Source organism: Legionella quinlivanii (assembly GCF_003265995.1).
Lineage (GTDB): Bacteria > Pseudomonadota > Gammaproteobacteria > Legionellales > Legionellaceae > Legionella_C > Legionella_C quinlivanii_A.
This window is the reverse complement of the sequence record NZ_MVJN01000013.1, coordinates 1-57,671: the sequence shown is the minus strand read 5'-3', so window position 1 is coordinate 57,671 and position 57,671 is coordinate 1. Positions and strand designations below refer to the sequence as shown.

Sequence of the window (57,671 nt, the reverse complement as noted above, 5' to 3'; positions counted from 1 at the left end):
TTTCCCCACTTGGGCAACTCAGACCAAAAGCCAGAACCAAGAATCTAAAATATTTGCAAAACACATGCTTCGTTTTCAACGCCATGATGTCATGCAAAATAATCAGGGACTTTACCCAGAACTGGTTCTCATTAATTCTCATGACGGTTTGTCATCCTATCGCTTAATCGCTGGTCTTTTCAGGGTTGTCTGTGGTAATGGACTGATTGCAGGACAATCGTATGACGAAATCAGAATTAAACATCAGGGCGACGTGATTGGAAATGTTATTGAAGGCACCTATAAGGTGATAGAAACGGCGAATAACATGCTTGATGCATCGGATGATATGGCTTCAATTCTTCTGAACGATGAGGAAAAAATGATTTTTGCCGAAGCAGCCCATTCACTAAAATTCTCGGATACAGAGGGAGACATGAGCGTTAATCCTCAGAGTTTATTGCAACCAAGGCGTTATAGGGATCAAACAGATAATGATCTATTTACCGTGTTCAATATCCTTCAAGAAAATTTAATTAAAGGCGGGATCCGTGGTCATCGTTTCAATAAATACGGTTATACCACTCGTACAAAAACCAGAGAAGTAAAAGCCATTGATCAAAATGTCAGATTAAATCGTGCTTTGTGGACTCTTACTGAAAAAATGATGGAAATAAAAAGATAGTTTCTCATGGGTGAACAAAGGTCCTCCTTTGTTCACCTCATAAGAGCGAAAACAAGCATCAAATTAAGGACATTTATGAAAATAAGATTATATCATGGTCGCAATAATCCTGAACAAGAAATGGATGATTGGGGGTTTGAGGGTGTAACACTTGATGGTGTTGAGGGGATCATATGGACTTATGGAGTGCCAAGAGTTTATTTTGTTAATGAAAATGCTTTACAGACAGCCAAGGATTTGACGGGTTGGAATGCATTGGGAGATGGTTTAGAAATGCATGTTGTTGAAGATTTAATTAAAACGAATGGGGGGTTCTTTGGGGATTGGGAGTTAATTTAAATTGTACTGACATTTTTTGAATTCCATAACAAACGGTAGTTTATATTTATTACTTTGATTATTGATAGCCACTACGAAGCCTAAATTTGATAAGATCAATAATAAAAATTGAGGTCTTATCAAATTTTACGCCATTTATTCGCTGCATTAATGAATTATATCAATCCTGAATCTATGCATAGCCAATTGTAATTTTCTTCAGTAGCGATTGCCAAATGAATCATAGCTGCTGCTATCAAGCGTTGAATGACGATGATAATCATGATTCCAATAATTATCCCTGTCGGATGCACTAGAACCCATTGAATTGCTCATGCTGTCCAATGCCCCTATCATGGGCAAACCTGTTGCAGGATTATATTCCGTTTGTTCGATTTGATTCGTTCCCATTTCCCGATGCAAACGACCTGCTTTGTGATCCTTATAATTTAAATAAGTGATCGCTACAAAACAAAAGACGAAAAAGATTGGCAGCAAGATCATATTAAATTCCATTTAATCATCATCAATTCATAGTAAAGAAAATTATATAGCGAGTCAATCACAAGCGCGCAATTGATGTGCGCTTAAAAGAGCAAATAACCTTTAACAAAAAACGGCCCTCTAAACAACAAGAAAAGATAACAACTTTAAAAACAAGCACACCTTTCGCATTGAAATGCTAATTTGTAAACAATTGATTTTTATTAATTATTTCGAAAATACCCATCGGCTTGCAGAAATAGCCTATAGCTGGTCTGTGAATGGTCAACATGTATTACACAGCGGCTGGAAAATGACGCCATTTTAATCAAAGAGGTGCATCACAAATGCATCACCATAAATCTCTGGTGCAGCATTTCATTTTAGAATACAATGTTGGTACAGGTTATTGATGCAGCACCCATGCATCAGCCAGTTCATCGCATGTGCATCACGGAATAATATTGTAAAAGGAGATTTCCATGCCTCGAGTCACCATCACTTTACCCAATGCGCTCTATGCAAAACTCATTAAATATGCAGGCGATAACGACGATTCGCTTTCGTATACTATCACCAAAATGACCGAAATTGGATTAATGGTGACGGAAAAAAGCCAGGAATACCAAAGCGCAGAAGACCAATTTTCTGAAATTGAAAAGCACTGCTTTAAGCTCATGATTCAAATGAATGCGCTGTTAAAAAATATAGCGTCTAAACAAATGGACTATGGCCAGGAGGAGTTTAAAAAATTGATGGATTTATCCATTAATAAATACCAGGAACTCATGGGAATTGCACCAGAAGAGCTTTAGTCATGGCAATTTAAATCTCCATATCCATGCTTTTCTGCTTACTATCATAGTGCTTTTTTTGCTTGGTTTCCGATACTTTTTGAGGCGCGTTATTCGCTTTATCAATCGTCGAGTAAATGGATTTCAAATGGTCTCTACTATACGCTCCTGGCAAGACCATTTTAGGGAGTAGATTTGAGCCATCGGCGAAATGCTTCACGTACTGTTCTATTTGATTTAATTGTTCATTATGGTGCCGTATCACTGTTTTATGAAGGACCTGCTTTTCTTCGATTAAGCCGAGCTGCTGTTTCACCTGGTTTAATCCTTGGAGTTGATGAACATCATTCCAGTCGGTTTTATCTCTTCCCGCAATAGTGTTCGGGATAATAAGCGTCGATATTATTCCCTTCGTAGCTAAAAACGCTCTTGCATCCTCTGTTATTTTTAACGTGTCATTCTTGGCTGCGGAATCATTATCCCCTGCAATAATCACTTCACTGGGATAGAGTTTTTTAATAAGCTCGTTTAAGTTTTTCAAGTTGGATAAGCCAAAGGAAACCAGCACACTGGCCTTAGGATTTGCCATGGCCAGTGTGGCTCCCGTCTCAGGTCCCTCTGCTAAATACAACGTTCCGAATTTTTCACCTTTTTGCAATAATCCGGCACTTCCTTCTATTTTTCCTTTGGATAACTTAGCAGTCTCCATAAAGGTATTTTTTCTACCCGTTTTCTCATCCAAATAAATCCGTTGTACACCCGTGATTTCTCCTTTGGCATTCTTAGCCGCAATTAACAAGGCGGGTATTTTATTTGTCTTCTCATAAAGATTTCCGTTATCATCGGTTGCTTTCCACAGAGCGCCCTTAGGCCAAAATAGAACATTGAGTTGTTCAGGATTTTCAATACCGCGATGCACTTTTAAATACGTTTCTGCCAAAGTACCTGAAATAGGAATACCCCCTTTCAGAATGCTTTTTGCGGAGATAATTTTATTTTTTTCTTCCTTTACGTCGATTAAATCCAGTGGCTTTTCTTTCCGCATTGGTGGCCAACTGGCTACTCCTGAAATCCCGGCAATTGCAGCGCCTTCTCTTAAAGCCTCCTGAAAGGACAGTCCTCGCTCTTTCATAATAGCCGAAAGCGGGTTTCCCCCATGTCCTTCTGAAAAATCATACCAAAACCCTGCCTTCTTTCCTTTCAAGGAGACAATCAGCCCCCCTGAGAAGCGCATTTCTTTGGAGGTGATCTTCTTTGGCTCCCCAAAGATGGCGCGATAAGTCTCAATAGGATTTTCGGCTAATGCGTCAATAATCGTTGCGGCATCGAAGAAGTCCCTGATTTTTCCTGGTAGAGTCTTGCTCGTTGTTTTCTCAGCGATAATATCCTTATTGGAGTTATTATTCAGTTCATACCGACTCATTAAAAGCTTTTGCGAGTCGGTAAAATCCAGAGGCTTCTTCAGCTCACCAATGGCAGCGTGGTAAAGAGCTTCCTTTTTAGCGAGTCGATGTAGATTCGTTTTTAATTCTGCCCAGGCTTTATGCCAGTGCGCAGACTCGAGCTTACTCATGCCCTCTGCACGACTTTCTAATTGTTTGAAGAGTTTGTCTTTGGTTTCGTTTAATTGAATAAGGGTCTGTTGACGCGCGCCATGCTGTTTTGCATGTTGTTCAATTTTAAGAGGATCTAACTTTTCCCGATCACAAAAACCGTGTATTGATACATTCTGATGTATGCGAAAGGCCAGACTGTCGCGTTTAGCGGTTAATTGCTGGGCTTGAATCATACGGAGTTCATTAACGCCCTGCCCTTGTGCCTGTAGTGAAAAAATGCGTTTCCAAGCGCTACTGGCTTTTTGACTAATCAGTTTGTACTGCATGACGTTGCGAAAATCACGCTTTTGCGCCTCATTGAGTTCATTGATAAAGACACTTCGCGCTTCGATTCGCATGAAGGCATTTAATGAGTTTGTATTGACACCCAACTCCTTTATAAATGGATAATGGCCTTTGATATCCGATGCGATGACCAAAGCAGTCTCTTTTTTCTGCTTAAAGTTCGAAGCGGATTGTTGAAATTGGAGAACCGTTTCCCTTTTATCATGGTTAGCCGCCTGTTTCAGTAGTTTGTTCTCATCTACCTTTAGGACGCTCAATACTTTATTAGCGGAGGGATTGCCGAGAAGGTTAGACGCAATCTGATTTCTTAGAGTGGCAGCCTTTTGCTGGGCTTCCACAACGGTCTCTGAGAGTTCCTTTCCGGTCTGTAAGGCATAAAGAGAGCTGGCATAATGAACAGCCAGTTCTTTATTCAGTGACTGGTAGGTTTTAACGGTATCAAAAAGCGCTTGCTCCTCAAGATTAAGCCCCTCTCTAAAGAGATCTTCTTCCCGCTTTCTGGCCTGTTGGTTTATTTCACGCCACAAGCCATCGAGCGATTTGTTGGTCTTTTCAGCGAAACGAATTAAATGCGGATGAATCGCCTTGGACTGATTTTTAAGCACTAATGCGAGTGACTCTTTTGTCTTTGGGTCTTCTTCCTTAAAAAATGAAGCGACGGTGAGCCCCTTTTGGTGTTTTTCAGCGTGAACACTTAAATTGTGAAGCCTCGCATAGGCTCTCTCTTCTGCTTTTTCAATACGGTATTGCGAAATCCCTAAGCGGTTAAGTTTGCCAATTGAAAAATGGTGCAAAGAAGTGATGTACTCTTCAATTCGTTCGGTGATGCGATGAGCCAGTGCGTTTCTGGTTTCAGACCACGCCGTCGCTTTTGATTTTTGCAGGGGGCTGCGATTTCCATCATGCACTGATTTCCAGCCTTTCTGGGTATTTAAACAAGCATTAAGGTATGCTTTAACCGTTAACGCTTTTTCTCGCTCCTCAGGGCTTAATCCGTTTAACCACTTCATTGTAGCGAATTTCAATGCGTCTTGTCGTATGATACTTTCAGAGATGCCCAATTGATGCCTTGCCATTCGCCTAAGCGTCTCGTCGGTGGCGATTTGCCAGGCTATTTTGCAAGCCGGTGCGGTTTTTTGCTTTTCCTTAGCCTCACTATAGTGATTAATCAGCGTCTGCTTTTGTTTCACCACCTCATCATTTTGCGCTTTCTTATGGGTAATGGCGTTCACATCCATGGCCTTTGGATGATTAGCAAACTGTTCTTTGTGACGTGTCAGTAAGTCACTATTTACATAGTCCAGAGCCGATTTTTTTGTGTCGTCATTATATTCCAGGGCTTTGAGTAGCTGGTTCTTATCATCCGTAATGAGCGTCATACGGGAAATGGCTCGAGAAATTTGCACATAATAGTTTCTCAATGTCGCTGAAAATTGGTTATAAGATTCGATTAATCCCAAGGCATAGTGCTTATCCTTCCCCTGCACTTTCATGTTGGTTAACACATACCCATGATCCAAATGCTGTAATTCGTTGGCATCAAGGGGAAATGTTTTCTCCTCATTGTTTTTTTCAAAACAAAGCGTCACTGTTTTTTCATCCATTGCCTTGACAGAGGCTAGCGAGGAGTTTACAAGCCCTGCCTGATTGTTATTTCGAGTAATTAAGACCTTATCTTGAACACAAAGCGAGAGGGTAGTTGCTTCATAAAACTCAATGGGACGATTCAATCCCGCACGGGTAGGCTTATACTGAGGTAACTCCCTTAAATAAAGGGTAACCGAGCGCCCCTCTCTATTGATGAGTGGTATCGTCTTATTCTCTTGATGCGTTGCAGTCATTTTTCCAACCGTTAAATAGTCCCCTGATTGAATGCCGGACTTGGGCAGCTTTAAATTAAAACGCAGCACATCGCCTTGCTGATAATATTGCGTATGATGATATTGGACCTCTTCAATTGCCTTTGGTTTTAAGGTATTGATAACATACTCTGGACCGATTAAGGTCCCTTCTTCCTTTAGGTTTTGGCGTATGATGTGTGTAATATCATGGCGGTTAGCGTGGGTTGGCGCAAAAACAAGCGTTCTTTCACGAACCGAATGCGATAGATTTAACCAGTGATGAGCAATCGCCTCAATTCGTTCATCATGCGTTTTAAATTCCCGTACTTCATCGAGTTTTTGAATCGACTCATAGCACTCCCTGTTTATGGCATCTCTTACAGCCCCCCGGGTTTTGTCATTGGTTTGTCGAATAATATCGGTCATCTTCACTGTGGCCATCCCATAGGATTGCGCCTGACCAAAAATGCGGCCACACTTCACGCTGGACAATTGGTCATCATCGCCAGTTAATAAGAGCCTTGCCCCTTTTTGCTCGATTAATTTGATCAGTTCATGGCCTTGAATGGTAGACAGCATGGACGCTTCATCCAGAACATAGAGGGTATTCTTCAAGGAGTTCCTGGAGGCATTTAGAAGCTCTTGGTGAACGATTGGAAAGACATCAGAGCGAATTCCCGCTTTATCACGAAGCTCGTTTACTGCACTGCTGGTAACAGCTAGCCCTCTTAAATTCCATCCTTTGTCAGAAGCCAGCGCTTTGGTTAATTGCAGCATGGTCGTTTTTCCCGTACCGGCATAACCTTGAACGGCATTGAAGCGGTCGGTTGAAGTAAACACATGCATCAAGGCGCTTTTCTGGGATGCGGTAAGAGGAAAAGGGGAATTGGCTTCATGGTGTTTTTGGGCCTGCAAGACGGCATGCGTAGTGGCAATCGGGTTTAATAGCCCTTGATTCAACTCAATACGGGCTAGGGTTTCTGTTTCTAATGTGAGCGCCCATGGCGTAGTCAGCATAGAGCGCTTGGTAATGGGATCTACGGCCTGATAAAGCAACCCGTTCTTAATATGCGTCGCAATCATTGCATCAATCACGTCAATGGGAACCACTGTGGCACCTGTTAGGCTATGTTTAAGGGCCGCTTCCTTTAATTGCCTTACTTCAAACACACTGGTTTGTTGGGAAAGAGCCTCTATGGCAACAAAGACCGCTTCTTTTGCTTTCAATTCGATTAAATCCTGTTTTCCATAAAAACGCTCAAGGAGTTTTTCTTTGATCACTGTGAAAAAACCGGCGGTCTTGGAGGATTCGGCTAAATCCTTGTGTGAGATAATAAACGCTGACGCATCGAAGCCCAACTGTTCAGCTCGCTGTTGCCAATCCGCTTGTAAAATGGCTATATCATGTTCTTCCTTGGCATTCCGGGTTAAGAGCGTTGCTTTGCTAGCCAGGCGTGCTCCTTCCCAGCCCTTTTCTTGCATTTTTTCTTCAATGGCTTGACGGCGTGTGGAAAACGCCTTTAATACCTCCTCGGGGATCCCATCAATTTCAAACATCCCTTTTCCCACATCGCGAAGCCGATAGCCTTGCTCTTTTAATAAATTGGCGAGTTCAGTGCGGTATAAAAGGCCGGCATAGGTCACATGCTGTTGCAATTGCTCAACGACCCCGAAATGACCGTTGATATCGGAGGCCAGGGAACGTGCCTTTCCATCTGCGGGGGTAAAGGTGATATTCAGTGTGACGCAATGCGTATGCAAAGCCGGATCATTGGCACGTGAAGAAGGCTGTCTGAACGCTGCAACCACAAGATTTCCCGTATCGACATAGTGCACTTTGCCCTGAATGACCACGCGGGCTTGCGAAAATTCTTTCTCAATGAGACGAAGTGCCTTTTCAACCGCCTTATCATGGAGAAGGGATAGATTGGGATCGGCGCCTAATCCTGACAAAATGGACACACTTTTAGGGGCTGAAAAGGTCATGTCAAAACCAGGACGGTGTTCCCCTTTTTTATTTTTTAATGTTTGACCATTGGGTAATTTCCCTTCCAGAAGCGCTAGCATTTGTTCTTTTTGCACAGTACCGGACAGCCCCAATTGCACACTACCCTGGCCAAGCCAACGTAAGGCCTGGGCATCACCGGCATAATAATTAAATGCAGCCGCATAATAGTCTGCAGCCCCCTGTGCTGACTTGAGTGGTTGTATGCTTAACATAGTCTCTCCTTTGCCTAGACTTCAAACTCGACATCCATGGGTTGTTTGTAGCGTTGCTTTTTGACACCAGACACGCTTTCTGCCTCGGCGTTCTTGCTCTCTTCAATAACCTGTTGAATGGTCTGCTCCATAGTGAATTCGCGCTCGACAAAGCCCTTGAAATGCTTGGGCCTCTCCTGATGTTTTAACGTGAGTTGAGTGATGGGATAACTTCCTGGCAAGCGCACAAAGCAATTTAAATCGTTAAGCTCCAAGATTTGCGGATAGGAAACAATCGGACGTGTGACCCGTTGGCTACCAAGGGAAATACCATCCCGAATACTATTGGCGCCATAGGAATAGTTTTCGCGCGATTCTTCAATTTCTTCCTCGCCGAGTTCGCTGGCAACGAGACGTGCCATATCAGCGCTTGGGCTTCTAAAGAAAAACCGCGTGTTTAATAAATCGAATAACTCCTTGGCTCCGCCCGATTGGCCATAGACTTTGGTAAGCTGCGAGAAGCTTTGCATGCCTAATAAGAAGCAACCGCCGAATTTTCGGACTTCCGCAATGGTTTCACCAAGCAAAGGCAGCTTGTGCAAAGAAGGCAGCTCATCGCAGATAAACCAAATACGTCTCTCGGGGTTTGGAGTGAGACTTAACAGTGTCAAGGAAGCCATTGCCAGCCACATCGACATTAAAGGCTTTAACGACTTGTGTTGCTCGCCATTGGAAGAGATGAAAAGCCATCCTTTGTTATCATCCTCCAAAATATAATCACGAATGGAAAACGACGGATTTGAGGAGGTATTAAGGCCGGATAAGGTGGTAAGTGATTTTAAATAGGTGGTAATCACCGAGCGAATGGAAATGGCCGTTTTTTCGATTTTTCCGCTGACTAACGTTGCTGCTGCGGTTCCTTTGAGATAGTCCTCTAATTGCGTAAATTCTCCTGTGAGTAATAACTTAAGTAGCTTCTCAATCGAGCGGTCGTTATCTTTGCGCATCTTGGCGGCTACTGAAGAAAATACAGTGCGTGCTGCATTCACCCAAAAGGGATCGGATTCCCCGTGCATTGGAATGAGGCTTTCTGCCATGTTTTCAAAATCGGAATCACGAGGCGCCTCAAGCCACATATCCCAATTAGGGCATCTGGCATCAAAGGGATTTAAAATAACATCGTGATTCGCGTCAAAATAATGGGGAATTAAGGCACAGCCCTTGTCATAGACAATCACTCGATCCCCCCTTTTGCGCAAGGCATCCAGAATTTTCATAATCAGTTGGCTTTTTCCAGTACCCACGGTTCCATGCACTAAGAGGTGCTGGACTTCGCTATGTGCCTTGAGCGGGAACCCATCGATGGTGATATCCGAGTTCTCTTTTTTCTCGATGATTTGCTGGCTTAGATGGTCGGCCGTATCGATACGACTACCTCTAATGAATTGGTTGGCACGCTGCGCCTTGCCGCGTCGAACAAAATAAAAAGCCAGTAATAACCCTAAAACCAATGAGAGGAAAAAAGCGACCAAGGACGACTGCCCCAGTAAATCCACCATGTGTTGGGCATTTGCTTTGAAATAGGGATAGTGCAACATTGAATCCACCGTCTGCCGATAGAGTTTTCCATGAAAAGACAGCGTGAATGTGTATTTTTTTCCTACCAGATTAAGAAAGCACGCATAATAATAGGCAAGTGCCTGGGCCAGATTCTCAGGTGTTGTCACCAGCCAGGTGATTATCCCCGTTAAAACTACCCATAAGAAAAGGCAGACCCAGACTAATGTCTTGGTGATTTGATCCCACATCCGCAGATTGTGAAAACTAATTTGACCACCACGGGTATAATGTTTGAAATTGGGCTCATCACGCATGACTTCTTCTCCTCGCGTTTAGACAAAGCAGCGGCTACCCTTGCCACTGAAAAGGTTAAAATTGAAACGTTATGGTTTTAGTAATTACATTAAAGGGACGATGGATTGTCCTTGCCCAACCACCATTGAATGCTAGTCAATAAAATGCTTAGCCCTACACGATTAAATTCCAGGCTCATCATCATGTAGGTGACCATCGCACTGCCAAAAAAGGCAATGCCCAGCATAAAATAGAGTGCTGCCAATTCCGCATAGCTGGCAAATACACTGGCATAGAAAATAAAAACACCCCAAAACAGCCAGGCACAACATTGAAGTTTTTTAACCAATAAAACACCTGTTTTAAGCTGGTTTTGCAGGTGATATTGAATGAGGAAATAGTGAATTAAGGAAGGAATCAATACAATTAACGCAGCTATCGTCATCATCAAAGAAGCCAACAGTGCGTCTCGAGTTTGTTCCCAATACAATCCTGGTGCTAAGGCGTTTGAATGTAGCTCAGTCAATGACACATATAAAATGGCGAAAAAGAAAACCGTTCCTATTTTCCAAAATGCACGCCAGCTCAGTTTCAATAAACCAGTGTAGTAAATCCTTGCTGGAATAATATCTAACTCAAGCTGTTTTAGTCGTTTGATATCCTCGGCAATAGCCTGTTGAAGTTCATTATGTTTCATGATTATTTATCTCCATGTAATCCATTTTTTTGAAGTAATTTCTCCGGCGCTATCAGGTTCTTCTGTGCCTCGGTTTTACCGCTTGCTAATCGCCTATTCATATCTTGGGCCAGAGCCTCTTGCTGATAATGAAGCACAGATTTGCCCTCTTCACTTTGTGAATTATTGTTATGAAGTTGATTAGAGACTTTTTGTTGTAACTGATTGGCTTGATGGCTAGCAAAGCCTACATCTAATTGCTTTGCATCACTGACTAATTGATTGCTGTTTTGATGGAAATCCTTTGCCAGGTGCTGTTCTTTACCAAGCAGATGATGGCTCTCTTTGCTATAAGATGAGTTAATACCTGCCTCCTGCCCTTGATTGCCAAAGGCAGAGATGAGCTCTTCGCGTTTATGGTTGAGAAATTGCTTTCCCAGCACTTGGAGTTGGTCAAGCGAGTGCAAATCGCCTGGATGGCTGTACAGTGTATCGCGGGCTGACTCACCGATTTGACTGGCCACATAAGCGGGAAATACCTGATCCATGTTCTTGTTGATTTGGGCAGCGTGCGATTCAACATAGCTTTTAGCACTACTGATTCGTTGTGCACGGTTTAAGCTCGCATCCACATTTTGGCTTGACGTTTCGGCATCACGTAAATCAACACCCAATTGATTGCTAAGACTGGCCGCTTTGGAATGACTTTCATCAAAATGATGATTCGTGGCAAAATGATTCACGTAGTTGAGCGCCTCATTAAAATCATGGGCTTCGCGTGCAGAAAGTGAGTGATCAACACCGGTGTGATACCGGTCGCTACTGGTTGATGAGCGCTCAAATTTAGCATGCACATCAGCGCCACCATGAAGCCCTGTTCCCCACTGGGCTAATTTTCCAAAAATACTTCGTTCACTTTTCACCCCAATTTGAGCGCCGAATCCACCACTGGTTAAATGAGCTAATGCATCTTCTTTGCTCATTCCTGTTTTACTAGCCACATCCTCAGCGATATGGCTAATTGTCGATAATGCCTTACTGTATTGCCCCGTCTCACTTTCCGATACCCCGTCACCCAGACGCATGTCATGCCCGGCTAATTGCGATAGTTGCAGGGCACGATGGGCAAAATTGGACAATGACTTCTGATAGTGGGCCGATTCATTTCGAGCCGTTTGGGTGGACTGCTCATAAGCCTGATTCAGTGAAGCGCTTAATCCTTCTTGCGCATTGATGGATAGAGCACTTTTAGTCATGCCAGGACTGACATCAAAAATTCGATCGCCACTGCCCGTAATAGTCTTTAAAACACCACTTCCCAATTGTTCGGTATGCATCCCATGCATATGCGTCCAATTGGAATCATGTTTGTTGGCTGAGAAATTATTAGCCGTTGTATTATAAAAGCTGGTCTGTCCAAGACCAAAAGAGCCGCTTGCTGCTTCCCCTGCGACCGACATGCTGGAGCCTTGCATATGGCTCATCATGCTAGTTGCCAAATTACTAAAGGCTCCACCTAAATTAGACATCAGTCCATGTGACAAGAAAGGAATAAGCATCATCATATAACCACAGGCCCCGGAAATATCGGCATGCAGTTCATCAATTTTATCCAGATTAACCATCGTAAACTGGCCGTATTCAGCGGATGAGGAGGCCCCATAAATGGTCATACCAGCATTTAAGATTGCAAAGAGCACGGGCCATAATTGCAATGACATAAAAAATTGCATGTACCCATACAAAATTTTTGCCCCACCAGGTAAGGTGGTTAGAGCAACAATCAAAGGAAATACACCAAACAATAAAAGGGTTAGGCAGGTATGGGTAATCGGTAAAATCCATAGGGCTTTTTGGCCGAGCACTTCCCAACTCCATCGGTGTTGGACCTGCGACTTGGTAAATTGTTGATTCACAATTCCAGCAGTTGCATCGGTAAACGCCTGATAATGCAATACCCCATCCCCCATGGCGTTAATCATCATGCTTTGTAAAAAGATGTTACTGGAAGAATCGGTTAATCCCTGGTAATAATCAAAAGCGGACTTAAGATGAGTGCTAAATAACGCTTCATAGGTGGTATTCTTTGGTTTTCCAAATAAATTGACCCCAAAAAAGTGGTAAGCATTTTTAATCTCCGCATCGAGTTTTTTGCGTAAACTGTATTGGCCATCTGGTTTGGAAGCCTCTTCACAAGTCACTAATTTCCCATTGACCGAAATCATGCGAAGCGGTGAGGCTTTGGCGGAAATCAGCGCCCAGATGTCCGTGGAATGCGCTAAATCACCGACACTGTACTTTCGATTTAACCGAATATCCCCTACCACACAAACACGAAAATACTCATTCATTTCTTCCTTAAGGACGGGATCTTTAATACGAAAAGAGGTTGACGCTGTAACCAGGCGCGAACCGAAAAGAGCACCTGTTCGGGTGTATTGCAAATCATCTGGCATGGACAACAACGCATCATAGGACTGCGCCAAACCATAGCCTATCACTGTGAATAAATTGGCACTGAGCGCAAAGACCACAGGCACATTATCAACTTGCTTTGGGATCTGCGAGGAAAGATCATCGATTTGTACGGTAGTTTTAGGCAGCAAGACACAATTTACAAATAGGACACAGCCTACAAACCACCGGGCAAAGGCTAGTGGATCCCGTGTTTTAAGATAACCGATGGTCGCCATCACGATGCCAATCAGTGCTGTAATTCGCAAAAGTCCTAAAAAACTGTCCTGTTTCATAAAGGTGCTAATGGCATTCAACACGTGTTGGAATAATTCACCCCAAGCCAAAACATGAATGGTTATCATCGAGGACTCTCCTTATCCTGCAGTGCTGTTCATTTGCGAGGCGACTTGCTTTTCAATCTGCGCCATGCGCTCAATCAAGGTAAGCTTTTCTTGCAGCTTGCGCCCCACCTTCGGATCAATGGAGGCCACGCGCGTCGTGGCTTCATTAATGCGCTTTTGAATTTCTTTGACCAGATCGGAATTTAATTCTGAACCCGCAGTAGCCACACTGACCTCACGCAATAATTCGGTGAGGTAATTGGTTAACAAATCCTGGGCTATTAGCATTGAATATTCTTCAATGTCTATTGCACTACTGCCATAATGCATACTGTTTAATACCGATAGAAACTTCATTACAGGCAGTGAGGTCATACTTAAAAAATTAAGTTCACGATTGCCTGGCTTTTCGTCATTAATTAATTTGGTATTAATGGTGCGAATAATCTCCCGCACCTTATAAGTGAGTGTGGATTCTTCCGCAATAGTAATATCCTGCAAACTCACCTGCAGGCATTGGCTGTTACTGCCCGCATCCTTACAACGCCATATTTTGGCCGTTCTCACGCCACTTCCAGTACCAATGAGTGCGTTCACTAAATCAGCGTTTCCCGACAGTGAAGGGACGTTGGACACTTTCCCTTCTTTATCAATAATCAGTGTACCGGTTAAACTCATCACCATTTCAGCCAACTCCCTGTCACTATTTAAGAAGGATTTGGCTTGCAACAGCGACCAGACCAAATTTTTGTTTAACACCACCTGCTTTTGACGATCGGGATCTTTAGAGGCTTTATCCATGACGCTATCAAAACCATTCCCAGAGCAGGCCATTCGTGCTTTGACGTAGTCACTGAATAACCCCTCTTTCCCCATCGCGGCTTGATCTTTACAGATTTTTTGCTGGCTTTCGGCAGTTTTCGGCCAAATGCCGCCAACCATGTTTTGCGAAAGCTGGCAGGAATTAATGCTGGCCTGATTCGCCATTTGCTCAAGATTCATATTAAAATCTCGAACTTGTTTAAGTTCAGGCACCGTAGAAGCCAGCATCACATCCACGGCATAAGCACCGGCATTAGTCATCACCGATTTTCCCAAATCCACTAATTTTTGTTCACTTAAAAAACTCATACTTCCCGTAAATAGATCAATGCCGCCGCATCCGGCACGGTAACTCGGCAAATCCAACTGCACCAGCTGGTACTGGCGTACCTGATTGCGCGCATAAAGCGAGCCGCCACCAAAAAAGCCTGCGGCCTGGGATTCAAAAGCAGCCGGCGAGGTCACATTGGACGCATAGCCTAAGCCGTTAAAAAAACTATCCAAATCTTGGCTAACATTGGCTTGAGCAATGGAAAAACAGCCTAATAAACCAAGGGCAATCACTAATTGTTTCATTACACGCTCCCTTTGTGCTCATAGGCTTTGATTTTAAAAATGAGCGCTTCCATGCGCTCGTTTAACTCATTTTCTGTCATTGAGCCAAACCCCACCGGATACAAGGCGTTTGTTTTTGGGTTAACCACAAAAAGCGCTGGATAATTAATGGCATTACCCCCGAAGGCCGCATTGATCCATTCTGTGGTTGCCGGTAAAAATTGTGGAAATTCAGGAAGGGGTTGATTGTCCAAGGCCAAAGGCAAGACGCCTGCTTTGTGGCGAGCGGCCCAACTTTTTAATACCGGTGCAAACCCCTTGCAATGTGGGCATTCGCTTCCATAAAACAAAACGAATCCATGCGTATCAAAAAACTCTCGCCCTTGTGGATTAAGTGGCTTTTCAAATTGATGTGCACCGCCTCCTTCTTGTTGGGCAATCAATTGAGTCAGCCATTGAGACCGTTGAGCTGAAGCGTTTAAACAAATACAGGCTAAGACCACACTCAAAACTAGGCGTGCGCTCATCATTCATCTCCTTTAAATTGGTTAGCCACCTGTTTGATGCGCTCCATCATCACATCCTGAGTGGTGAGACCATAAGCAATAGGGGAAACCTGTTGGTTTGCAGGGTTCACCAAAAGCAACGCCGGGAAATAACGAACCCCCAGGCGGTTGGCTTGACCCTTATCCACTCTGGAGTTCAACAGTTCCGGAGAGGTCACGCCATCGACACTCACCGGCATCATCGGAAGACCAAAACGCTTGCAAAAATCAACCACAATAGGGATTTGTTTTAAGTCATAAAGGCTTTTTCCCCGATAGAAAAACAACAACCCATGGGATTTGGACAAGCGATTGATTAACTCTACTGTTTGGGTTTCGCGCACTTCATCGGTGATTTTGGCACCCAGATTAGACGTAGGATGGGTCACCGCGTAGTCATACTCGGGATAGGCCAACATCGTTTGTTGAAATAATGATTTAAACCGTGACGATTCTTTAAGCCAATAGTTCTGGAGGCTTAAGAATACACGCATATCCTCCACTTTTTTGGTGTACCGTGCTTTATGCAACGCTTCCATGGTATAAAAGCGCAACACCGCATCGCGCTCAGTGAAACTCAGTTGATTAAAGGGTATGCCGCGAGGTTTTGGGCGCGGCACTTCAGTCCTGTTCTCTTTCAGGTTATACCATAAGAAACCTGGGGGCTTGGCAGCAAAGCCATCCCAGGCTAAAACGAATAGACAAACTAGGACACAACGCCTAATAAGTGTAGCCATGCGCCTGCCCCTCCTGGTTTAATCGCTCAATGCGAGACTCGGTTTGCACGCGAAGCGCTTCCTCATTGGGTAATTGACGTCGGGATTGAAAATCCGCTTCAATGGCTGATAAGTCCAGCAGTGAAAAATCAATCCGCTCTAATTCCTCAGGCGTCATTCCTCGGCAATCCGGCGCATTGGTTTTATCATGGGCTTCGCCAAAACCGATATGCAGCTGGCCAAACCGGCCCTGGATTTGGAGTATTCCCGACAACTTTGACGGGAATACACACCAGGATTCTTTTTCCTCCAGGCATTCCACGGCTTTGTGCGCACAGTACGTGCCCACCTGAACCGCACGCCCCTCCTCAATGGCTTTCGATAAACGCTTTTCTTCCTCGCGACAATTTAACAATCGTGCTTTACCGCCACAGCAATTGCCCACACCGGCCACTGCTATGCGGCAGCGGGCATTCTTGCCTGAAAAAATCTGAGGCATTCCACTGTCCACCTGCAACTGGGCCACCTCACTGGCCACACCGGCTAAGGCACCTAATCTTGCAATCCCTTCTCCCGCATCCTCACTCACTTCATCTTGTGACGCATCGCATTCCCCCTCCGCACATCCCAAATGCGGAAGGCAGATGGTTTGCGAAGGGAAGCAGTGCTCACTTTGACACGTAAACGTTTGTTCATAACGGACACAAAATCCCGCCACGGCTTCTTGACAGCGCGAACCGGTTTGGGAACAGGCCGTGTTAAGTAAATCCTGGCAGTGGCTTTCAATGCCTTGCTCACAAGCATAATCACTGGCTATTCGCCAACAGGTACGGGTCACTGGAACACCGTCAATAACCCGAGTCTCATTGGGATTGGTGCAAAACGGCACGTTCGCAACGAAACAGTTGCCTGCCTTGCTTGCACTCTCCAAGGCGCTACAGTCCTCTTTAACCCAGTGCTCAAGCAACTGCTTCTCGGTAATGGTCAATTGGATAGACATTAGTGAGTCATTACTAAGCGCGCGGGTATCTATCCGAACCACCAGGTTTTGACAGGTGGGCTGCGAGACCACGGGCAACATTATTCCATTGCTGCTCGCCGTTACCACCACCTGCTGGCAGGAGGCCGTGGGAAAATATAAACTGGCCGTATTACAATCCCATTCTAAGGGAAGACAAGTCATTAAAGGGACCGTAAGCGGCTCATCCCAATGCACTAAAGAACGTTGTTTCGACTGGGTAATGGCATTCACATCCATTTGTAAAGCTTCCCCACAGGCCTGATGCGAAAACTGACGGATATCCTCACAAGTCCTTACCGTCTTTTCCACATGGCATTCGCCTTCCTTGACATAGCATTGGCCGTCTAGCGCCTTATCGGCATGGTCAAGCAGTGTTTCAGCATATTGGCCCTCCTGTGATTTGGGATTTGCATGCACGCGAGGTCTCAGCCTTGCCTCCTTCATCACCATAGAGGCCGTAGCATCCTTAGACCATTGCAATGCCCCCTGTCCCTTTAATCCATCACTCCCCTCAGCGGGGGCCAGAGTTGTTTCTTTCGGATTATCCGTATACTGCGGCAGGAGCAATCCCGGATTGAAATACTTTAATTGAGCTAAGGCTTCGTCTCTGGCATGCAGTGCATCAATCTGAGCTTGTGCGTGCGCATTAGAAGAGAGCAGGAAGAGAATTAAAAGGGATCGCAATTGAATCATGGCGCAGTCCTTTTGATATCCTTTAAGGTAAAATGAACTTCCCCACGACCGGCCATCCGCGCTAATCCTTCCTCAATGCTCAGGTGTCCGTAAATCACATCAAAGGCATTACCCTCCTCTACCACTAAAGCGGGTACTTGTTGAATGCCAAACCGCTCAAACAGCGTTGGATCAATATTTAAATTTAAATTAGGAATACGCTTGCTTAATGCCATCACCTTCAATGCCGTTTCTCGCATCGAATCCTGATAAAGGCCATTGAGATAGGCGGGGATGTGCAATTGAGCGCTCTCCGTCAAGGTCTCTTGCAAAAGCATTTCCGGCATGGAAAAACTCACCAGTACAGAGACTTGTACGGCAAATGCTGTGGCGGTCATGAACAAGCAAGCAAAACCCAAAATTCCTTTTCTTAGCATGAAACTCTCCAGTTAAAGAAACGTGCAGTGACGTTTTCGCCACACTAAAAACCCGTATTGGTCAGGGGTATGCGGTTTAATTTTTCCGGCCTCCCAAGTCAAGGTGCTGTGGCCCGATGGGTAACAATGCCTGCCATCAGCCACCTGGTTCACCAGTTCATAGCGATAGCGTGATTTAGGGGAAATGGGGTAATAATGCTCTGTGCAAATGGCACCGGCTTTTTCGCTTGAGTCAGAGACTAAAAACTCACGGTGCATTTTGTAATTCATCCGCTCAGTCAGTAACAGCGCGGTTTGCACAGGTGAGAACGAGGCGTTCACATGGCCGGTCAGTGGATAATGCGTGCCTTGACTGCCTGCACACCAAAAAAGGCTATCCAATGGTTTATTGGCAATGGTGGAGGAAAGTGCATCTGCGGCACAGGCACTGGCGGCCACTGGATTGCCGAATAACACCGATTCGGGGCTTAGCACAAAGCTCATCTCGGAGTCCTTCCAGGTGGGATCGAGTTCGGTTAGATAAGCAATGTCAAAATCACCCTTTTGTAGACAGCCTACCGAAGTAATTAAGTTTAACCAGTTAATCAATGGGTACTTGTACCAGTGCACATGAAAAAAAGCGCGTTGCTGCCCATTGCCCACCACATGACGGCCTCCCCTGCCCTGCTTTAAGCCCAACTTTAATTTAGTGCCGCCAAGGTTGACCAGGCAATAGGGTGTATCGGTTATATCGGTGAGCGCCATCGGCTCCCAAAATCCAATATTCAAGCCAATCCGTACCCCGATACCTGTGGGGCAAACGCCTATGGGGCTAGAAGCATTTTCGGTGTCTGGGAGTGAAGAACTTACCACCTTTGCATTGCCGATAGACAAAGGAAACAAACACCGCCAACAGACATCCTTAATCGGGTTTACAAAATGCCCTGTACACTGTTTGGCGTTAAGCGGTGCAACACTTAGAAAAAGGATTGCTAGAAACAGAAGCCTAAAGCACATCGCCATTCTCCTTGATTGCTTGTTCATCAATCACCAGATGATTTTGGTGGCGTGTCACTTTTGCAGGAACGTGGGCAATACGGAGTTTTCTGGTGATTTTTCCGGCTTGGTCGAAATAAATCACTGCATTCAAATGCTTCTCGGCTGTATTAACCGCACCGCCTGTCAGAATCAATTTAGGGTTTGCGCAGCGCGTTTTTTGATGAAGAGCCCAATTCAACTGGGCTTCATCATCGGCATTAAAGAATAACCAGCACGGTGCATAGGAAGGGAGCTGTTGCAAGGCATTGACATGAGTTCCTTTCGTATAAAGAACGCGGCCATTTTCATCCGTGATGTCCTGGCTTAAGGTTATTTCTGGACTGTAATCATGACGCACTGAACGGTTCGTGCGGGAAAGCTCCAATGCAGTTGGCCTGTTTGCGTGCTCGGCTACCGTTTCAACCCAGCGCTGATTGATTGCCACAAGCTCACCATTGGCTTGCATAGCCGCTAAGCGCTCTTCAATAAGCGTTAAAAAACTCTTTTCCCTAACAGGAAACACGTCGCCTACGACACCAAACGATTTCGCATGAACTTGCGTTGAAATCATGAAAATAAGCAAGTAAGAGGCCTTTTTCATGACGGGTTCCTCATGGCCTGGCTTAACTTTATTCGCACCTCATCGGTAATATCCATACCACCGGCAAGCACGCCGTTTTTCCTTAAGATGATGATCTTCTTTTGCAGTGCAAGTTCAGCCAGCAATTGATTAAGGACTGCATTAAATCGTTTCGTGGACTGCTCCACCTGTGACTCACTCGCTTTGACTTCGGCCAACTGGCGAATGAATTGCCCTTGGACCGCCTCGACATCAAAAAAAGCAATCTCAGTTTTTAGCATCATCCCATAGGAAATCCCTGCAATACCGAGCACTGCCGCTATTGAGGTTAAGAAAAGAGGACTTACTCGCATAACAGGGCTCCATAATACTTAAGCGCAACCTGTTTGACGGCTTCACTTAGAGACACACCAGACTGCACCAAGGCTTCAATATCCCCAAATTCATCCCCACTCGTTGAAAATAAAACCCTTGAATAGGGATCGGAAAAATAACGATGAAAGGTATACACACTGCCGCACTGGAGCATGAAATCAGAAAAGCCCTGTAATTTGGCCTCGCCAAAGGACTCAATGACCCGTTGTTGCAATGGGGTAAACAGAGTAGGATGTTCTGCAATATACTCTTTGAATGCTCCTTGCTTCATAATGAATTTTGTATCGGAGCACGCTGCAATAGCGCGCCCTTGCGCTGTGTTTTGGGTATCGGATAATTGTTGCGTCACCCCTGAAAATCCGGCGAGGTATTTCCTCGCGGTCCGCCACCCTTGTTCAATAAAGTTCGCCATCAGCGGGTTAGAGCTATTCATCAAGGCGCGCCAGATTTCATCAAAATTACATTGTTTTTTTAATCGCCTATCCGAGTGATAGAACTGGCCTTGAATAATGACAATCATGATAAACATCACAATAATCAATAATTGCGGATTGGATTCAAAGCCTCCTAACTCAAACACCGTGAACATGGAATGGTTGAATGATGGGGTTTTGCCATTGCAGAGTGTTCCGTACAAGCCGTCTTTCCCGTATTTGCCTAACAACACCAATAAGTCTTTGAGTCGTCTATCCCCTTCACCTTCCGGCGTATGTAAAATGTCCTTTAACGAATCCAGCACATCATCGATGCAACACTGATTTTTTTGTTTTTTCCATGCGGTGAGCAAGGCATTGAGCAACCAATCTTTTTGAACCTCATCCAATCCTTGTTCCGGGCTTGCCATGATCGCCAACAAATCCCTCATTTGAATGTAGTTGTTGACCTGTGTGCCTTCTATCTCCGTCGTTCCTTCAAAATCAAACAGAGTAAAAGGGTTTAAGCTAATGGTTGTGGCATCTACATACGTGCCTCCAACCATTTGGCATAAATGTTTGTAAGATTCTCCTAAATCAATCACAAAGATTTGATGGCCGCGTGAAAGTCCATCTAAGAGTAGCGCTTGCTGTAAGTAAGATTTACCCGCACCAGGGGCTGCCACCGTCAACCGGTTATAATTGGAGATGGATAAATTGCGATCATCGAAAGGATCGTAAAAGAATAATTGATGCCTGTAAGTGGGCATTAACAACCCCTCTTTACAGCCTTTGAAATCAGCCACCAGGGGCAGGAGATTCGCAATGTTATAATTACTAAGCTGCTTCGTCAGCCCCATAAGCTCCAAGCGTGAAAATAATCCTTCCGTTAATATAAACGGGAGTGAGCCCATAAAACGAAGCCATTGGGTTCCATGACTTTGGGTTAGCGTAAAGCCGTATTGACGATAACTACTGACTACCTTGGCGATATGTTCCCGCTCGTGTTCACTGTCTGTAAACAGCATCAGGTTATAAAATGTCGGCAATAAATCCATGTTATCCCGCGACACTTCCTGATGAACGAGACTCCACTGCGCCGCTTGCTCCGCAGTTCCGGGTGCCAAAAAGTTTTGCACCGCATTATTATTTTTGTTCGCATCTCCTGCGCGGCGCTTAGCGGTTTTTTTTGTTCTTTCACGATTAACGCCGCGAATCGTAAAACTGATTAAAAAGGGGCATTGAATGCCATGTTCGGGGCGTAACAGATTGGCGAATAAATCCGGTGTTTGCCATAAGCCGAATTGGGATTGACTATCTTTGGGATCAGGCCACTTACTGACTTGGCAATTAACAATCCTTACCTTTTGTTCTTCATGGTCTGCATTACGACTTGAGATATCAATGCATTTATCGTGAATTTCATACACGCTCGTAAGATTGGGAATATCATCCCGAATCAATCCTCTTCCATTCTCAACAACTGGCCAGCCCATTTCATCTAAAGAGGGCGATACCAGCGTTCGCATCAAGGATTTGAACTCAAGGTGTTCCATTTGATAAAAGCCAAAGCCTGCGGCTTTTAACTCAGACTCCCAGTCCTCACGTAAACGAATTAAACTCTGACGACTTGCCGCATGGCGCCTTGCTGAGATAAAAAGGTAGGCGGAGTAGTCGACTAGCTGAGCAGGCACATTGCGACCGTTTTTATACCCTTTTTTTATCGCCTTAAGATGAAAATCCACACTCATTCTGGCCAGCTCGGCATAAATGCCTCCCCGCTCTAAAATAGGAGAAAAACTCTCTGAAAGCCTATGCGATACATAATGGTGTTTGTAGAGCATCACCGTACAATCAACCCCTGCGGGCAGCTTGTTTTTAAACAGTGAAGCCAGCGATAGCATCAGCGATTCGTCAGCTCCAGAACTCGGGAGCACAGCAAGACCAAAGCCAATGGAGTTCTGATTGATAAATAACCGATCGTCATCAATCGTTTCATAGGGCAGTAAACTGCGAAACGAAGGTAAGTCGACCTGTAAGGATCCCTTGCCTTTTTGGTGATCAGCCAGTGATTGCGGCTCACTGCTTAAAGTTTCCCCCAACTGGTGGCTCCACCGGTGTAACACTTTCCTGGCTTTATCACGCCAAACGCTCGCATTTAAGCCCATGATTGCCCCGCACTGGGTTTTGCAATCCATACGGACTGCCCTTTGTGTTGTTTGATGATTGCTCCTTCAATGGCTTGAACCTCGTTGTCTGCTTTCATCATTCCCCGTTTGGGTGGGTCTGTTTTGACATCATCCGCAAAGCGGGTCATGGCATCGACCTGCTCAATCGTCAGACAACTATCCCCTGCTGTGGCATTGCAACTGAAATTGGAATTCATGGTCCCGCAACCGGTTAAAAGAGCTGAAAGGATAGGCATTAAAACAACCATCGAGTGCTTCATCGCAACCCTCCTGCATTGTTGACGCTCGCCTGGTCAATTCGTCCCAAGACCTCTGGGGGAACAGTAAAATTCATCTCATTATTCTGATTATCCTCAGGAGCAGCGATGAGCTCCTCTGAGGCTTGCTGTGCTTTGACCTGGTTACTCGCATGCTGACGTTTGTCGTCATCAGGCGCTAAATAAAAGCCGTCTTTAAAGACAATGGTCACCACATTGCCAGAGCCTACTTGAATGACTGGGTGGTATTGTTCAGCACGTTTGACATAATATTGAGACAGGGTATCCGCTGCTTTAGACGCCCCGCCATAAGCGGCAAAGGGTGCAATTTGACTACTGGGCACCACTGAGCTTGCGCCATAAGGGCCAATGGCTTGCACACTTTGGGCGTATTGCGCAGCCGACGCCACACCGGATAACACACCGCTCACTCCTGCCCAGGTCATGACCTTGCCATCCCGCATCAGCGGCTTTCCTTTGATACCGACTTTGCCATTAAAAAACACCCAGCCAGTGACTTCCTTATCAATAATCGGCTCACCTGGATGGGCACAGGACAGTCGGTAAAGCGTTCCATAGGCGCGTTCACTGGAAATATCCCCATAGGAATTGGCACTGACCCGGCATCCTTTTAAGCGTGAGCGCTGACCATTAGGCAATGTTCCATCTTCCAGGAACTTAAACAGCATGACGCCATTGTTTTTGGATTGGCCATTAACGGATGCATCCGCATCGGCCCCACCTAAAATAACGGCCCGTACCGAGGTGTTGGAAGGAACGTAATGGGCAGGATTAAGATAGAAGTTAGGATGCGTTTTGGTCATGCGCCGTTTAGGTCGAAAGGACACGGTGTTTATTTGAAGGTTTGCATCCGATAAAACCGGACTGCCACTTAAGTGATTCATGGCATAGGTGTTGGGGTTATGCCATAGCTGTGGGTTTTGTACGTCTTTTAATTCGTCAGGGGTGTTTTGCGGCTCTGAATTTCGTTTGTCCTGATTGACTAAAGCCAACGCTTGTACAGCGGTCAATTCTTCTTTTTGCGCCTTTAACTCTTTTTGATGCTCCTCATCCATGGCTTTAATGTTGTGGGTCAATTCATTAATTTGCTTTTTTAAGGATTCAAGCTCTGTTTGTTGGACTGTAAGCGCATTCTCTGCTACGGCATCGGTAAACGATTCCTCGACAATGCCTGTTAAATCCAGGGATTTTTTAACTACCGAATGCTTTTTGGGTCGCCCATCGGCCAATAGCACAATAACCATGACGATTATGAAAAATAGACCAGCACCAGCCACCATCAAGGTGCGCAGCTGACGCCCCTTCACCCGCTTGTTCCATTGCCAGTTAGCCATGCTTCACTCCCAAAACGCGGTAGAGCATCGCCTTTTCTCCCGGGGCAATGGCGGGTTTAGACAATTTAATGGCGAGTGTTTCTTCTTTGGCAAACCACCCTTCTGCCAACTCCAAAGACTCCTTGCCCCCGTTGTATAATTCGATGGCCTCACCCTTTAATAGCTTGCCCTCCCAGGACTCTTTGGGTAAGAGCGTTAATCCTTTTGACCAACGTTCTACTTTTGCAAAGGGGCGTTTGACAGTCACGTCAGCAAATGGCTTTTGTTGCTCCATGTGTGTGAGCAGGGCAAGAATGGCTTCGGGAACCGCCTCTTGTGGGATGGCTTTTGAGTTTGTTTTTGACCCCACCGTTTTCGATGAAGGAAGTACAGGCGTCACGGGAACTAATTCAATGGTTTTGCCCAAAGACTCCTCCCCATTTAAGGTAATTGAAAAATGGCGGCCCGCTTCGGTGGTTAAAAACAATGTAAATGGATTGTTCGTTGCCAACATTACATAGACAGACCCATCTTGGGGATCCCTTTTAATGGCCATTGCATTGCGAGGAAATACTGCTTCCATGACTTTATCGTTTTTGACTACCAGGCGGTTGTAATTTCCCTGACTGAGGGTTAATGCAATATCGCCATTGTCTTTCACCGGAATGCTGTTAGCCCCCAGTGCGACTGTGGAGGACAAAGCCAGCGCGATGCCGAATGGTTTATGCATCTTGTTTCTCCTTTAAAAGCGAAAATTGAACGATGGACAGACGACTGTCTTTATATTGGAACCGCAAAATGTAGGTCTTACGCTCATCATTTAATGCTCGAAGCCCTACAAACCGCCTCAATTTGCCTGAAACTACGACTGTCAGTTCTTGTGCGTTCGGTTTGTTTTTATCGAAATAAAAAATGGACGACATTTTTTTGGCTTTGATAACCTTGGCCTCATTGGTTAAAAGCCTTAGCATTGGGGTGTAATACTGATGATTGACATATGAAAGCAGGCGTTGATGATTGGCATCCACGGTTTCCGGTGTTACATTTAACCGTTCATTCACAAAATTCTCTGCCATAAGACTTAAGTAATGGCCGTCCACACTGGCGGCTGATTTCAAATAGGAAGGCTCGCCACTAAAAGGCGTTACTTCGATGGTATGGTGATTCCAGGCTTTAAACAAAAAGCAAGATAACAAAACGTTGGACACCAATAGACCAAACACTAGCATCACCATGAGATTTAAGCGTGCGGACAATTGGCTTAAGCGGTTTTGATAACTGTTGAAATCCATGTTTTTCCTTAAGCCACGTACACACGGTGGTGTGATAAAGGGAGTTTGGGCAAGAAAAATTGCGTGATGACACTGGGTAGATGCCAATACGCCAGCACTAACAGTGCTTTTGGCCCCTCCCCTTTCTTCAAATACCGCAATCCACTTAACAAACTAAAACCTAACAGGGCGACCAACGTCTTTTGATTGGAAATGATAAGCAGCATAAAACCCATTCCAGCCACCACTAGCTCATCCATGGTTAAGGTTAAAATCCTTTTAGGCGCATCAATGTGACTTAGGAATTGATAGTTCATGGGGCTCATCATCAACCCTCCTCAAAATACAAACGTTTTCAGTAAAAAGGCTGGAATAAAAGCAACCGCCGTCACACCAATAAACACCATAGGGTTTTTGCTTTTCACAGCCATTGCGGTGGCGAGAATAATGTCCACCAGGATAAAGACTTTCCAAAACATGGAGCCGCTTCCTAATGAATCTTTCACATCCCCTTCTAAAGCGTTCGCTAATAAGTCGCTAGCAAACACGCTTCTTGATAGGAGCGCAAACACCAGCGCTGACCCTGCCTTTTGCACCAAACGGATTATTGCTTTACTTATTTTCATTACCTTTTCCTCTTGTCATTTTTTTGGGCTAACCGACTGCACTGAATCAATTGGGCATGGTTTTGAGCTCGGTGATTAAACTATCAACCTCATTTAAAGAAGGAACCACTTTCGCAGAGAAATACGCGCAGTCCTGGGTTTTGGAATGAACCTCTTTAAGATTGCCTTCCACAATTCTTAGGTTTTTCAATGCCAGTGGATATCGTTCGGTCCGAACTAAATTGGCGGCGACCTGCATCACCCAGCCCGCATACTGAACGCTCAATGCACAGGGCTTGCTTAGGTTCCCCTCAGAGAGCTTGTCCAGCGTGCTGTAGACCATTTCACATCGCATCGAAATAGCCTCTTTATCAATGGGAGCAGAGAAACCAATTCCCGTTAGAAGCAATGAAGCGACCAGGGTAGCAGCCTTCATTGCTGTAATTTTTTTATTCAGTTTCATTCACTTTCTCCGTTTTTAGGTTGCAACAATCCCTTAAGCACTTCACTGCTTAATTTTTAATCATTTCTACTGGTTGTTTTTAAGGAATTGAATCGTCTGCTTAAATCAAGGCCTTATTAGAATATCCCTGCGATGACTTTGACTAATCCCTGTTCGAGCGCTGGACGCGCCTCTTGGAACTTTAAATTCACTTTATCGGCATTGGACACCACTCGCGTTCTATATCGTTGGTATTGGCTTTCACGCGATGAGGTCTGGGATGTCACAGTAGCACTTCCATTTTTCAAACGGGATTGGAACAGTTCATTGACTTTAATACCCTTGCCAACACGCTCCGAGATTTGAATATCGGTAATCATGGTGTAATTGACATCTTTTACTAAGGCATCCGCGGCTAAACCAATGACACCTCCAGCAAGCCCTCCTGCAATCATGCCATTGCTTGAATTGGTAAAACTGCCTGCAGCAGTTCCTACTGCCGCACCTGCAATAGCTGAACCATAGCCCCCGCCTAATGCAGATTGACTTGCAGCAATGCTCATCTTGCCAACCTTAAGCACGTTCGCTTGTAAGAGATAATGAGCAGCCCCTGGATTATTCATCACCTTATAACCATGAGATATTAAGGCTGTTTTTAATCGGGGAGTAATATCCACGTCTTCATCGGCAGTAGATTTCACGGAAACATACACTGTTTTCTTAGCATTCGAGACGGGCTCTAGAAAAACAGTCTCGCTCTGTTTTGTGCTAACTTGTAATGATCCATGTTCAAGTGCGGTTTGGGTTGCAGCACAACCTGCCAGTGCCAAAACAGAACTCACTAAAAGAGCATTGGGTATTATTGTAGTTTTTGCATTCATGCTTAAATCCTTGTATTCCACACTTTAATTTTTTTAATTATCTAACGGATGAAAAGGGAACCATCAAGTAGGCCGAATGGTTATTTACGGCTCATATTGTCTAATTTCGCTAATCGCTGGGGATCACAGTATGCCTCCTGAATTTCAACAGCCATATGATTGGGTATATCAATGCCAATTCGTATCTGTTTTGCTGTCATTCCTAATACAGTGATTAAAATATCTTGTGCGATAACAATACTCTCGCCGATACGTCTCGTTAAAATCAGCATGTAATAGTCCCTATATCCATTGGTTAGTCTCTTATTGTCAGGTATTATTCCTGATAAAATTCATCCTGTATGTCCCCTCACGAGAGGACTTTTTTTTTAGGGAAAAATATGTTAACGGAGCATCCATTCCCTCACGAGTTTAGCTGGACAAGTGAGGTTCGAGCACATGAACTTGATGCACAGGGCATCGTAAACAACGCTCACTATTTTTGTTATTTTGACCATGTGAGAACACTGCAAATGAGGGCATTGGGCTTTGATTGGGTTCAATTAAGTCAGAAAGGATTCAACTTGGTTCTTGCAAGTGCCGCCATTGACTTCCTTAAGTCGCTGACCGCGTTTGATTCGTTCACAATCGTATCGCGTCTCGAGCCAGAAGGCCGTATAAAGCTAATCTTTAATCAGACAATTTTTAATAACCAGCAAGAATTGGTGTGTCGAGGAATGAACACCGTGGTGTGTGTGGATAAGGCAAGGGGTAAGCCCATCTCTATTGACAGGCTACTCTGTGAACTAAGACACTTTAAGTGCCCTACCCTTCTCGAGGTTGAGTAAGGAAACAGGTCTTATTATCCGTTGTTCAAAACTATTCATCCGGCCGATGAGTCCTCGATGGATGCATTCAAGCAGGATGTCCGATAATTTCAAGCCATCAAATTGTTCGCGTATTCGCTGTATATAGACTTTGACCGTAGCAGGACTAATTCCCAACAACTTTCCAATTTCTTTAAACGAGCGTCCTTGAGTGGCATACCATAAACACTCTTGCTCGCGATCGGACAAACAAATTTCCTTTTCATACCCTTGGCTGATTACCGCATGACGGAGTAATCGGTTTGTGAATATGAAAGAAAATTTGTATTTGGGATTAGCTTCCACAATTAAATCCAAGAAGTGATCGACAAATACCTTGCAAAACGATTCAAATGGCTTTTCTGTCCGCTTAAAAAATAAGCCCGGGTCTTCTGACTGTCTTTTGGTAATGGCACTGAAAACAAATGTGCATTCAGAATGGGCTCGGACTAGATTGTACACTGGATAAAGAGAATACTTATGCGCAAATAAATCCAATAATCGAGTCGATAACGAGCCTTCATCGCCACAAAAATAATGGCCTGATTCATTAGGTACTAAGAACTTCGGAGTAAATGTAAAGTCTTCAGTATACAAGCACTCCTGATAATAAGTTTTTAAAATGGGAAAGACGTTGGACAAAATAAATACACCGCCATCATTGAAAATCAAATACATTACAAAACCATCAATTTGCAATGATTCCAATTGCTTACAAACTGCCTCGATTTGTGGCTTATAGGCAAGGCTAGTAATATAGGGAATATCTTTCATGGAACTTCCTTTTCTCAATCAATGCAACTAAAACGCCGCCCGGTTATTTAATTTGGCTTGAAGTAATAATTGTCCTAATTTCAGGATTTTTTCTTCTGCTCCTCGTATCAACTGAGTCAGGCTAGCGCGTTGAGTGGGGGCAGCGGAAGACAGCAGTTTTTTAAAATGATTCGCTTCGGCATGCGCCTCACATAAATTTTGCTCAAGCGCTTGCGTTGTGGAGTGTAATGTTTGCTTTTTCTCTGAAATCAGTTCGACTGGTGTTTGCCAATGTCCTTTAGCAATCACTGTTTGGATTGCATTCAGTTTTCTAGAAAAGTCGAGGCCGCAGGCAGAAAAGTGTTTTTTGCTTAAAAGGCAGTAGCTTATTTCTTCGAAAAGCCCTCCTTTGTCTTCCATGTGGATTTTGGATATCAACTGCTCTACGCGAATAATCTGATTTGGGGTGAGCTCCACTCCAATCATGGCATCGTTTGAGTTTAGCCTTGTGGTCTCTTTGGAGGTATTAATCGCTTTCAAATCGAGAGATTTAACAGCAGCAGCCTGGGACCTTTTAGTTGTTCCATAAGAGCCAGTCGATAAGTTGCTCTCTGCTGCTGTTTTTTTAATTAATCCTTGGTTATATGGATCCTTAGTATACTTATTATTTATTAGCGTCGTCTTTTCCAGCCCCGGATTCTCCAGAGACGGATTTTCAGGCGCCGGATAGCTAGGGCCTGGATTCATTGAGAGCCCTTCCTTAACGGGGGGCAATAATTCATTATTTGTGATAACTGGAATTTCTAGCACCAAATACTCTATGCCACCAAACCGGCCATTTTCCTCATCTCGGCAGAGTGACTTCTGAATATAACCAGTTTCTTCTAGCTCTTTGATCAATTTTCGCACAGCGTCCCTGCCATTCGTAGCCCTCTCTTTTAGGTCGGTAACTCGAACCCTCCAATCATCGGGCAAAGACATTAGGTAAGTGTGCAGGCCTTTTGCCCCCCATGATAAGGACATATCATTGAGGCAGGTTTTATCGAGAATGAGAAAATTTTGTTGTTTTTTATGAATGCGTAGTACAGCCATGTTAATTATCCGTAACTTGGTAGTTGAGAATTGCCATTAAATTCTAATAACAAAGTATTATTGTTAAGTTTTAAACTTGGAGTGAAATATAGCGCAGAGCTCTCATTCTTTAATTTCCTTATTTTTGAATGAATTAGCTTGCTTTAAATGGTATTATCGAGGCTAAGACATTCTTTTGTGTAATGTCGGTTACACCAAGAGTACTGTTTGGCGACTGCGCTCTTGGTGTTCTAAATTCGGAATGATATTAACTTTAGCGAAAATAAATTTCAACTTTTTACTCGATTTTTTTTCGACTAAAATGTATGATTGTCAAAAACTTCAAAAGAATTACATGGCCAACTGTGTACAATACAATTGCTCTTGGGATGATATAAAACAACAGGTACTCCAAGTTAACCCTACGCTCTATAACATTATTGAGAGTGATAGGAGTTTGGTACCGGATACCGTCACAAAGCTCAAATATCGTTACGGTCAACAAGTTGGGGACGAGTCATTCTTTTACTTCCCAAACTGTCAAAAATCTCAAACTATGCCGTTTTGCATGGTTTTTGAGAACAATTTCGAGATGTATATGGAGTTTAATAATAATATATCACCTTGGAAGATATATAAGCCTGGTCAGGTTTTTCCTTACACTAAATTTTTAAAAAATAACTATCTTTATGAACCTTCCGACATATTAAAGATGACAGCTGGTATAAAAAACTCTTTTATTTTGTTAAATAAATTTAGTGACAAGAAAAAACACGCTAATTTGAAAAAAAGGTATAACCTTTCCTCCGAGCCTCCAAAATGCTTTACTGAACAATTTCATATTTTTAAAGAAATTTGTGATTATGCAAAACCAGACTGGACAGCCACTCTTCTAGCCTTTCCTACATCGTGGGAGGAAAAAGCTTACCGATCACCCGAGTTTGCCAACTATCTTAATCGTATTGCAAATGAAGACCATCTATTTAAAAGAAACTCTTTGCTTTATGACTATATTTTAACAACTGTCATTTTAAAGAATCGAATTACATCAAATAGTTTCATAAAAGAAATTATTAAGTATCTTCTATACGTGGCATGCGGGGATCAATCTGCATATATGCCATCTTTATGTGAAGCGAATGCTCCAATCAGTTTTTTAAGAAATACCTACATAGAGGTATATAAATCTGAATCAACACCAATATTTATGGTCCCACACAAGCTTGTTCCCTTTGAGTCAACCGAAACAGTTTACTACTCTTTAAATAAAGATGATTTTCTATTCAAACCAAATCAAATTTCTAACTTAAATAAATTATCCCAAGAAATCAAAATTGCATTTACAAACACGCTTCATGAGCTTAAGTCTTGTGAGATTGCAACCAACACCTTACTTTACAAAAGCACTTCTGTAACTGAATTAGATATTAATCATCGCTGGAATAGTAGTCCTAGTGATAACAACCAAAGTTCTCTATCATTTTTTGAAGACCCAAACATACAATTGCAAAAGGTTAGTGCATTACAATTACCAATAAATTCCCAGTTTCTGTCTGGATGCTTTTCAATGAAATATCTCAATCAATTTAATGTACATAAAAAATAGTCAAATAGTTTTGTTAAATTTTCAAAAATCTTTTTTACCTGCGACATCGGTATTTCAATTTTGTTAAAATAATCATGAATAGCTTGTATAGAATCTAAATTTAGTTCTACCTTAAATTTCATGATGAATGGCTTTATTTTATCTTTGTTTGGGATTACTCCTGAGTATTTGTCTAAAACTGAAGCTATCCTCCCAATATAATCTGGTGAGATTGCTAAGAATTTACAGATATTTAAATAATCACCTTTGCAAGAAAGGTTGGTTAGACATTCGGCTGCATTAATTTGTTCCAATCGATCACGAATAAACTTTAACACCGACTTATAAGAGTACATCTGTTGTGCTGAATTAAAATATATATTTGGAATAAACTTAATATTTGGTGAAAATTTAGGCTCAATTTCATTTCTAAAATAATTCAATACATCCTCTTTTTTAATATCCACATAGAGTTTGCGAAATTTGTCTAGGATATCACTTCTCAAATATGTGGATAACGTCTCCCAAGTTCTCTGTTTGAAGTGGATGTTTTTTATAATAGATAAATAGCTTTGAAGTTCATTATGCTCCAGGGCTGTTTTCCTAAAATTTATGATAGCCAGAGTTTTCGAATTAGAAGGATCTCGAGGGTCATACGACACTGCGACTTCGTCGTCTCCATCAACATAATGATTCAAGAATTGTTCGTACACCCAACCAAAACCCAACATCCCTACTTTTCTAAGCTCAAATGCTCTTAATGCCCCCATCGAGCCAATACCTACTACTTTAATACCACGAGATAACAACCACAAAATTTCTTTATGAGTAATGCTGGGCTGTTGATCAAATACGCCATCAACAATAACAACCTCTTTAATTGTTGGATAGGAAAAATACAAATTCAATAAATGTCCTCTTCTTATACTTGGTAAGATAAGGTCGAAGTCCGTCAAATATTTTTTCATTTCTATATTTGATAATGTGGATTCGATAAAAATAGCCCTATCGATTCTCATATATCAACCAAAAATGACTTCAAAACAGTGATTTCACTCTGGGTATAACAATAGTAGGCCAAATCTTTTTTATACTGACTTAATATGTTTTTAATGTTTTTGTATTCTTCAGATACTGAGATCTCATAAAGAGCATAGTTTAATCGCATTCTTTCTATTCTAGGGGATTCTTTAAGTTTCGTTTTCTTACTGGCTCTCACGTATAATTCATCAGTAATATCGTCACGAACCCCTGAGATCACCCCTACTTTTGATTGAATGGCCTCAAATAATGCTCTTTCCATAGCAAAGTAAATATTGGAATGACTAGCATAACCTGCAAATATTTTACCGATATCTAAAGGACTCTTATTTCTAATTTGACATCCTACTACAGGAATACAAAAAGGACTTTCATACAGATAAAAAATACATTCAATATTGTCATCAATACAAAAAGAAAATTTTTTATCTACCAACACTTCACTCTTTTTGTTATTTTTAACTGAAATTCGTTCATTTAACTCCCAAAAACTATAAATAAGTGCTTCTTCAAAAGAATTTCCAGATGCTAAACCATTAGAGTTCTGACCTACTAGCCTATTCATTACGTTGTTACTGTCGAGGCTTAGGAAACAGTGTGGAATTAAGACCTCTTTTTGTAAATTAAGAAGAGTTCCCCAACACCAATCTATAGGAAACTCTTCACTGATTGACACCAATGAAGAAATTTGGTCAGGTCTTATAAAATAATTATTGCTCGAAATGATGTTTTTTAGTGAAGTGTTTGAAACATCTGGAAGAACCTCCTCTGCATAGAAGGTCTCAACCGACTCCATTAGAGCAGAGCATTTGGCATCTTCGATAGTGATGCCCTTTCCCATGCTACTGGTAAGCGACTTTGCAGAAGGTCTTATTGCGGAATAAACAAAAAGCTTAAATGAACTATCTAGATAAGTTAAATCGGAAATCCTAGAAATACCAAATTTGTCTAGATTTTCTAATAAGTATTTGACGGTTTCCAATGATGGCTTAATTCGTGCCATAGACTATCCACCAGAGGTTGCAGAAATAATCAGTAAGCTATCTTTATCATGACAATGTAATCCATTTAGATCTAAGACTTTATTTTTATTCAGATAGATAGCTATAAATGGTTTAGGTTTTCCATCATTATTAAAAAGTATGTCATAGTCGCCACCAATCAAACCTTTAAGCAGTTCAGTCCATAACTCATTAGAGTTAACCTCGTAATTCCCATTATATATTTCTAAACTACCTGGCAAACTTAATTGAATAAAAAGCATTATATAAAATCAATAGAATTTAAAGATATGGACTCATCAGTATTACCTTCCTGATTGTCGAAATCAAAGAACTCAAAAATATCCTCATATGCAATTATTATATCTTCAGTATCCACAAGTATACCTACCTTACATTTTGATACTCAATAATACTATTATTTTCTAACCAACGGAAATCATCTAGTAGGTTTTCAACGCTATCACTCTCACCAAGGAATGCTATTGAAGCATTACTAGCGGAAATAGGATGTTCACAAATATCCCCCACCTTTACTCGAACATCGAAATTGTACTCTCCCTTCAGCTTGGGTAATGTAATACTCATAACTTTACCCTTTTGCATGGGAATATATCCACTTATTTGAAACCCTTCAAAATTTTCTTTTAAAGGTAATGGCTTATTTAATTCTAAAAGTATCATCGCTGTTTCCATGCTAAGACCGGATCGCTTTTTGTGAATTAGATTAATTGCTCCACCAGCTTGACGAATGTTAGTCTCCAGAAAAATAAGCGTTCCATCATTATCCACGAAAAACTCAGTGTGCATGACTCCATTAGTAAAATTCATAACACTTGCAACTAGTTTACTCGCTGATTCTATTTTCTCTTCTAGATAATGATTTTGTATTGGAAAACTAGAAATTATCTTACCTTTTAAAAACAGGTGGTTGGGGTAAGAGTATTGTCTTGCTTGTAAATACTTAATTTGTCCTTGTTGTATATATGACTCACAATGAACCAATGGAAGATCGTAGAATTTTTGAATGATGAATTGTTTTTCATTCCGAGATTTAAATTTTTCCCAGCAACTTTCAATTTCTACAGATTTAACCTGTAAAGTGCCTTCTGCACCAGCTAAATTATCAGGTTTTATAAAGTAATCTCCCTCTCCTAATCTTTCTCTAAGTAACCTTGGAGTTATAGAAGAATCGAATACGACTGTTTTTGGAGTAGATAGTGTTCCACAAAGAAGATCATACATTTGGGATTTTATTTTAAATTTTGTGATTTCTTTAACCCCCATCCCCGGAATAGAGAAATAATCTCTTAATTGTGCAACCTGCACCAAAAAATTATCGTTGTAGCAAACAATAGCATCTGGCTTTTTTTGGGATATTATTTCTAGAAAATGCTGGAATGTCAGATCCTCATAATAAACTGCTTCATATTCATCTGAAATGTTTGTATGTTCAATCCCTTTCTTGAAGGAGTAGATTGGATAAATATTATTCTCTTTTAGAATTTGAGAATCTATCTGGTCATACAAAAACGATGGCCCTATAAGTAACACGTTTTTCTGTTTCATATCTTACTGAAGTATTTTTGCATTAAGCTGCATAATGTTGAGATAATAGTTAAAATTGCAATTGCTATTATTAAAATGTGTTTTAGCTCTAGTATGGTTAATTTTGATAGTCCACGAATGAGCAAATATAATAAGGCTGGACTTAACCCGTTTAAAACAAGGGAATGAAAGTTAGTTAATTTTGCACCCTGCAATTCGTTATACTGCTCCAATTGCGCAACCTGCCGAACATAAAACAAGCTTAGATACTCTAAGAATGCATAAGCAGCAAAAATAAACAATAATAAACTCAAACCGATCACCTGTTTATTTATAGACCAAAAAAATAAACCCAAAAAAACAGGAACGAGCAGGTTTATATAAAATATAGAACTCATTAGCTCTTTCCTAGAAAATGTTACATTTCTTTTTAAAAGAAATAAGGTGAATATGAGGCCAATAAGTATGGAGAAAAAAGGTTCGCAAGAATAAGTATAATTAAATACATTTAGACTATTGGACTCACTTTTAACAAAGTAGGTTAAAATTGATCCAGTTAATACAGCTAAAACCAAACCATAACCAAGGCCAATGCTAACTAGCATCTGCAAATCAATTTTTTCGATTTCAATTTGATGAATTTTATAAAAGTAAGCAATAACTATAAGTATCAATAAAGCCCCAACCCAACCTGAAAGCATGAATGCAGTTGATACTATTGATGCAACAATCAACATTAAAAAAATCAGTAAAAAAGCAATTAAAATTTGCATGAACGAAAATTGATCACATATTTCTCTGAAAGATAGATGATATTTACGAACAAATACTAGATAACAAACAAACGCCATCTCCAAAACCATACAGAATTCGCTGTATCGCTCGGCATAATCATTTGCGAAAAACCAGCTAAATATTCCAAGCGTTATTACGCCGGAAAAATTTAAAATAATTCCGAAATAATTATTACCATGAGCAGCAGACAAATTAGTTTTTCTGGAGTTGCTAATTTCCTCTCTGACTAATAACTGGAAAAAACAGATAACAAAATAGTGCGCCCCGCTCCAAGCATACAGTGAAAGTATATTGTGTGTATTCATTACAAAGTAGCTGGTGATAGTAAAAAAACCACTAAAAACTATAGCTACCAATCTATATATATGTAGGATGCGATTCGCACCACCTTTTTTTGATAATGTTTTACTGAGAAACTGATAGAAGAACGACAAGAGCATACTATTGCATGCTAACAACATGGTAATTTGTGAAAAATATAAAATTAACTCGAATGGGCTTCTCCCAACCTTGTCGTAAAAATGAGTTTCGATACCTAAAGCTCTTATTGGAATGTATACAGGAAGAATAAAGAAGTAGATGAAACCAATGCTTGAGAATAGTCCACTAACAATCATATTCCTTGAACTATTCATTATAGTTATCTTCCTAACCTTTTAATCTAAAGTAGGTTATTATACCTAGAGCTTCCATTCGTTCAAATATCCCAAAGTATTTGCTATATGAATAATAGATATTGTAGACAAATCCCAATTTTAGGGAAAGAAGGCCAGTATAATTTGGAAAACACTTCTGTATTAATCATTGGGGCAGGAGGAGTAGGATCGCCACTAAGTTTATACCTTGCCGGCTCTGGTATTAGTACTCTAGGACTTATTGACTTCGATGATGTTGACCTGACAAATCTTCATCGCCAAATTCTATTTTCTGAAAAAGATATAGGAAAAAACAAAGCTCTCCAAGGTGTTCAGAAACTTAAAACGTTAAACTCTGGAATTAGTATTAATCCCTATGCAGAGAAATTAACGATTAAGAATGCAAAAGAGATTTTTCACAAATACGAACTTATCATTGATGGTTCTGATAACTTTCAAACCAGATATTTAGCAAATGACATTTGTTGTCAGTTAAATTTACCACTTATTAGTGCTAGTATTTACAAATCGCAAATTCAAATTGCCACAATCAATCCCAAGGTAGCATGCTATCGCTGTATTTTTCCTGAACCTCCACCTCCGAACATTGTCCAAAGCTGTTCATTATCAGGAATTATTGGCACTACCTCTGGTATTGCTGGTAGTATTGCAGCTTCAATTGCTATTCAAATAATCTGTCATAAAACACCCTTGGAAAGCAAGTTACTTAGAATTAACTGCGATGACTTTTCTTCTGAAAAGCTTGAACTTCTTAAGAATCCAACTTGTACGTCTTGTAAGGCTAAATTAGTTACATGGCCAGCAATTAGCTATAGAATCAGGCTAGAAGATATAGAGGTGAATGATTATATAGTTATAGATGTTAGAGAGTTAAATGAAGATCGTTCCAAAATGCTTGTATTAAACCAGCTACACTTACCATTCTCCGAGCTAATCAAAAGCCTTCCCCAATTACCTTATAAAAAAATACTTGTATATTGTTCACAGGGAGTAAGAAGTGAATATGTGGCACATCTTCTGCGGACTAGAGGGTTTGAAGCATTTTCCTTAGGTGTATGTATATCATTAGACGGGAACTAGATTTGAGAACTCAAAAACGAGGTTCATCAGAGCCACTACCTTCGACTAAGGAAGGAAGTTCTGGTGGCTCTGCAAAATTCAATTTAATTGAGATTAAACCTACGGACTTATTCCTTCTCTGACATAATTTTGTCAAAGAAAGCTTTGTCTCCCAAGCTAAGTCTAATAGACACTGATTTTCTTATTAATCCGATCCTAACGTCCTTCATCAAAGGTCTTGTAAGCTTTATTTTCTTTTCAAGCTCTATTATCTTTCCTTGAGTTTCTTGAGTGAAAAATACTTGAGTTGGCCCTTCTAATGGTGATTGGTTCAACCCCTCGTGAATGTCATCAATCAATTCAATATAATCTGGATCTCTTTCATAATCCGCCCAATTTATTTTTGATATGGTATACAAATAGTAATTCACTGCATCCTCTATTAAACTAGACTGCTTACTCCGACCTGGGTAATCTCTTTCTGCCTGAATCTTTAGTTTTTTCTTAATATCGGTTGGAAAGCGCACACACACCAACCATTTCTCTTTTTTTTGTGGTGAGCGAAAAATCATTTTTTTCTTCTTAAAGCCCTCAATCATAATCATTCCCATTCATAATCAAAAAAATCTAAATAATTAAAATTACTTTAAAATTCAATTAGTTACAAAATTATGACCCGGGTCATAATTTTTCGTTTAGGGCTAATTCTTTTACTTTATATAGTAGGTCTTCTAAGCTTTTGAATGTAATTTCCTTGTTCACGTCGTCAATTTCAGGAAATCTCGAAAGAAGAACTTTATAAAGAACTGATGTTTCTCTTTCATCACTAACTTTGAAGGTTGCATATTTCTTTTTAGCTCCTCCCTGACGACCTCTAGGCTGAGGTTTGTGCTCCGGCTTAGACTTAACAGGTTCACCACCATTCAAAATATTTTCAATCTCTGCATATGTTTTTGGAACAAGCATACGTATCGTTTTGAACGATAATTGATTGGCATTCAGTTTGGAAAAAAAAATGGGAGGAAACTTCTCTGGCTTAAGACAAATAATTTTCAATGCACTAGCTATTGCTTCATTTAAACCTATTATTGAAGACAACTCCTTATTGGATAAATCAATCGTTTCATCATCTAATAATAGATTTTGGACTATCAAAAAATTTTGAGCAACAGTTAGGCCTTTTCTTAAGTTATTTTCAGAAAGTTGTCTTCTTAATTTCCTGTGTTTTACTTTAAGTTTAGCGAGTAAGCTTTCATCAGTAATTTCTATACAAGTAACATTAGGAACACCCGCCATAATTGCGGCTAATCTCCTTTGATGCCCCTCTAGGATAACATACCCATATTGTTTCTCGGAATTGAGGAAATAATCCGGATCATTTTCTTTATCAGCTAAAAAAATCTCGATAGGTTCTATCAAACCATCATTTCTAATTGAATAGGCAAGATCTCTTAGAAAGTTATAACTGTCTTCTAGCTCATCATTATCTGAAGTACAAACTTCAGAAAAGCTTGGTATTATATACTCTCCTGTTGTTGGGTCTGATCGACAAAGACTTTCTTTTGTATCTATTTTCAGATTGTACCTTATCCATGTGTCATCGATTTTATCTCCTGGCCTAGGATTATAAGGATCTGGTATTAAGTGTAATGGATCGTGCTCCACTAATTGTTTGCCTCTTGTATATTTTGTATTAGCAGTTATACCTGCCCGCATAACCGTATCTGGCTTGCTGTTTTTAAGCTTGAGCGAGGTTGCAATGATTTTCTTTTTCATTTCTCTTATCCTTATCATTTAATACTTTTTGATACACAAACTCACCGAGCTCAATTGCTTCTATGGCGAACCTATCATTTTCTTTTAACTCAGTGTAAGGAGCAGTTATGGGAGCTTGATCTTCATCAATATCAACAGCTCTAGGGGAATCATGTATCTCAACATTATCTAAAAGTAATTTACAGAGCATCTCATTTGATTTTATGGTTTCGACAATACGATTCTGTGGAGTCCTTTTATTGTAATCCACTTTATTTTTTAGCAGTCCAATAATTTTAGCTTGCGCGTTTGCTGGTCTATGTATATTTTGTCGATTTACTAAATCAACCATTCCTGCTAACCCTTGCAAAGATTTATTGCTTAGTTCTATTGGAATGAGAACATGCGTAGCAGCACGGATAGCGCTTTGGGTCAAAGGGCCTTTTGCTGGTGGAGTGTCAATTATTACCAAATCATAACCGCATTCAATAAAATCATCCATTGCAAAGAAATCGTACGCTCTTTGAACTATACTTTCCAAGGTTTCGCTATATTCAAATGATTCGATATCCTTAATTAGGCCTGCATTACTTGGTAAGATATCTAAATTTTCGAGATCAGTAGGGTAAGGAACTACTGGATTTCCTGTCCACATATCTAGTGCAGAGGATCGCCCATCCCATCCCTCATCATCTTTGCTATTAGGATCATAATCAGGATGCAATGGGGGTTTGTAGTTAGACATTTCCCTAATCCGAGTATCTCGCAAAAACCTATATGACATATTTCCTTGTGGATCAAAATCAAGAACCAGAACTTTTTTATTTTTTTTAAAAGCGATATATGTTGAGATCAACTGGCTTATCAGACTCTTACCTACTCCTCCTTTATTGTTGGCTACAACTAAAACACGCGGGGTTTTAGATTTCATTTATAACTCCAATTTGTATTTTCTAGCAGTTAACAATACATAATTACCCACCAATACTCAATACTGTATTGACTATTTTATTTAGAATAATTAAATAGCCCTGTCTACAGGTCTAATCGAAGTAAAATCAGGAAGTTATAGTAGGAACAAATTCCAATTGAATTTGCTGTATTGAGTATTGACACGAAGACTTCAGATCACGTATAAATCCAGATAGTGATAAATTCTTAGATTCTCATAGTCGAACATTTAAGATAAGCAAAGGGAAAAAAATGTAGAAGATAAAAGAAGACGACAGTTGTGAAGAGCGGCAACTCCTCACAACTGTGAAAACAAGCCAAGAATGAAGCTAAATACATTCTCGAATGAATTTGATCGAGATATGTTGCTTGTTTATAAACACACCCATATATTAGCTTCGTTCCCTAAAAAAAACAATAAGATAAGGAATTATCTATGGGGAACTTTTGTTCCATTTTTCACGCGAGATTTAAACATCTAGTCGCGGTTATACCCTCAGTAGCAAAAGCACATTTTATGGATTACCTTCTATTAGGATGGGAAAAAAGCACCTATCAATTAAAAGGTTCCAGTAATAAATGGTTCATGAAACCATATGAAGAAATCGCTACTGATACAGGCATTCCCAAGGGAACTTTTCAGCGTTATTTAAAAGAGTTTTCTGATAAGGGCTTTATTGAGCGTCGTCAGGCTTTATTTACACGAACAGCAAACGGTGAGTTTCAAGTTAAGAAGGGTGCTTATATCAATATTACCGAGAAATTTCTCTCTATCCTCAAACAACCTGGTAACGAGTCGAAAAACTTGTCGGATGAAAGTAATTCAATTCACAGTAAACGGCGTAAATCAAACCCCGACATTACTTCAGATAATAAGAAGGCAAGTTGTTCAAATAAAAGCATTTTTGAGATGATCGAACCTCTCAATTTGCGCAGTCTATATATAAGTGATCTTTATAGCTCTTCTCTTAAAACTAATATTATTGGTAGAAATTTATTCTCATCTGTGGATAAGGACAAGCATCAGCGAACCATTAAACAATTTGAAGCAGTACAGCAGTTTTTACTTTCTGACGTTAAAGAAGAAATACCGGAGCCCATAAAAGAATTGATCTCCGGTACATTTTTCAATTTACTGGTTAAAAACAAGGTTCAGATATCCGCACCGAAACAGCTGGCAGCAGAGTACTTATTTGCCTTGTTAAACACGCAGTTCTATCTGCCTAAAGTCACTTGTTTCAAACACAGAAACAATATCCTTTCCAAGCTTTTACGGGCGAAGCAATGGCAAACCCCCAAGGGGTTTTATAACCATTTTTATCTGGGGGGCCAGTTTAAAGATAAGCAAGTGCTTCGTGAAACCCGTTGGCAAGAAGATAAAGACACAGAGATTAATCCCCGCACTAATCTATCCAAGGAGGACAATCAAGAGCCTCGTTTGGCGGCAGTTGAGGCAGCCATTTGCGCAAAGGCCACCTTGTTAGATACGTTGAAGCAGGCGATTATCCAGCAATCCGATGAAGAAAGTATTTTACTCATGCGAAAGAAAATACATGATGCTCGTCAAGAACTGGAAGCATTATGGGAGCAGCAAAGAATCCTGGAATTAGAATTGGAACAACAAACGATGGAGGATGATTCATTGCTTTGTGCCTAAGTGTTGCTTGGCATAAGAAGAAAAAAATAGGGTAGAGGTACTCTAATCTTTTTTCTCATTGAGCCAATCCTCAATGGCCTGGGTAGTTGCAAGAACCGCATGCACTGTTTGTTGATATAGTGGCTCGAGTTGCTCGGTTTGGCCTGATTTCCAGTATTGATCAAAGTACTGGCACGCCATCTTTAACTGAGTGGTGCCCACATACACCGCGCCACCTTTGATTTTGTGAATGAGTTGCTGGGTTTTTTCCCAATCACTGGCTTGGTGTGCCAGCTTTAATTTTTGCATGTCTTCAGGCAGTGATTCTGTAATCATAAAGCGAAGCATATCGGCTACATTGGTCTCGGCTCCCAGTGTTTTTATTCCTTCTGCAATATCAAGTAAGGGGAACTCAGCCAAGGATAGGGGCGGCCTCTCTGTTGAACTTGCCAGTTGACAGGGCGTTAGTTCTTTTTGGCGTCCGGGAATAAATGCATTGATCATATCCGCACAGTTTTTAGCCGTGAGTGGTTTGGTCAGTACGGCATTCATTCCGGCATCGATACAGCGTTTTTTATTTTCGTCGCCGGCATGTGCCGTTAAAGCAATAATGGGAATATGCGTTTTCTTGGTTAATTCCTGCACGCGAATGGCATGGGTTACCTCATATCCGTCTACATCAGGCAAACCGATGTCCATCAGAATTAAATCATAGTGCTGCGTTTTCCATAAATCGAGCGCGGTTTTGCCATCTTCTGCTATATCAACGGCACATTGAAGCTTGGATAACAACGATTTGGCTGCCTGCTGTGCAATGAAGTTGTCTTCAACCACGAGCACTCGGTGCTCAGAGGATTCAACGGAGGGGCTGGATGGTGGTTTAATTTGCTGTGCATAAGTCGTTTCGTACAGTTGATCGACCAGCGAATCCTGTTCTTCCATGCCTAAATCATTATCGAGAAGCGGCTCTTGAAGAGGGATGACGCAGGTGAAGGATGAGCCCCTGCGAGGCTCACTTTTAACATAAATTTCACCATTTAATTCATCCACAAATTGCTTTACAACCGACAGACCCAAACCGGCACCTTTATAAATGCCTTGATAGGAGGGGGTTAAGCGTTTAAATTGAACATAGATTTCCTGCTGTTTGTCTTTGGGAATGCCAATGCCAGAGTCTTCAACAACCAGCATTAACACCAATTGCTTCCCTTCCTGTTTAGCAAGATGCGCGGATAATTTCACAAATCCAGTATCCGTAAAATTTAAGGCATTGGCCACTAATTCAAGAATAATGCGATGAATACGCACTTTATCCCCTATGACATAACGGGGTATGGCTTCATCAAATTCTAAAGACAGGGTTAATCGTTTCTGAGCGCTTCTTGCCCTGTTTAATTTAATGACATGTTCTAATGCTGCTTTTAAATCAAATTTCTTTTTAAGCCTGGGGATTTCTCCCGAGCTGACGCGGATGGCTTCCAGGACTTCATCCATTAATTCAAGCAGCGCATGACTGGAGGCGATTAAATTGTCGGCATATTCCTGGATATGGGGGGTATTCGCGTCCATCTTCAGTAAATCAGCAAAGCCCACAATGCCTGTGAGCGGCGTTCTAATATCATGACGCATATTATCTAAAAACTCGGTTTTGGCCTGACTGGCTGCTTCGGCCAGTTCTTTGGCACTGCGAAGTTCGGACTCCAGTTTTTTGATTTGAGAAATATCCAGCGAGACTCCTAAAACACCAATAATCTGTTGATTTGCATCTCGCAAGGGTTCTTTGTAAGACAGATAGGTTTTTCTTCCCGCGGCTGTATCAATCGTTTCTTCCTGAATTTGCGTGGTACCGGTTTGTCTGGCGATATCGTTGGCTTTGTTGAGCTCTGCGGCTTGGTTTTTCCACGGCATATCATAGTTGGTCTTGCCTACTATATCGTGGCGAGAATTCAATTGAGCGGTTTTGGCCTGCATATTATTGCAGCCTAAAAATTCATTTCTTTCATTGAGCCAGTAGATGTGGCCCGGGATTAAGGCAATGAGATTTTCTAAGAATTGATTCTTTTGCTGTTCCTCAATGAGTTGGGTTTTGAGTGATTCCAGCTCTTCGAGCAATTTATTGATGTCGGAGGACGGTCTATTGGTATTCGCCATCATGATCCCTTTTTTTACTAATTATAGAATTAAATAAGCGAATATAAAGGCGGCTTGTGTCGCTATTGACCTGTTGGTTCAAATTATGTACAATATAATCCGTTGAAGGCTTACAGGGATACATTAAGGAGAACCATGGTTAAAGTCAAAGGATCTAAAAACGGGGATATTCTAAAAGCACGATTCGAGGGGAATTCCAAATCATTATTCCCTAATCTCAACAAAACCAAAGCAGTAGTCCTTTTAAGCATTAAAGGGAATCAATATTGTACCGGTGACTACTTAAGCGCCATTATAGAGAAAGCCACCGCTGAGTTTGGATTTACCACGTTCCTAATCGCGGATGAAGTGTATTGGCATAATTTGTGTCGGGATATTGAACCAAACACCAGCACCGTTAATGCACTGAAAGAAGAAGCCACTCTGCTGGGAAAAACCTATTTTGAGAACCATTTAGATTGTTTTTTAAAGCCGCTGGGACTGAACTCCACCGAGTTTGATTCGCACCTTATCGAAGCGTTTCCACTAGACAAGCAAGCCGCATTAAACCGAATCGCCACGAACTACGAGGTGGTGTTTTGGCGGGATTGGCTCAACAAATCCAATGAATACCTCAGCCTGCAATCGCAAATCACGGCCTTGTATCAGTCAGAACCTGTATTAGCCGAATCCGTACAGCGAGTGGCCTCTGATTTTGTGCGAAGACACGCGCATGAGTCGGTATCAAACGACGTACTGATGCAGTCTTCTACTAACTATCTTATCGAAGAAAGCCCGGCCGTCATGTGGATTGCTGCCTCATTAGGCGTTAATTTTATAGTCTACCCTGGTGACATGATTGCGTCATTCGCCGCCTCCCGTGATTATTTTATACGAACAGAAGAGGAAAAGAGCCCGCTCTTTGTAACCATCAGTCAGCCTAAATTAGCAGTGAACTGGCTCGAGGTCTCCTTCATCCGCAGCCGTTCATCGGACAATACTAAACTCACCAAAAATAAGCCCAGTGTCAGTGTCGATGACCATGAATTAACCCGGCTGATGCGGGGAGTTACTGAAGGGATTTTTTCTCTCGACGTCGAGCACAATGAAAAAATCAGACTCATTACCGATATCATGTTGACTTACCAGAAACGAAAATCCATGGATTTAAGCGGAATGTTGGGGTAATTACCGAGGAGGAGAACACCTTCATAGCGTTCTTTAGACCCCTTTTATGCCTGGGATGAAAATCATTTAGAAGCGTGGGCATGCGTGTTGAATACGGTGGAAGGGACGCAAAACCCCATAATGAAATTTATTATTAATTATTAAGTACATAGGGCACCTAATGCCTCTAAAGAAAACAGCGGCAAAAAGTCAAGACTGGTTCTTCTAAAAAAAAGAAGATACAATGCATTTCCGAAATTTCTATCCCAAGCCTAGCTTTTGTGGATAAGTTTTTTTAAAACATCTCTCTAGTAGCCCCTCTTTTCTTCTTTTCCTCTTCAAGCCCTATGATTATAAAGGCGTATCGCGTTTTAAATACGATAAATCCCGTTATTACTTATCCACAAAATCTGTGGATAACGATGTGTATAGAATGTTAGAGCGCTGATAAGTAAAGGAAAAAAGCCACTGCCCAGACATTTTTCAATCTGTGTTGAGGCGAAGAGCACTATGATGCTCGTCTGCTTGCCAGATACTGGCGACGTTGGCTTCTTTTAAGAGTCTGTTGGCATGCAAATGCTCCCAGGCGGCATGGCGGCAGGCAATTTGCGATTCAACCGGCAAGGACTCAAAGTCAATTCGTTCATCAGCGGTCATCACCTCAGTGATATCGATACTCCCATATCGCTTGTGCTGCCAAAGGACGTATGCTTTTGGCCAGTAATAGCGGAAATGAACAGTCACTTGTTTTCCATCCAAGTGGCAATCGGTTTGATGCAGAGACATGGTATTCACTCCTTAGAAAGCACATGATAGGGCAGGGTGTGTTTAAAAAAAGACAAGACTGGAAAACCCGGCGCATTTTCTTTAAGCTTCGCGCATGAAAACCGTATTGCTCTTAATTATTCTTTTATTTAGTCAGGCGTGCGATGCCGCACCGCCTGCTAATTTTGCGCAAGCCAAAAAAATAGCCGCAGCCGTATTTAAGCCGCATCCAATCACCCTATATTGTCAATGCCATTACCAAAACAAGCAAATTGATTTGGCGAGCTGCCAGATGGATGCCGCGGCGGATAAAAAGCGTGCGTTACGCCTGGAATGGGAGCATATTATGCCCGCAGAAAATTTTGGCCGGCAATTCGCCTGTTGGCGGGTACCGCTTTGCCGTCATGCCAACGGCACACCTTTTAAAGGACGGGCTTGTTGTGAAAAAATAGAGCCGCGATTTCGCCAGGCGGAAGCTGAGCTTTATAACTTATGGCCAGAAGTGGGATTGTTAAATCAGCTCCGTTCTAATTATCGCTATGCCGAGCTCCCTGGTAAACCAAAAACCTACGGCTGTGAGTTTTATGTGGATAGCGCTACACGTCGCATTGAGCCAGCCGATGCGGTAAAAGGGCTTGTTGCCCGCGCAAATCTGTTTATGGCTGACCGGTATGGCATTGCATTAAGTAGCGCACAACAACAATTATTTATTGCTTGGCATCGTCAATTTCCCCCAAGCGCCTGGGAAAAAGAGTGGGCTGCTCAAGTGGCCGGCATTGAGGGGTATTCCAATCCCTGGATTGATGCGAATGCTTAAGAATGGATCGGATTACTCTTTACCCTGTCGACTTAAATCCAATGAGCCCCTTGGCTATTGATGATTAAAGTTAAGCAAAGTAGCTTGGCCAAATGGCAATGAAGCTCATTATTATGCGTCTTACGGACACGTAGATGTAGGTTAACCTTGAATTGGAAACTCAGAGCCAGACTGCAGCACGTCTACTTTCACGATAATTGACAGCCAGTATGGCTTTACTATACTTAAAGTGTAGACAGAAGATCGCGGAAGCGAACTCTTTAGTCTGCATCAGAAACCACCTTAGGGTGGTTTTTGTTTTTCTGTCACAAGCATTGGAGGAACCATGGGCTTAGGGCAGTATCGCGCCAAACGTAATTTTTCCCGCACCCGTGAGCCACCGGGCGCTGAATCTTTAACTTATCATTCGCGCATTGTTATCCAAAAGCATCAAGCTTCCCATTTGCATTACGACTTTCGCTTAGAGCTTCAAGGCGTTTTAAAAAGCTGGGCGATTCCGAAAGGACCAAGTACTAATCCCGCTATCAAACGCACCGCTTTCAACACCTCATCCAGGCAAAAGGCGAAACGGGCAGTCACTATAGGATTTTGTTGAGGGGTATGTGGGCGAATGTCTTGGATAGTCTCTTTTACAATCGCAATCGATAAAGGGAATAAACCAAAATCTGGGATGTTTGCCTTTGGCCTAACCAGTACACGGTCTCGCCGATTTGCCATTCCATAGACACTCCTTGTCTTTAAGGAATTTTGCGGTACAGATAATGGTGGCTTAAACGCGAAAGAAAATCCAGTGCATGGACGTTTGAAATTGAACGGCCTCAAAAATCATTCTGTCATGGAGGCATCAGTCGATAGGGCTTCAATGCAATCGTCCCCCTTATACAGTGCGGAATTCACTTTAGGCGTTACGGGATGGCAGGCAAGCTCAACGGATTGGGGCTGTTGGAGTAAAAGACTCACATCCTCAGCGGAAAATGGGGTAGGGGAGAGCCATTTTGCTTGTTGAGTCTCGTCTAAAAACCAGGGCATGCGGTCATGGAGTTGACTGACGAGTTCATTGGGCGAGGTGGTCAGTAAGCAGCAGGAAGGAATAATCAGGTCTGGTTCAGGTTCAAAGCGCTCCCAAATGGCAGCGACCGCTAAAAGGGCATTGTCTTTCTGATGAATATAGTAGGGTTGTTTGACGGTTTTATTGTCTTTAGGGTGATGCTGCCATTCAAAAAAGCCATTCATAATTAAAAGGCAACGCCGGTATTTAATCGCTTGTTTAAAGGCTGGCTTTTCGGCGGCTTGTTCGGCACGTGCATTAATGAGCAGCATTGATTTTTTGCCTTTTGCATACCAGGGCACAATGCCCCAGCGCATTTGAACCGCTTTTAAGCCTTCTTCCGTTGCAATAAGGCAAAGGGCGGCTTCGGTTGGTGCAACATTGCGGCTTTTGGGCAAAGGCTCCACAGTGGTGACTGCAAATTGCTGTTTTAGTTTTTCGATATCGGTGTCGACAGAAAATCGGCCGCACATGGTAATTCCTCCAAAGACTCTTTAATCCTAGTCAACGGCATTTTCCTTGTCCACTGCCAGTATAGGCAATGGGTAAATCAGACCAGCGCGTGGTGTAACAAGGCGACATTAATTGACGTTTCATTGACCAGGATTTTTGGAAGCCTTCAGCGGCTAAACGTAGGGTTCTCGCGCCATATTTTTGATTGACGCTATCCATTAAATGCATCAAGGTAGTCGAGTGCTGCAAATCACTTGGTTGGTTGAATAAATCGGCCTGGTAAAAACGGTTACTGGTTAAATCATTTAAGAGGACGCCTGATTTATGATAGAAAATGCCCGGTTGATAAATTTTCTTTAAACAGTATTTCGCCCATTTGGTGATAACCCGCACATCATCGGTGGGGTTGACCAGGCGAAAGCCGATGGAGTTTGCATATTGCTTGGTATCTTCGCGAAAGGGATTGGAGCGAATAAATACCGAAAGGTATTGGGTGGTTAATCCTTGTTTTCGCATCTTGGCCGATGCCGTAGCGCAGTGATGGCTAATACCTTCTTGAATGACCTGATAGTCCGACTGCAGACCGCCAAAGGAGCAGGAGGACATAATTGATTGCTTAGGCTCCGGCGTTTCCAATTCCAAACACGATACGCCATTCAACTCCAGCACGATTCGCTGCATGACCACGCTAAATTTGTTGCGCATTAAATTGGCGTCAGATTCTGCTAAATCAAGTGCTGTTTGAATGCCTAGGCCATTGAGTTTTTTTGACCATTGGCGCCCAATCCCCCAAACATCCGATACCTCAAGCTGACTTAACCATCGCGCCTCGCTTCCTGTGATGTCAAAGACCGGGGTTTGCAGTTTTTTCTTGGCGATGAAATTAGCCGCTTTGGCCAGTGTTTTGGTTTTGCCAATTCCAATGGAGGTGGGGATGTGCACGCCTTTTAGGATGGTTTTCTGCAAGTTTTCGCAAAAGGAAAACCGCTTGGATTCAGGTAAAGTGCTTAAGTCAAGGAAGGCTTCATCAATGGAGTAAATTTCAGTCTCCGGCCAGTGTGCTTCAATGAGGCGCATGACGCGATGGGAGATATCACCATATAAGGTATAGTTCGAAGAAAACACTTTCACTTTGTGCTTTTTGCACAAGGCTTTGACCTCAAAAAAAGGGGCGCCCATGCCAATGCCTAAAGCCTTTGACTCATTGGAGCGGGCAATGACACAGCCGTCATTATTGCTGAGGACCACAATCGGCGTCGTGAGTAGGTCTGGCCTGAACAATCGTTCACAGCTTGCATAAAAATTGTTACAATCGATGAGTGCATACATGGCAAATCCTCAAGCAATGAGTCGTGATAGCCCTGTCCTTTTGAGTTATTCTTCTCGTGTTGAATGGGTTGGTTTGAAAAGCGTACTTAATTCAAATATACTCGTCTCTTTCATAGAATGTCAAATAATTGACAGGCTACATGCGGAGTTGCAATGAGAGGTGGCAAACGAGACGGAGCAGGGCGGCCTAAAGGCAGTAATCAATACGGTGAATCGACTAAAGCAATGCGTATCCCCTTATCGCGTATGGAAGAGGTCAAACAGTTAATTAGTTCCTCAAGCCGATTAACGCTGCCTTTATACACCTGCAAAGTCAAAGCAGGATTTCCGTCCCCTGCGGATGATTACATTGAAGCGCATTTGAATTTGAATGAATTTTTGATTAAACATCCCTCTTCGACGTTTTTATTGACCGCCTCTGGCGATTCAATGAAGGAGGCCGGCATTCATAACGGCGATTTGCTGATAGTTGACAGTAGCCTTGAGGCGACCCACGGAAAAATTGTCATCGCAGCCATTGATGGAGAGCTCACTGTGAAACGCTTATCGCGCCTAGGTGGGCAAGTGCAACTTTTGCCTGAAAACCCAGCCTTTTCAGCCATCGATATTACTGAAAATCAGGATTTAGTCATTTGGGGCGTGGTTACGCATGTGATTCATCAGGCGGTATAGGCCTAATAGTTCAGAGCTCTGCATCCTTGCAGAAGGTAGCGTCCTGGTACCGCTAAAAAGTCCGTTTAAAACGTCCAATGTCTTTGCTCATCTGTCTTAAAGATAGACAAAGTGAAATAGAAAAGCAGTAGGTTATTGGCGCAGTGAAGGGCGAGAAATTTCTCAAAACACTGAGGTCATTCGGGTTAGTGATTTGCTCATTGCCTTTTCAAGGCGAAAGTATAGCGATGGGGTTATGGATCCCATTGCAGCCCGCCATCAATCGACTTGCTTGTAATATGCATTTTAAATCAACCCTGATATAAAGACGATTTGTGGAATTTACCGAATATAAGGGCATCATCATTATTATTTGCATTGGGTTGCCAAGCAGCTATCTGCCGAAAAGCCACCAGAGCCACCAGAGCCAGTCTCTTTCAGTGTTAGAGTTTCCACCAGAGCCAGAGTTTCCGCCAGCCCCAGAATCGCCGCCAGTGCCAGAGTTTGTTCCTTGAGTAGCATTACCCCCTCGACAAGTCGAGGGACGGTATTTATCGGGAAGTGTTCCGGCACGACAATCCCAGATCATTTCCCCTCCGGACTGTACTGTTGGAGTCAGTATGATCGTACCATTGCCAGCTAAGGGAGTGTAAGCGATTGTTATCTGACCATTTTGAATATTAATGGAAGAAACAGAAGGAGTAGCCGCTGGAGGTGAATAGCCTGCTGCGTTATTATCAGCCGGAAGCACCCCATTTTTAACTTGAGTGGTTTCCGATACGGTCTGTTTTGCAGCACTGGCTAAACTCAAACCTTCCGTCACGCGTGCTCTTATCGTGTAATCTTGATAAGCTGGAATTGCAATGGTTGCTAGAATTCCGATGACTACGACAACAATTAATAATTCGATAATTGTGAATCCTAATGCTTTCATAGCATAGCAGCCTTTAAATTCCCATTATTTAGTATAGCTTCTATATTAGACTTAAATCCACTTTTCCAAGGCCGACTGTGACCGACAATGTTCATCGGATTCCAGGCTGAAAATGCCGCAAGAGATGAGGCAATTAGCTCGGACCTGCGTAATTAAGGTCAGTTTTATTTTTTTGTCAATGTTAAAACAATTAATAAGGGATTAAAGCTAGGGCGCATTCATTACAACTTCAAACACTGAAAGTGACTCATGGGATTACTCTCGCTAAAACTTAAAGACAAGCGTGAAAATATAAAAAATGCTCAAAAGAAAGTACTTAAGCTGTACACTCTCCATTTATAAAATATAGGCAAACTGAGTTCCGGTATTTGCTTAACCTGTGTGGTGGTTGTCGCTGAATAATCTGCTGTAAATTTTCACTGATGCCAGTTCCACAAATACCAGAGGCTATTCTGTTATCAATTAGGATACCCTATGGTCCCATCCATTATTTTGGGATTGTTTATACTTAGTAATTAAATCCTTCAACGTATCTTCTAAAGTCCATTGGTGCTGAAAAGACGTCAGTGCGAATAAGGTATTGAGGTTAGGGCAGCGTTGCTCAATATCCACATAGTCGACCCCATAAGCCTCATCATAAGGGATGTGAACAATTTCAGAGTTACTTTTTGAGTAACTTTTTGTTAATTCCGCCAGATTATTGATAGAGATTTCTCTATTATTTCCAATATTGATACTCTTACCAATACTCTCAGGGGTATTGATAACTAAATCAAGAGCCGCTACCACATCCCTTACGTCACAAAAAGAACGGGTCTGATGGCCATCCCCAAAAACAGTGAGTGGTTCATTCTCACAGGCTTGTCTTATAAAACGGGGGACAACCATCCCATATTGCCCTGTCTGCCGAGGGCCAATCGTATTAAATATTCGGGGTAAAATGACCGGTATATTTTTCTGATAAAAATGGGCATACCCGATTACTTCCTCAGAGAGTTTACTGATGGAATAAGTCATATGGGAGTTTGTAAGCGGTTTTAAGTTTAGGGAGCTACTTTCGCATAAACCTTTAGAATCTCCATACACAGCGGATGAGGAAACAATCACCGTAATAGGCTTTTTTTGAGCGTTAGCGATGGCCTGTAGCAAATGGTTGCAAGCAATAATATTATTATTGATTACAGCGATGGGATCATGTAGGACTTTAAACATTCCAACCGATGCGGCTAGATGGAAAATAACATCTGCCCAGCTCACTGTATCTTGCAAGTTTGGCCAAGTCAATAAATCGGCTTCCTCAAATGTAAATGACTGATGCTGTTGAAATTCACTGATATTTTCAATTTTTCCAGTGTCCAAATTATCAATGCACACCACTTTATGCCCTTTTTCAAGATAATATTGGGCAAGATGAGAGCCAATAAAACCGCAGCCACCAGTGATTAATATGTTCATTTAGTAATCCTTTTGGTTAAATTATCCCGCTTATGCCAATAGTGCTCTGGATTACAGGCAATTAAGCTGTTGCGCTCGAACTTGATTTTTTCCGCTTTTCTTCGCTTCATACAAGGTTTTATCGGCTACTGAAATGATTTGCTCCACGTTTTCCTCTGGGCAAGAAGGTGACACACTCACAATACCGATACTTAGTGTAGTTGCATTCGAAACTTCAGATTGAACCTTATTTTGTAATTTCCTGCATAATAAAATAGCCTCTTCCAATGAAGTGTTCGTAAGAATTGTCGCAAACTCGTCACCGCCAATTCGAAAAGAAGTATCATTTGCTCTTTGAGCAGATTTTTTGATGGCTGAAGCTAAATGCTTCAAAAACAAATCACCTGAAGGGTGCCCAAAGTTATCGTTAAGTCGTTTGAAGTCATCGACATCGATTAACACCAAGTTAATGGGGTGATGGTTTCGTTTGGCTCGAGCAAACTCTTCACTTAATCGTTGGTCAAAATATCGACGATTATAAAGACCCGTGAGTGAATCGGTGATGGACAACCGTTTGATTTCAATGAGTGCCTTCTCTTTTTCTTGGGTTAAGCGAATGGTGCTTTGTAAAATTCTAGACTGGGATTTTGCTGTAATGAGTAACATGAGAACAAATAAAGAGAACATCGTCGCTAAAATACTGTGATTAAATTCTCCTAACCAATAGTTGTAAACGATGAGAGGTAAAAACATCGGTAATAAATACGCACAGTAGGCGGGAAGGTAAACGGATAATGATGCGAGCGCGCCTGCAGCCATTCCCCCGAGAACCAAGGTAATGATATTTTGATTCACTTTTAAAAAGTAAGGATAAAATAATAGATAAGAGCTACCCCATAATGCACCCATTAGGAATGTCAAGGCAATAAATAGGTGTAATGTCTGTTTTTTCTTTTTAATATAACGCTTTGATTTAATGCAATACTTACTATACAGCAAGCGTGCTATGCTTAAAAAGATGACAGCAAGTAACCAAGTCATCACCCAATAAAGTGGTGCTTGTCGGTAGAGTAGATAGAAGGATATCAATACCGATAATAAGCCGTTGAAAGGAATTGACCTAAGGGAGCTTTCCAGTAATAACAAAAAGCACTCGTCTTGTAGTTGAGAGCGGTTTGGTTTCATGTTCTCTGCAATAACCTTTTTAATTAATGTTACCGATAGATTATTTTCTATTAGCGTTAACTCCCATTATCAATTATAGCCTGTATACCACGTCGTTTCTTCGGCGGTGTTCTGGGTAAAGCATGGACGAACAGAGCCATTCACATCATTGTTCTTGTTCCAAAGGTTGACTCAAACAAGCTATCACATGATGTTGTAATAAAAATACACAAGTCGTTGCTGCCCATTGCAAAACTATATTGTTGTGATAGGTCTTTGTTAAACCGGGGGCAGAATTTTTTTTTAAGCTCTCAAAAAGTGCATGAAGCTCAGTGTAGTGACTGAGGGAATCACTAAATAAACACTCCTCAACATGGAAAAAATCTCTATACGCTTGATTATTTAAAATCATAGTCCCTTCTGTATCACAGAGAAAGGCAGGATATGGGTATTCTTCAATGAAGTGCAAGCTCATAGTTGCTCTGGGGTAAGAGACTAAAGAATAAATAGTACTAATAAAACGAATGTTATACTAGATACACTCAATCGAATGATAGTATGGACCTCGTACTCGTTTGAATTCACGGCCTACAAGAAGCTGGCCTGTATTTAGCTGCTAATGTTCCCCCGGTGCAGGTCCAAGTCAAATCACCATTTGCATTTAAAGTAGGCGTTAATAGGATGGTACCGCCTCCGGCAGCTGCTGTATAAGTAATTGTTATCACTCCGGTATTGGCTGCAATGGTGATAGAAGAGACGTTTGCCGTAGCGGCCGGTGAGACATAACCAGTAGCGGCTTGAGAGGTGGGAAGTGCATTTCTAGCGATGGTGGTTTCGGCGACCGCCGCTTTTGCAGAGGAAGCTAAACTTAATCCCTCTGTCACTCGAGCGCGAATCGTATAGTCTTGATAAGCAGGGATTGCAATCGCTGCTAAAATGCCTACGATAGCCACAACAATCATTAACTCAATCAGTGTAAATCCCTTATGTTTTTTCATCTTATTATCCAAATCCTGTGACACTTCCGAAGTAACCATTAAACTGATAAACTGATAAACCAGAACCACCACGTGGTGGTTCTGTGCGATTGTCGTTTTGGAACTTTTGCAACTCCCAATATAAGAATAGTACATTTGAGGAACAAAAGTTATACTTTACAGTGAATATAGTTTTCAAAAGCACGCTAGTTTATTTTAACCTCTTCGTTGTTAATTTATACAGTATGTGGAAATGGAGCTTTCGTAAGTGTCTGTTTAAATAGCTCTGTTGTGTATTGGATAATAAATGAGTCCACCCTTCCTTTATGACAGTACCAACATAAATTAATGGTCTCGTTAAAACCTGCTAATTTAAGTTTTACTAATTCCGGATCACAATAATGCAATGGCAATACACTCCAGCACAATCCTGCCTTTACTAATTTGCCTAATGCTTCGAATGAGTAAAGCTCATGCTCAATCATCAGAGGTAATTCAAGTCTGGTAAATATTCGATCCAGCCGGTCGCGTACTGAAAAACCTGACGGCGTATGTACACAAGGGTATCTGGATAAATCATCCCAGCTAATTTCTTTCCTGCTTGCCAGAGGATGTCTGGGCGACACCACAATAAATAATTCCTCTGAGGAAAGTACAGTGCATTGAATAGAGGAATCTACAATTAAATCTTCAGTCGCCAACGCAAGATCTAAAATTCCATTGAGCAAGGAATCCACTAATTCCTTTTTTGGCAGCTGTCTGATATGAAATTGGGGGTAGGCAGCTTGGTCGTTGGATATAAGCTCTATAAATGCGGGAATGAAATCGAGTGCTGGATAAAGAGTAGTTCCCAGCGATACGGATAGTTTGGATAACTGATTTCCTCTTAAATCAGAGTAAGTATTATTCAAAATATTGATTAATTGTCGAGCATAAGGAACAAGTAGTTTAGCTTTAATTGTAGGTAAAACCATATTAGAGCGATTTTCAAATAGTTTTACCCTTAACTCTTTTTCCAGATTAAAAATGCGTTTACTAATAGCAGATTGAGTAACAAAAAGTTTCTTCGCTGCAATTGAATAGGAGCGATATTCATACACCAGCAAAAAGGATTTAAGTTCATTACTATTCATTTAACCCTGCTTCAATCCACTCACGGCTATAGAAAATGTAGTGGTCTAATATGCCTGGACACTTTTATAGGTTAAAATATAACCAATAGGAGTGAAGTATTGAATCAAAGAAAGAGACCGTATTTTAGTTTAGAATTCAAACAGGATGCTGTTCAATTGGTGCTATCAAAAGGCTATAGCATTCCAGAGGCAGCTACAAGTTTAGGTGTTTCGATTAGTGCCCTAAGGAAATGGGTTAGTATGGAAAAAGGGGCTGAAAAGAAAGGGGCTAGTACCTCAGGCTCTCAGCTGAGCTTAAACGAACGCGAAGAGTTGTTACGCCTCAGAAAGAAAATAACAAGCTCAGGATGGAGAGAGAAATCTTAAAAAAGGCCGCGCTTTCTTTGCTCAGGAACAGAAATAAAATATCAATTTATCAAAGAGCAAGAGAAAGCCTACTCGATTAAACTGTTATGTAAAATGATGCAGGTTAGCCGAGCGGATGGCGTTTTGGCGCAAAAAACCCTCTCCAGGATTACTGCACCACTCAGATCGCGGCAGTCAATATGCGAGTTATGAGTACCGAGAGCTATTGAAATTAATGAAAATGCAGCAGAGTATGAGTCGCAAAGGCAATTGTTGGGATAACTCCCCTACAGAGCGTTTTTTTCGCAGCATCAAATATGAATCCTTGAATTACCATCGATTCGCTACTAAAGCCTGTGCCAAGCTTGCCGTGATTGACTATCTTGCCTTTTATAATGGTAGACGGCTTCATTCAACTTTAGGCTATAAAACACCGTTAGCGTTTGAACAGGAGTTTTATCAGAGAATCGCTTGAAACTGCTCAATCAGGAGCGCTGGACTGCGCGGGATTGAGGAGTCGACAAACCGCGGAAGTGGTGCGTCAGCAGGGAGGAATTTTGTTTAGTAAGTTGTTTAAATAAGTGTCCGAATTTACTTGACCATTACAGTACATGACTTTTATTTAAGAGCTGCGCCTATATGGGTATTTGATTTTAAAAATGATAATCACGTAATGCCCTTAAGTTTAGGTGCGGGTAAAGTAATTAATCAGGAAAAACCGTATACAATTTATTTGTAGAACCTCAATTTTCTGTGTCCACTAAAGGCATTGCTCAACCTACCACACAAGTATATGCTGGCCTAAATCTACAATTCTATACCTAAATGCTCATCGTACTACGGGTTTTCCCGCATATCCAGCCCAAACTGGCAATGACTATGCACGTGGCGTGACCGAGTAGTAGCTACGAGCGTTAATAGAATTAAATTTGATGTCCTGGATGTACCTTAATGGCAAAGCTTGAAAT

General features: G+C 41.9%; 55 protein-coding genes and 1 pseudogene (1 of these 56 running past the window's edge). 13 read left to right on the top strand and 43 right to left on the bottom strand.

Annotated features, from left to right (window positions below; genetic code table 11):
• Positions 1 to 664 carry the 3' portion of a DUF932 domain-containing protein gene (locus B1207_RS14525; protein ID WP_112220620.1) on the top strand. 140 nt of this gene lie to the left of the window's left edge, so 664 of the gene's 804 nt are visible here — the last part of the coding sequence; its start codon lies beyond the left edge, outside the window; it ends in the stop codon at positions 662 to 664.
• 75 nt (positions 665 to 739) lie between these two features.
• Entirely contained in the window at positions 740 to 1,003 is a 264-nt protein-coding gene (locus B1207_RS14520; protein WP_112220619.1) for a hypothetical protein, read from the top strand.
• A 198-nt stretch (positions 1,004 to 1,201) separates the two neighbouring features.
• On the opposite strand, the gene B1207_RS14515 is transcribed toward B1207_RS14520, so the two are convergent.
• Positions 1,202 to 1,498 (bottom strand): hypothetical protein, encoded by a 297-nt coding sequence (locus B1207_RS14515; protein ID WP_146740074.1) that lies wholly within the window; start codon positions 1,496 to 1,498, stop codon positions 1,202 to 1,204.
• Between the two features lie 449 nt (positions 1,499 to 1,947).
• Between B1207_RS14515 and B1207_RS14510 the strand changes: the two genes are divergently transcribed.
• The gene (locus B1207_RS14510) at positions 1,948 to 2,280 is read left to right on the top strand and encodes a hypothetical protein (RefSeq protein ID WP_112220617.1); all 333 of its coding nucleotides are present in this window, start codon (positions 1,948 to 1,950) and stop codon (positions 2,278 to 2,280) included.
• Between the two features lie 10 nt (positions 2,281 to 2,290).
• Here B1207_RS14510 and mobF read toward each other — a convergent pair whose 3' ends face one another.
• The 22 genes from mobF to B1207_RS14400 form a co-directional block, all read right to left on the bottom strand.
• Positions 2,291 to 8,221 (bottom strand): MobF family relaxase, encoded by a 5,931-nt coding sequence (mobF, locus tag B1207_RS14505; RefSeq protein WP_112220616.1) that lies wholly within the window; start codon positions 8,219 to 8,221, stop codon positions 2,291 to 2,293.
• Between the two features lie 14 nt (positions 8,222 to 8,235).
• Positions 8,236 to 10,074: a type IV conjugative transfer system coupling protein TraD gene (gene traD / locus B1207_RS14500; protein WP_112220615.1), complete on the bottom strand. Its 1,839-nt coding sequence runs from the start codon at positions 10,072 to 10,074 to the stop codon at positions 8,236 to 8,238.
• An 89-nt stretch (positions 10,075 to 10,163) separates the two neighbouring features.
• Positions 10,164 to 10,751 (bottom strand): hypothetical protein, encoded by a 588-nt coding sequence (locus B1207_RS14495; RefSeq protein WP_112220614.1) that lies wholly within the window; start codon positions 10,749 to 10,751, stop codon positions 10,164 to 10,166.
• Positions 10,752 to 10,753: 2 nt separating this feature from the next.
• Complete coding sequence (gene traG / locus B1207_RS14490; protein WP_112220613.1) at positions 10,754 to 13,549, bottom strand: conjugal transfer mating-pair stabilization protein TraG; 2,796 nt, start codon at positions 13,547 to 13,549, stop codon at positions 10,754 to 10,756.
• A gap of 12 nt (positions 13,550 to 13,561) precedes the next feature.
• Entirely contained in the window at positions 13,562 to 14,926 is a 1,365-nt protein-coding gene (locus tag B1207_RS14485; RefSeq protein ID WP_112220612.1) for a conjugal transfer protein TraH, read from the bottom strand.
• Positions 14,926 to 15,435 (bottom strand): type-F conjugative transfer system pilin assembly thiol-disulfide isomerase TrbB, encoded by a 510-nt coding sequence (gene trbB / locus B1207_RS14480; protein WP_253255880.1) that lies wholly within the window; start codon positions 15,433 to 15,435, stop codon positions 14,926 to 14,928. Before trbB ends, B1207_RS14485 begins: the two co-directional genes overlap by 1 nt.
• Positions 15,432 to 16,187, bottom strand: coding sequence for a type-F conjugative transfer system pilin assembly protein TraF (traF, locus tag B1207_RS14475; protein WP_112220610.1), 756 nt, complete (start codon positions 16,185 to 16,187; stop codon positions 15,432 to 15,434). Before traF ends, trbB begins: the two co-directional genes overlap by 4 nt.
• A complete protein-coding gene (locus B1207_RS14470; protein WP_112220609.1) occupies positions 16,171 to 17,880 on the bottom strand; it encodes a conjugal transfer protein TraN in 1,710 nt (569 codons plus the stop codon). The genes traF and B1207_RS14470 overlap by 17 nt, the downstream gene beginning before the upstream one ends.
• Complete coding sequence (gene trbC, locus B1207_RS14465) at positions 17,877 to 18,296, bottom strand: type-F conjugative transfer system pilin assembly protein TrbC (RefSeq protein ID WP_112220608.1); 420 nt, start codon at positions 18,294 to 18,296, stop codon at positions 17,877 to 17,879. Before trbC ends, B1207_RS14470 begins: the two co-directional genes overlap by 4 nt.
• Positions 18,297 to 18,308: 12 nt before the next feature.
• Complete coding sequence (gene traU / locus B1207_RS14460) at positions 18,309 to 19,292, bottom strand: conjugal transfer pilus assembly protein TraU (RefSeq protein WP_112220607.1); 984 nt, start codon at positions 19,290 to 19,292, stop codon at positions 18,309 to 18,311.
• Positions 19,282 to 19,914: a type-F conjugative transfer system protein TraW gene (traW, locus tag B1207_RS14455; RefSeq protein WP_216362474.1), complete on the bottom strand. Its 633-nt coding sequence runs from the start codon at positions 19,912 to 19,914 to the stop codon at positions 19,282 to 19,284. Before traW ends, traU begins: the two co-directional genes overlap by 11 nt.
• Complete coding sequence (locus B1207_RS14450; protein ID WP_112220606.1) at positions 19,911 to 20,246, bottom strand: TrbI F-type domain-containing protein; 336 nt, start codon at positions 20,244 to 20,246, stop codon at positions 19,911 to 19,913. The genes traW and B1207_RS14450 overlap by 4 nt, the downstream gene beginning before the upstream one ends.
• Positions 20,237 to 22,807, bottom strand: a complete 2,571-nt coding sequence (gene traC, locus B1207_RS14445) for a type IV secretion system protein TraC (protein WP_253255879.1) — start codon at positions 22,805 to 22,807, stop codon at positions 20,237 to 20,239. Before traC ends, B1207_RS14450 begins: the two co-directional genes overlap by 10 nt.
• A 32-nt stretch (positions 22,808 to 22,839) precedes the next feature.
• Positions 22,840 to 23,130 (bottom strand): TraV family lipoprotein, encoded by a 291-nt coding sequence (locus B1207_RS14440; RefSeq protein WP_112220604.1) that lies wholly within the window; start codon positions 23,128 to 23,130, stop codon positions 22,840 to 22,842.
• A complete protein-coding gene (locus B1207_RS14435; RefSeq protein WP_112220603.1) occupies positions 23,127 to 24,482 on the bottom strand; it encodes a TrbI/VirB10 family protein in 1,356 nt (451 codons plus the stop codon). The genes B1207_RS14440 and B1207_RS14435 overlap by 4 nt, the downstream gene beginning before the upstream one ends.
• Positions 24,475 to 25,191 carry a type-F conjugative transfer system secretin TraK gene (gene traK / locus B1207_RS14430; protein WP_112220602.1) on the bottom strand — a complete coding sequence of 239 codons (717 nt, stop codon included), beginning with the start codon at positions 25,189 to 25,191 and terminating at the stop codon, positions 24,475 to 24,477. Before traK ends, B1207_RS14435 begins: the two co-directional genes overlap by 8 nt.
• Positions 25,184 to 25,753 carry a type IV conjugative transfer system protein TraE gene (traE, locus tag B1207_RS14425; protein WP_112220601.1) on the bottom strand — a complete coding sequence of 190 codons (570 nt, stop codon included), beginning with the start codon at positions 25,751 to 25,753 and terminating at the stop codon, positions 25,184 to 25,186. Before traE ends, traK begins: the two co-directional genes overlap by 8 nt.
• An 8-nt stretch (positions 25,754 to 25,761) precedes the next feature.
• Positions 25,762 to 26,061 (bottom strand): type IV conjugative transfer system protein TraL, encoded by a 300-nt coding sequence (traL, locus tag B1207_RS14420; RefSeq protein WP_253255878.1) that lies wholly within the window; start codon positions 26,059 to 26,061, stop codon positions 25,762 to 25,764.
• Positions 26,062 to 26,070: 9 nt separating this feature from the next.
• Positions 26,071 to 26,358, bottom strand: a complete 288-nt coding sequence (locus tag B1207_RS14415) for a hypothetical protein (protein WP_112220600.1) — start codon at positions 26,356 to 26,358, stop codon at positions 26,071 to 26,073.
• 46 nt (positions 26,359 to 26,404) lie between these two features.
• Entirely contained in the window at positions 26,405 to 26,800 is a 396-nt protein-coding gene (locus B1207_RS14410; RefSeq protein WP_112220599.1) for a hypothetical protein, read from the bottom strand.
• A 116-nt stretch (positions 26,801 to 26,916) separates the two neighbouring features.
• The gene (locus tag B1207_RS14405; protein ID WP_112220598.1) at positions 26,917 to 27,660 is read right to left on the bottom strand and encodes a complement resistance protein TraT; all 744 of its coding nucleotides are present in this window, start codon (positions 27,658 to 27,660) and stop codon (positions 26,917 to 26,919) included.
• A gap of 80 nt (positions 27,661 to 27,740) precedes the next feature.
• Positions 27,741 to 27,932, bottom strand: a complete 192-nt coding sequence (locus B1207_RS14400) for a carbon storage regulator (RefSeq protein WP_112220597.1) — start codon at positions 27,930 to 27,932, stop codon at positions 27,741 to 27,743.
• A 108-nt stretch (positions 27,933 to 28,040) separates the two neighbouring features.
• Between B1207_RS14400 and B1207_RS14395 the strand changes: the two genes are divergently transcribed.
• Complete coding sequence (locus tag B1207_RS14395; protein WP_172458313.1) at positions 28,041 to 28,487, top strand: acyl-CoA thioesterase; 447 nt, start codon at positions 28,041 to 28,043, stop codon at positions 28,485 to 28,487.
• Here the strand turns inward: B1207_RS14395 and B1207_RS14390 are convergent.
• Positions 28,446 to 29,279: a helix-turn-helix domain-containing protein gene (locus B1207_RS14390; protein WP_112220595.1), complete on the bottom strand. Its 834-nt coding sequence runs from the start codon at positions 29,277 to 29,279 to the stop codon at positions 28,446 to 28,448. The genes B1207_RS14395 and B1207_RS14390 overlap by 42 nt on opposite strands.
• Positions 29,280 to 29,306: 27 nt before the next feature.
• Positions 29,307 to 30,350, bottom strand: coding sequence for a replication protein (locus tag B1207_RS14385; protein WP_112220594.1), 1,044 nt, complete (start codon positions 30,348 to 30,350; stop codon positions 29,307 to 29,309).
• A 334-nt stretch (positions 30,351 to 30,684) separates the two neighbouring features.
• On the opposite strand from B1207_RS14385, the gene B1207_RS14380 reads away from it, so the two are divergent.
• Positions 30,685 to 31,935 carry a hypothetical protein gene (locus tag B1207_RS14380; protein WP_146740073.1) on the top strand — a complete coding sequence of 417 codons (1,251 nt, stop codon included), beginning with the start codon at positions 30,685 to 30,687 and terminating at the stop codon, positions 31,933 to 31,935.
• On the opposite strand, the gene B1207_RS14375 is transcribed toward B1207_RS14380, so the two are convergent.
• The 5 genes from B1207_RS14375 to B1207_RS14355 form a co-directional block, all read right to left on the bottom strand.
• Positions 31,911 to 32,882, bottom strand: a complete 972-nt coding sequence (locus B1207_RS14375) for a TfuA-like protein (RefSeq protein WP_172458312.1) — start codon at positions 32,880 to 32,882, stop codon at positions 31,911 to 31,913. The genes B1207_RS14380 and B1207_RS14375 overlap by 25 nt on opposite strands.
• 47 nt (positions 32,883 to 32,929) lie before the next feature.
• Positions 32,930 to 33,958: a YcaO-like family protein gene (locus B1207_RS14370; RefSeq protein ID WP_112220591.1), complete on the bottom strand. Its 1,029-nt coding sequence runs from the start codon at positions 33,956 to 33,958 to the stop codon at positions 32,930 to 32,932.
• A gap of 3 nt (positions 33,959 to 33,961) precedes the next feature.
• Positions 33,962 to 34,219, bottom strand: coding sequence for a hypothetical protein (locus B1207_RS14365; RefSeq protein WP_112220590.1), 258 nt, complete (start codon positions 34,217 to 34,219; stop codon positions 33,962 to 33,964).
• Positions 34,220 to 34,343: 124 nt separating this feature from the next.
• The gene (locus tag B1207_RS14360; protein ID WP_112220589.1) at positions 34,344 to 35,525 is read right to left on the bottom strand and encodes an ATP-grasp domain-containing protein; all 1,182 of its coding nucleotides are present in this window, start codon (positions 35,523 to 35,525) and stop codon (positions 34,344 to 34,346) included.
• Positions 35,522 to 36,916 (bottom strand): hypothetical protein, encoded by a 1,395-nt coding sequence (locus B1207_RS14355; protein ID WP_146740072.1) that lies wholly within the window; start codon positions 36,914 to 36,916, stop codon positions 35,522 to 35,524. The genes B1207_RS14360 and B1207_RS14355 overlap by 4 nt, the downstream gene beginning before the upstream one ends.
• A 105-nt stretch (positions 36,917 to 37,021) precedes the next feature.
• Here B1207_RS14355 and B1207_RS14350 point away from each other — a divergent pair, with 105 nt between their 5' ends.
• Positions 37,022 to 38,035 (top strand): HesA/MoeB/ThiF family protein, encoded by a 1,014-nt coding sequence (locus B1207_RS14350; RefSeq protein WP_112220587.1) that lies wholly within the window; start codon positions 37,022 to 37,024, stop codon positions 38,033 to 38,035.
• Between the two features lie 107 nt (positions 38,036 to 38,142).
• On the opposite strand, the gene B1207_RS14345 is transcribed toward B1207_RS14350, so the two are convergent.
• The 3 genes from B1207_RS14345 to B1207_RS14335 form a co-directional block, all read right to left on the bottom strand.
• Complete coding sequence (locus B1207_RS14345; protein ID WP_112220586.1) at positions 38,143 to 38,613, bottom strand: hypothetical protein; 471 nt, start codon at positions 38,611 to 38,613, stop codon at positions 38,143 to 38,145.
• An 82-nt stretch (positions 38,614 to 38,695) separates the two neighbouring features.
• Positions 38,696 to 39,790 carry a ParB/RepB/Spo0J family partition protein gene (locus B1207_RS14340; RefSeq protein ID WP_112220585.1) on the bottom strand — a complete coding sequence of 365 codons (1,095 nt, stop codon included), beginning with the start codon at positions 39,788 to 39,790 and terminating at the stop codon, positions 38,696 to 38,698.
• Positions 39,753 to 40,700 (bottom strand): ParA family protein, encoded by a 948-nt coding sequence (locus tag B1207_RS14335; protein ID WP_112220584.1) that lies wholly within the window; start codon positions 40,698 to 40,700, stop codon positions 39,753 to 39,755. The genes B1207_RS14340 and B1207_RS14335 overlap by 38 nt, the downstream gene beginning before the upstream one ends.
• A gap of 537 nt (positions 40,701 to 41,237) precedes the next feature.
• Here B1207_RS14335 and B1207_RS14330 point away from each other — a divergent pair.
• On the top strand, positions 41,238 to 42,377 hold the full coding sequence (locus tag B1207_RS14330; protein ID WP_253255877.1) for a helix-turn-helix domain-containing protein: 1,140 nt from the start codon (positions 41,238 to 41,240) through the stop codon (positions 42,375 to 42,377).
• 42 nt (positions 42,378 to 42,419) lie between these two features.
• Here B1207_RS14330 and B1207_RS14325 read toward each other — a convergent pair whose 3' ends face one another.
• Entirely contained in the window at positions 42,420 to 44,510 is a 2,091-nt protein-coding gene (locus tag B1207_RS14325; RefSeq protein WP_112220582.1) for a response regulator, read from the bottom strand.
• A gap of 132 nt (positions 44,511 to 44,642) precedes the next feature.
• Here B1207_RS14325 and B1207_RS14320 point away from each other — a divergent pair, with 132 nt between their 5' ends.
• Complete coding sequence (locus B1207_RS14320) at positions 44,643 to 45,674, top strand: hypothetical protein (protein WP_112220581.1); 1,032 nt, start codon at positions 44,643 to 44,645, stop codon at positions 45,672 to 45,674.
• A gap of 462 nt (positions 45,675 to 46,136) precedes the next feature.
• On the opposite strand, the gene B1207_RS14315 is transcribed toward B1207_RS14320, so the two are convergent.
• Positions 46,137 to 46,439 (bottom strand): hypothetical protein, encoded by a 303-nt coding sequence (locus B1207_RS14315; protein ID WP_058524002.1) that lies wholly within the window; start codon positions 46,437 to 46,439, stop codon positions 46,137 to 46,139.
• Positions 46,440 to 46,533: 94 nt separating this feature from the next.
• Here B1207_RS14315 and B1207_RS14310 point away from each other — a divergent pair, with 94 nt between their 5' ends.
• Positions 46,534 to 47,235: an endonuclease gene (locus tag B1207_RS14310; RefSeq protein ID WP_112220580.1), complete on the top strand. Its 702-nt coding sequence runs from the start codon at positions 46,534 to 46,536 to the stop codon at positions 47,233 to 47,235.
• A gap of 325 nt (positions 47,236 to 47,560) precedes the next feature.
• Positions 47,561 to 47,830 (top strand): DNA polymerase ligase N-terminal domain-containing protein, encoded by a 270-nt coding sequence (locus B1207_RS14305; RefSeq protein WP_112220579.1) that lies wholly within the window; start codon positions 47,561 to 47,563, stop codon positions 47,828 to 47,830.
• 230 nt (positions 47,831 to 48,060) lie between these two features.
• Here the strand turns inward: B1207_RS14305 and B1207_RS14300 are convergent, their stop codons facing one another.
• Entirely contained in the window at positions 48,061 to 48,756 is a 696-nt protein-coding gene (locus B1207_RS14300; RefSeq protein WP_112220578.1) for an SOS response-associated peptidase, read from the bottom strand.
• Positions 48,757 to 48,787: 31 nt separating this feature from the next.
• Entirely contained in the window at positions 48,788 to 50,065 is a 1,278-nt protein-coding gene (locus B1207_RS14295) for a Y-family DNA polymerase (RefSeq protein WP_112220577.1), read from the bottom strand.
• 153 nt (positions 50,066 to 50,218) lie between these two features.
• On the opposite strand from B1207_RS14295, the gene B1207_RS14290 reads away from it, so the two are divergent.
• Positions 50,219 to 50,737, top strand: a complete 519-nt coding sequence (locus B1207_RS14290) for a LexA family protein (RefSeq protein WP_112220576.1) — start codon at positions 50,219 to 50,221, stop codon at positions 50,735 to 50,737.
• Between the two features lie 508 nt (positions 50,738 to 51,245).
• Here the strand turns inward: B1207_RS14290 and B1207_RS14285 are convergent.
• The 6 genes and pseudogenes from B1207_RS14285 to B1207_RS14260 all read right to left on the bottom strand — a co-directional run.
• Positions 51,246 to 51,650 (bottom strand): annotated as a pseudogene (locus B1207_RS14285) (pilin); the annotation flags it as partial.
• A 462-nt stretch (positions 51,651 to 52,112) separates the two neighbouring features.
• Positions 52,113 to 53,105, bottom strand: a complete 993-nt coding sequence (locus B1207_RS14280) for an NAD-dependent epimerase/dehydratase family protein (protein WP_058524216.1) — start codon at positions 53,103 to 53,105, stop codon at positions 52,113 to 52,115.
• A gap of 51 nt (positions 53,106 to 53,156) precedes the next feature.
• A complete protein-coding gene (locus tag B1207_RS14275) occupies positions 53,157 to 54,269 on the bottom strand; it encodes a GGDEF domain-containing protein (RefSeq protein WP_065232836.1) in 1,113 nt (370 codons plus the stop codon).
• Between the two features lie 145 nt (positions 54,270 to 54,414).
• Positions 54,415 to 54,723, bottom strand: coding sequence for a hypothetical protein (locus B1207_RS14270; RefSeq protein ID WP_103989374.1), 309 nt, complete (start codon positions 54,721 to 54,723; stop codon positions 54,415 to 54,417).
• A 106-nt stretch (positions 54,724 to 54,829) separates the two neighbouring features.
• A complete protein-coding gene (locus B1207_RS14265; protein ID WP_058524236.1) occupies positions 54,830 to 55,246 on the bottom strand; it encodes a pilin in 417 nt (138 codons plus the stop codon).
• 215 nt (positions 55,247 to 55,461) lie between these two features.
• Positions 55,462 to 56,358 carry a LysR family transcriptional regulator gene (locus B1207_RS14260; RefSeq protein WP_103989373.1) on the bottom strand — a complete coding sequence of 299 codons (897 nt, stop codon included), beginning with the start codon at positions 56,356 to 56,358 and terminating at the stop codon, positions 55,462 to 55,464.
• 99 nt (positions 56,359 to 56,457) lie between these two features.
• On the opposite strand from B1207_RS14260, the gene B1207_RS14255 reads away from it, so the two are divergent.
• Both B1207_RS14255 and B1207_RS14250 read left to right on the top strand, forming a co-directional pair.
• The gene (locus B1207_RS14255) at positions 56,458 to 56,724 is read left to right on the top strand and encodes a transposase (RefSeq protein ID WP_160037293.1); all 267 of its coding nucleotides are present in this window, start codon (positions 56,458 to 56,460) and stop codon (positions 56,722 to 56,724) included.
• A 115-nt stretch (positions 56,725 to 56,839) separates the two neighbouring features.
• Positions 56,840 to 57,178: an integrase core domain-containing protein gene (locus B1207_RS14250; protein WP_112220575.1), complete on the top strand. Its 339-nt coding sequence runs from the start codon at positions 56,840 to 56,842 to the stop codon at positions 57,176 to 57,178.
• Positions 57,179 to 57,671: the final 493 nt, after the last annotated feature.

Bases quoted from the DNA above. Each gene is read 5' to 3' on its own strand.
- B1207_RS14520 (WP_112220619.1), top strand. From the start codon at position 740: ATGAAAATAAGATTATATCATGGTCGCAATAATCCTGAACAAGAAATG.
- B1207_RS14515 (WP_146740074.1), bottom strand. From the start codon at position 1,498: ATGGAATTTAATATGATCTTGCTGCCAATCTTTTTCGTCTTTTGTTTT.
- B1207_RS14510 (WP_112220617.1), top strand. From the start codon at position 1,948: ATGCCTCGAGTCACCATCACTTTACCCAATGCGCTCTATGCAAAACTC.
- mobF (WP_112220616.1), bottom strand. From the start codon at position 8,221: ATGTTAAGCATACAACCACTCAAGTCAGCACAGGGGGCTGCAGACTAT.
- traD (WP_112220615.1), bottom strand. From the start codon at position 10,074: ATGCGTGATGAGCCCAATTTCAAACATTATACCCGTGGTGGTCAAATT.
- B1207_RS14495 (WP_112220614.1), bottom strand. From the start codon at position 10,751: ATGAAACATAATGAACTTCAACAGGCTATTGCCGAGGATATCAAACGA.
- traG (WP_112220613.1), bottom strand. From the start codon at position 13,549: ATGATAACCATTCATGTTTTGGCTTGGGGTGAATTATTCCAACACGTG.
- B1207_RS14485 (WP_112220612.1), bottom strand. From the start codon at position 14,926: ATGAAACAATTAGTGATTGCCCTTGGTTTATTAGGCTGTTTTTCCATT.
- trbB (WP_253255880.1), bottom strand. From the start codon at position 15,435: ATGATGAGCGCACGCCTAGTTTTGAGTGTGGTCTTAGCCTGTATTTGT.
- traF (WP_112220610.1), bottom strand. From the start codon at position 16,187: ATGGCTACACTTATTAGGCGTTGTGTCCTAGTTTGTCTATTCGTTTTA.
- B1207_RS14470 (WP_112220609.1), bottom strand. From the start codon at position 17,880: ATGATTCAATTGCGATCCCTTTTAATTCTCTTCCTGCTCTCTTCTAAT.
- trbC (WP_112220608.1), bottom strand. From the start codon at position 18,296: ATGCTAAGAAAAGGAATTTTGGGTTTTGCTTGCTTGTTCATGACCGCC.
- traU (WP_112220607.1), bottom strand. From the start codon at position 19,292: ATGTGCTTTAGGCTTCTGTTTCTAGCAATCCTTTTTCTAAGTGTTGCA.
- traW (WP_216362474.1), bottom strand. From the start codon at position 19,914: ATGAAAAAGGCCTCTTACTTGCTTATTTTCATGATTTCAACGCAAGTT.
- B1207_RS14450 (WP_112220606.1), bottom strand. From the start codon at position 20,246: ATGCGAGTAAGTCCTCTTTTCTTAACCTCAATAGCGGCAGTGCTCGGT.
- B1207_RS14440 (WP_112220604.1), bottom strand. From the start codon at position 23,130: ATGAAGCACTCGATGGTTGTTTTAATGCCTATCCTTTCAGCTCTTTTA.
- B1207_RS14435 (WP_112220603.1), bottom strand. From the start codon at position 24,482: ATGGCTAACTGGCAATGGAACAAGCGGGTGAAGGGGCGTCAGCTGCGC.
- traK (WP_112220602.1), bottom strand. From the start codon at position 25,191: ATGCATAAACCATTCGGCATCGCGCTGGCTTTGTCCTCCACAGTCGCA.
- traE (WP_112220601.1), bottom strand. From the start codon at position 25,753: ATGGATTTCAACAGTTATCAAAACCGCTTAAGCCAATTGTCCGCACGC.
- traL (WP_253255878.1), bottom strand. From the start codon at position 26,061: ATGATGAGCCCCATGAACTATCAATTCCTAAGTCACATTGATGCGCCT.
- B1207_RS14415 (WP_112220600.1), bottom strand. From the start codon at position 26,358: ATGAAAATAAGTAAAGCAATAATCCGTTTGGTGCAAAAGGCAGGGTCA.
- B1207_RS14410 (WP_112220599.1), bottom strand. From the start codon at position 26,800: ATGAAACTGAATAAAAAAATTACAGCAATGAAGGCTGCTACCCTGGTC.
- B1207_RS14405 (WP_112220598.1), bottom strand. From the start codon at position 27,660: ATGAATGCAAAAACTACAATAATACCCAATGCTCTTTTAGTGAGTTCT.
- B1207_RS14400 (WP_112220597.1), bottom strand. From the start codon at position 27,932: ATGCTGATTTTAACGAGACGTATCGGCGAGAGTATTGTTATCGCACAA.
- B1207_RS14395 (WP_172458313.1), top strand. From the start codon at position 28,041: ATGTTAACGGAGCATCCATTCCCTCACGAGTTTAGCTGGACAAGTGAG.
- B1207_RS14390 (WP_112220595.1), bottom strand. From the start codon at position 29,279: ATGAAAGATATTCCCTATATTACTAGCCTTGCCTATAAGCCACAAATC.
- B1207_RS14385 (WP_112220594.1), bottom strand. From the start codon at position 30,350: ATGGCTGTACTACGCATTCATAAAAAACAACAAAATTTTCTCATTCTC.
- B1207_RS14380 (WP_146740073.1), top strand. From the start codon at position 30,685: ATGGCCAACTGTGTACAATACAATTGCTCTTGGGATGATATAAAACAA.
- B1207_RS14375 (WP_172458312.1), bottom strand. From the start codon at position 32,882: ATGAAAAAATATTTGACGGACTTCGACCTTATCTTACCAAGTATAAGA.
- B1207_RS14370 (WP_112220591.1), bottom strand. From the start codon at position 33,958: ATGGCACGAATTAAGCCATCATTGGAAACCGTCAAATACTTATTAGAA.
- B1207_RS14365 (WP_112220590.1), bottom strand. From the start codon at position 34,219: ATGCTTTTTATTCAATTAAGTTTGCCAGGTAGTTTAGAAATATATAAT.
- B1207_RS14360 (WP_112220589.1), bottom strand. From the start codon at position 35,525: ATGAAACAGAAAAACGTGTTACTTATAGGGCCATCGTTTTTGTATGAC.
- B1207_RS14355 (WP_146740072.1), bottom strand. From the start codon at position 36,916: ATGATTGTTAGTGGACTATTCTCAAGCATTGGTTTCATCTACTTCTTT.
- B1207_RS14350 (WP_112220587.1), top strand. From the start codon at position 37,022: ATGAATAATAGATATTGTAGACAAATCCCAATTTTAGGGAAAGAAGGC.
- B1207_RS14345 (WP_112220586.1), bottom strand. From the start codon at position 38,613: ATGATTGAGGGCTTTAAGAAGAAAAAAATGATTTTTCGCTCACCACAA.
- B1207_RS14340 (WP_112220585.1), bottom strand. From the start codon at position 39,790: ATGAAAAAGAAAATCATTGCAACCTCGCTCAAGCTTAAAAACAGCAAG.
- B1207_RS14335 (WP_112220584.1), bottom strand. From the start codon at position 40,700: ATGAAATCTAAAACCCCGCGTGTTTTAGTTGTAGCCAACAATAAAGGA.
- B1207_RS14330 (WP_253255877.1), top strand. From the start codon at position 41,238: ATGGATTACCTTCTATTAGGATGGGAAAAAAGCACCTATCAATTAAAA.
- B1207_RS14325 (WP_112220582.1), bottom strand. From the start codon at position 44,510: ATGATGGCGAATACCAATAGACCGTCCTCCGACATCAATAAATTGCTC.
- B1207_RS14320 (WP_112220581.1), top strand. From the start codon at position 44,643: ATGGTTAAAGTCAAAGGATCTAAAAACGGGGATATTCTAAAAGCACGA.
- B1207_RS14315 (WP_058524002.1), bottom strand. From the start codon at position 46,439: ATGTCTCTGCATCAAACCGATTGCCACTTGGATGGAAAACAAGTGACT.
- B1207_RS14310 (WP_112220580.1), top strand. From the start codon at position 46,534: ATGAAAACCGTATTGCTCTTAATTATTCTTTTATTTAGTCAGGCGTGC.
- B1207_RS14305 (WP_112220579.1), top strand. From the start codon at position 47,561: ATGGGCTTAGGGCAGTATCGCGCCAAACGTAATTTTTCCCGCACCCGT.
- B1207_RS14300 (WP_112220578.1), bottom strand. From the start codon at position 48,756: ATGTGCGGCCGATTTTCTGTCGACACCGATATCGAAAAACTAAAACAG.
- B1207_RS14295 (WP_112220577.1), bottom strand. From the start codon at position 50,065: ATGTATGCACTCATCGATTGTAACAATTTTTATGCAAGCTGTGAACGA.
- B1207_RS14290 (WP_112220576.1), top strand. From the start codon at position 50,219: ATGAGAGGTGGCAAACGAGACGGAGCAGGGCGGCCTAAAGGCAGTAAT.
- B1207_RS14280 (WP_058524216.1), bottom strand. From the start codon at position 53,105: ATGAACATATTAATCACTGGTGGCTGCGGTTTTATTGGCTCTCATCTT.
- B1207_RS14275 (WP_065232836.1), bottom strand. From the start codon at position 54,269: ATGAAACCAAACCGCTCTCAACTACAAGACGAGTGCTTTTTGTTATTA.
- B1207_RS14270 (WP_103989374.1), bottom strand. From the start codon at position 54,723: ATGAGCTTGCACTTCATTGAAGAATACCCATATCCTGCCTTTCTCTGT.
- B1207_RS14265 (WP_058524236.1), bottom strand. From the start codon at position 55,246: ATGAAAAAACATAAGGGATTTACACTGATTGAGTTAATGATTGTTGTG.
- B1207_RS14260 (WP_103989373.1), bottom strand. From the start codon at position 56,358: ATGAATAGTAATGAACTTAAATCCTTTTTGCTGGTGTATGAATATCGC.
- B1207_RS14250 (WP_112220575.1), top strand. From the start codon at position 56,840: ATGGCGTTTTGGCGCAAAAAACCCTCTCCAGGATTACTGCACCACTCA.